Here is a 57,671-nt window from a genome sequence, read left to right as displayed (position 1 = left end):
CTTATCCGAAGGGAGAATATTTAAAAATTACTTGCTCTGCAGAATCTGACGGGTCGAAGGAAATGACATGGAGTATGGTGGAACAGAGCAGTATTTCGGAAGAGGCAATGTTAAAAATACAGAAATGGGAAAAAAGGATTAGACGGCTGGCGGCTGAAAAGAGTTCTCAATCGGGGGATAGCTTAAGTGCACCGAGAAAGATTGATAAGACAAAAAAACTGATTGCATTTTCTTTTGACGATGGACCTGCCAGGCAAAACACAGACAAAGTTGCAAAAGCTTTGGCAAAGAATCATGTAAGAGCAACCTTTTTTATGCTTGGATAGAATGTTTCCTATTATCCGCAGCTTGTGAAAGAAGTAAAAGATTCGGGGAACGAGGTGGCCGGACACTCCTGGAATCATCCTCAGCTGACTAAACTGGGTGCAGCCGGGGTATGCCGTCAGATGCAGAAAATGAATCACGCGATTTCAAAAGTGACGGGCTCGAATGTAGGTCTGCTGCGTCCAACGTATGGAGCCATTGACCGTATGGTGAAAGCTAATATTAATGCGCCGCTGATCTTGTGGAGCATTGATACATTAGACTGGAAGACTTTAAATACAGATGCCACAGTAAATACGATCCTTAAACAAGCGAAGGACGGAGACATCGTATTGATGCATGATATTCATAAACCTTCTGTGGCAGCGGCAGAAAAAGTGCTTCCACTGCTGAAAGCGAGAGGATTTGAAATCTGTACAGTTTCAGAATTATTAAAGGCAAAGGGAATCACTGTGGGTAAAGGCGATGTTGTCATCAGCGCCAACCAGATTTATAAGTATAAAAAAATCAGAGATAGAAAAAGAGTGTTGTTTGCGTCGTTGAAAGTACAGTTTGTGGATTTTGAGAAAATATAGGATGTAACCTGTTATAATCAATTTGTAATTAATCATCAGCTGAGGAAGGACAGCTGGAAACTTTTTTCCTCAAAGAATGCAATAAACTCCTTTTGTAAAAGAGCCGTCCGGCAGACCGGGCGGCTCTTTTGAGATTTAAAAAGATTGCGAATAGATTGCAAAAAGCAAGCAAAAAATATATAATAAAAGTAATAGAAAATAAAGGAGATGATAGATATGGCTAAGACATCAAATATTTTTACCCGTGTAGATCCTGAAATAAAAGAGCAGGCAGAGCAAGTGCTTGAGCGTTTGGGCATTCCGATGTCAAATGCAGTTGGGATGTTTTTAAGACAAGTTGTGATGCAGCGGGGACTGCCATTTGAAGTGAAGCTGCCAAAAGATATGCCGCTTGTATACGACTCCCTTACAAAAGAACAGTTCGATGCGGAAATAGAAAAGGGCATGGATGATATAAGGAAGGGAAGAGTATATTCGGCAGAAGATGTCGAAGAGGAGATGAAGCGGGATTACGGGATATGAGTTGCAGGATTTTTTATACAAAAAAGGCAAAACAGGATTTGAGAGATATATGAATATATAGCGTATGAACTGCTTGTGCCGGAAACAGCATCTGAACAAACTCGTAGAATTATGAAAGAAATCAAGACACTTGATGAAATGCCGAGACGTTATCGTTTATATGAGGAAGAGCCATAGCATAGTGAAGGAATCCGATTTTTTCCGGTGGATAATTACCTTGTGTTTTATCAACCTAATGAGTCCCAAAATACAGTGAGTATTGTTCGTATTATGTACGGTGGGAGAGACATCAAAAATCATTTGAATAGAACGACAATCGATTAATATTTTTTTGACGTGGCAGAAGAGCCGTCCGGCAGACCGGGCGGCTCTTCTGGCAGCTTAAATTATTTCCTATACCGATAAACATCATTCGCACTTACCACGACATCTCCCGGATGCAGAGTAATATTTCTCGCCTCAAGGAGCTCCGATACCGTACATACTTGAAAGCCTTTCTTTTCAAGTTTCGGGAGTACCTTTTTCACAGCTTCTGCCGTGGGAGCATGGATGTCATGCATCAGGATGATATCCCCATCCTTGGCCTGCTTTAAAATGGCATCAGCAGTCTTGTCTGCATTCAGTGTTTTCCAGTCCAGAGTATCAATGCTCCACAGGATTAGCGGATCTTTCACCGTATTTTTTACAGTTCGGTTAATGGAACCATAAGGCGGCCTTAAAAGTCCCACATCAGATCCGGTCACAGAAGCAATGGCTTCGTTCATCTGTGACATCTGTTTTTTCACACCCTTTTTACCGAGTTTTGTGAGTAGCGGATGGTTCCAGGAGTGGCCGGCGACTTCATTGCCTGATTCCTCAACTTTTTTTACAAGGTCAGGATAATATTTTGCATTCTGGCCAAGCATAAAAAAGGTAGCCCTCGCATTGTTTTTATCCAGGGCCTTTAGTATTTTCTCCGTATTTTTTCTGGAAGGTCCGTCATCGAATGAAAACGCGATGAGTTTTTTCTCGGGATCGACTCGTTTGGGAAGAAAGGGGAAATCGCCCAGTTTAAACTGTGTAATTTCGCGGACGATCTTCTGGTTCTTTTGAATCTCTCCGCTGGCAGCCGAGGATTCCTGAAGAGAACTTGTCTCTTTGCTGGTCCGAAACAGGTAAATGCCCTGAAAAGCGATGATTGACAGCATTAAGATCAGCACTGCAGTTTGTCCTTTGTTTAATCCTTTTTTCATTTGTGCCTCCTATCCATACATAGTATTTCCGTTTTCCAGCAATCCTTGACAAAAGAACATGGAAAGGCAGGGTGAAATTACAAGCTATAATTTATTGTATGTGGAGAGATCTGATTATATTAAGAAAAATCTGTTATAATGAAACATATCATATTTTATAAATTTTTGAATATCACTTATTTGACGGAGTATAAAGGATAGAGTTTATGGATATTAAAAGAATCGTAGAAGCCGGGCAGCTTAGATCTATGGATACGGTGAATGGATTTGATGTGCGTCCGGGGTTTTACCTTCAAAACGGTGCGACTGCTATTGAAGGCGGCGTGAGTTTCACCGTACATACGAAAAACGGAACTGCCTGTACATTAGTTTTATATGAAAGAAAGGCACAGGAACCTTTCGCTGAAATACCGTTTCCGGAAAATTACCGGATCGGAAATGTATACTCGATGATCGTTTTCGGCCTGGATATCCGGAAGATTGAATACAATTACAGAGTTGACGGGCCGAAGGATTTAAAAAAGGGACTTTTGTTTGACAAGGAGCGGTATCTTTTAGATCCCTATGCAAAAGCCGTCACCGGTCAGAGCAACTGGGGCGAGAAACCTGAGTACAGCAGGGACTGTTATCGGGCGAGAGTCGTCTCCAATGACTTTGACTGGGGAAGAGCCAGGCGAAAACCCACAGATATGCGGGACCTTATCATCTATGAACTTCACACCAGAGGATTTACAAAACACCATACATCAGATGTAAAACATCCGGGAACCTTTGACGGGATCCGGGAAAAGATTCCTTATCTGAAGGATCTGGGCATCAATGCCGTGGAACTGATGCCGATCTTTGAATTTGACGAGACGAGGGATACCAGGTATGTCAATGGTAAAAAACTTTTGGACTACTGGGGTTATAATCCGGTCAGCTTTTTTGCGCCGAATACAAGCTACAGCTCGGAAAAAGAATTTAACAGAGAGGGTTCAGAGCTTAAATACCTGATCCGGGAACTTCACGACAATGATATTGAAGTAATCCTCGATGTGGTGTTCAACCACACGGCGGAGGGAAATGAGAACGGTCCGTTCATATCTTTTAAAGGATTTGACAATAATATATATTATATGCTTACGCCGGACGGAAAATATTATAATTTCAGCGGCTGCGGCAATACACTGAACTGCAATCACCCGGTCGTTCAGAACATGATCCTGGACTGTTTAAGGTACTGGGTGACGGATTACCGGATCGACGGATTCCGGTTTGACCTGGCATCGATTCTCGGAAGAAGTGAGGACGGTTCACCATTAAGTAAGCCTCCGCTTTTGGAAAGGCTTGCATTTGACCCGATCCTGGGCCGTGTGAAATTAATTGCTGAGGCATGGGACGCTGCGGGTCTTTATCAGGTGGGCACGTTTCCGTCATGGAACCGGTGGTCTGAGTGGAACGGCAGATACCGGGACGATATGAGAAGATTCCTGAAAGGAGATCCGGGACTTGTGAAAGCCGCTGCCCAGAGGATGAGCGGCTCCAGGGATATCTATGACAGGGAGAGCCGGGGCGATACGGCTTCAGTGAATTTTATCACCTGCCATGACGGATTCACGATGTGGGACCTTTATTCCTATAATGAAAAGCACAATCTGGATAACGGATGGAACAATACGGACGGAGACAACAATAACAACAGCTGGAACTGCGGTGAAGAAGGGTACACTGACCGGCAGGATGTCATAAAGCTCAGGAAAAAGCTTGTGAGAAATGCTTTTGCGGCGCTGATGACCAGCCAGGGTGTCCCGATGATGTATGCGGGGGACGAATTTTTGAATACCCAGTACGGCAATAACAATGCCTACTGTCAGGATAATGAAATTTCGTGGCTGAATTGGGATCTGCTTTTGGAAAATCATGAGACCACACAATTTGTCAAAGAGATGATCCGTTTCAGAAAAAAACACCCGGTGTTAAGATCCAGAGGGGAGGATGCGCTGTGCGGACTGCCTTCCGTCAGCTTTCACGGAGAAGAACCATGGAAGTTAAAGGAGGATGACCAAAACCATCTTCTGGGCGTTCTGTTTGCCGGAAGAGAAAAAGATAGTGACACAGATGATATTGTTTATGTTATGATGAATATGCATTGGGAGCCGCATACTGTGAGGCTTCCGGAACTTCCGCTGGATTACTTCTGGGAGATTTTTTCAGATACGGCCGGCGAGCCGAAAAATAGCCGGCTGCCCGGAGGAGAGATCCGGATGGAAGAGCGGAGTATGATTATATTAGAAGGGAACCAGATGGGACGGAAGGGCGATGTCATCTGTCTCTAAAGATAAAGTTTAAGTAAAGGAAGAGAATGTAAGATGTGGATTGCAGATCAGTGGAACGATTATGAAGTTTTAGATACTTCTTGTGGTGAAAAATTAGAAAGATGGGGAGACTATTATTTAGTACGGCCGGACCCTCAGGTTTTATGGCAGACACCAAAGAAGTTAAAGCAGTGGAAGAAGCCAAACGGACATTATCACAGGAGCAGCAGAGGCGGCGGACAGTGGGAGTTCTTTGATCTCCCTAAGACCTGGGATATCAGGTACAGGGAACTTACATTTCATTTGCAGCCATTCAGCTTTAAACACACAGGAGTTTTTCCGGAGCAGGCAGTGAACTGGGATTGGTTTTCAGATAAGATCAAAAAGGCCGGGCGGCCTGTAAAGGTGCTGAACCTGTTTGCCTACACAGGCGGCGCCACATTAGCGGCAGCCGCAGCCGGGGCATCCGTTACTCACGTGGATGCCTCCAAAGGCATGGTGAACTGGGCAAAAGAGAATGCCCAGGCCTCCGGCCTGAAAGACAAACCGATCCGCTGGCTGGTGGACGACTGTGTGAAATTTGTAGAGAGGGAGATCCGCCGGGGGAACCACTACGATGGGATCATCATGGACCCTCCGTCCTACGGCAGGGGACCAAAAGGAGAGATCTGGAAGATTGAGGAAAAGATTTTTCCGCTTGTTCAGCTCTGTACAAAGATTTTGTCGAAAAACCCCTTATTTTTTCTGATCAATTCTTATACGACCGGACTCCAGCCGGCTGTGCTCTCCTATATGCTGGGAACGGAAGTCAAAGCAAAGTTCGGCGGGAAAGTGACGGCAGATGAGATCGGGCTTCCGGTTTCTTCAAATGGCTTGGTTCTGCCATGCGGAGCCTCAGGCAGGTGGGAATCAGTATAGATATTTCAGAAATCTTAATTTTTGCTGAATTTTGTTGGAATACGTAAAAAACAATTGAAATTTTTCTGACTTTGTTTATAATTAAAAAGAGCGTGTATACGAATAATTGACATTTAACATAATGATAATAATAGAAAATTCGAAAGGGGAATTTTGAAACATGGCAGGTTCAGATATCGGAATTGATTTAGGTACGGCCAGCGTCCTGGTTTACGCAAAGGGCAAAGGAGTCGTTTTAAAAGAGCCATCTGTAGTGGCATTTGACAGAGATACAAACAAGATCAAGGCAATCGGGGAAGAAGCCCGTCTGATGCTGGGAAGAACACCGGGGAATATCGTTGCAGTGCGTCCGCTGCGCCAGGGTGTAATTTCTGACTATACAGTGACAGAAAAGATGTTAAGCTACTTCATCAACCGCACCGTCGGAAAGTCTATTTTCGGACGGAAGCCGCGCATCAGCGTGTGTGTGCCGAGCGGTGCCACGGAAGTAGAGAAAAAGGCAGTTGAGGATGCGACCTACCAGGCAGGTGCAAGGGAAGTATCCATTATTGAAGAACCTGTTGCGGCAGCCATCGGCGCCGGAATCGATATCGCAAAGCCATGCGGAAATATGATCGTGGACATCGGAGGAGGAACAGCCGACATCGCTGTTATTTCTCTTGGAGGAGTCGTTGTCAGCACTTCCATCAAGGTTGCCGGAGATGATTTTGATGAGGCAATCGTGCGCTACATGCGCAAAAAACATAACTTATTGATCGGTGAGCGTACTGCTGAGGACATTAAGATCAACATCGGCACTGTCTACAAACGTCCGGAAAATGCGACGATGGATGTCCGCGGAAGAAACCTTGTGACAGGACTCCCAAAGACCGTGACTGTTACATCCGAAGAGACAGAAGAAGCTTTAAGAGAGCCTGCTTACCAGATCGTAGACGCTGTTCACAACGTACTGGAGAGAACTCCGCCTGAGCTTGCGGCCGATATCTCAGACCGCGGGATCGTTCTGACCGGAGGAGGATCTCTGATCCAGGGTCTGGAAGAACTGATCGAATCTAAGACAGGAATCAACACGATGACAGCAGAGGACCCTCTGACAGCAGTTGCCATCGGAACTGGAAAATACATTGAATTTTTATCCGGAGAAGACAAAAAGGGCGAGAAATAATCACTTAGTTTTTTCAGCGCTTTTTTAAGCCGGCAGAGGACAACCAGGGTATTTTATCCTGGTTGTTTTGTTACGCCGGGCGTTTGTGTAAAGGAGGGGAGAAGTATGGGACGGATTTCCGGATATGTTGACCATGTCCGTTTTCGAAATGAGGACAATGGATATACGGTGCTGAGTCTTGATATGGACGGCGATGAGGAGACTGTAGTCGGGGTATTCCAATTTCTGCACGAAGGCGAGTATATGGAACTGGAAGGGGAATATGTGGAACATCCGGTCCATGGCCCACAATTTCAGATGACTTCCTATGAAGTTACGATGCCGGATGACATTCAGAGCATGGAACGGTATCTGGGCTCCGGGGCAATCAAAGGGGTTGGCCCGGCGATCGCCAAGAGAATCGTCAAAAAGTTTAAGATGGACACGTTCCGCATTATCGAGGAGGAACCGGAGAGGCTTGCGGAGGTAAAGGGAGTCACCGAAAAGAGAGCACGCAGCATCGCGGTGGAGTTTTCCGAGAAGCAGGAAATGCGCCAGGCCATGATGTTTCTGTCCGGCTATGGGATTACCACTAATCTGGCGGTGAAGATTTTTAAGGAGTACGGCGATAAGCTGTACGGGGTGATCCAGAACAATCCATATCAGATGGCGGATGATATAGAAGGCGTAGGATTTAAGATTGCTGATGAAATCGCCAGGCAGGTTGGTATCGGCAGCAGTTCGGATTACCGGATCATATCGGGCATTTTTTATACTCTGATGCAGGGTCTTGCATCAGGGCATATTTATCTGCCCAAAGAAATCCTTTTAAGAAATACTTCAAGGATGCTTGAGGTGGAAGAGGAGATGATCGAGCCTCATCTTCTGGACATGATGATTGAGAAAAAGATTATTATAAAAGAAGAGGAGGACCAGACAAGAATTTATGGGGCGGCCCAGTATTATCTGGAACTTAACACGGCCAGGATGCTGTGCGATCTCAATATGACTTACGATGTGTCTGTTTCCGAGGTGAGGACTATGATCGCAAAGATTGAAGACGGTCTTCAGATTACCTTTGCGGAGAAACAGAAAGAAGCCATAGAAGCCGTCGCCGAAAATGGAGTCGTGATTCTGACCGGAGGCCCGGGAACGGGTAAGACGACGACCATCAACGGAATGATCCGCTACTTTGAGTCTGAAACTCTGGATATCAGACTCGTGGCCCCCACGGGGAGGGCGGCAAAACGGATGACAGAGGCTACCGGATATGAGGCGACCACGATCCACCGTCTGTTGGAATTGAATGGGGATTCCAGCAGCGGGGACAGCATGAAGTTTGAACGGAATGCCGCGAATCCTATTGAAACGGATGTGATCATCGTGGATGAGATGTCTATGGTGGATATTTTTCTGATGAATTCTCTTTTAAGTGCTGCGGTTCCGGGTACAAGGTTTGTGTTTGTGGGGGATGCCAACCAGCTTCCTTCCGTCGGCCCGGGAAATGTGCTGAAGGATATGATTGCTTCCGGATCTTTTAAGGTGGTGGAACTGAATCAGATTTTCCGGCAGGATGAAGCCAGCCATATTGTAAGCAACGCCCACAGGATCAATGAGGGGAAGTCTATTGAGCTCGATAATAAGAGCAGGGACTTTTTCTTTCTTGAGAGAGAGAGGCTCGGAGATATTTTAGGTGTTTTAGTATACCTGGTGAGAGATAAGCTGCCGGCTTATGTAAATGCCAAGCCGTATGACATTCAGGTGCTGACCCCTATGCGCAAGGGGGAACTGGGTGTCGATAAGCTCAACGAAGTTCTCCAGGAATACCTGAATCCTCCGGCGGAGGAAAAGCAGGAGAAACAGGCGGTTTCCTGTCTGTTCCGTGAAGGCGACAAGGTCATGCAGATCAAGAACAATTACCAGATGGAGTGGGAAGTAAAGAATGAGAAGGGATTTACCGTGGAAGAGGGCAAAGGCGTCTTCAACGGCGATATCGGACGGATCACAAGGATCAATGACTACACGGAGAAAGTCACCGTAGTCTTTGACGACATCAGAGTGGCGGAATATTCTTATTCCATGCTGGATGAGCTGGAACTGGCCTATGCGGTGACGATCCACAAGTCACAGGGAAGTGAGTATCCGGCAGTGGTCATGCCGCTGCTTACGGGACCGAGAGTTTTGTTTAACAGAAATCTTCTCTACACCGGAGTGACCCGGGCGAAGCAGTGTATTACGATGGTGGGCCGGAAGTCAACGGTACAGCAGATGATTCAGAATGTAAATGAACAGAAGAGATACTCGACGCTTTGTCAGAGGATCAATGAACAGGAAGAACTGATGCCTTAGGGGGATCGGTTCTTTTTGATCTTTAATACTGATATCATCCTTTTTCAGACGGCAAAGTCTGCATAAGTGCAAAGAAATATTGAGGTTCACCGGTACTGAAGTATTTGTACCACGATTCCAATGTGTCTGATTGAAAAACATCTAAATACTCAATAATGTGTTTTGTCCACAACAAAGCCCCGGTGCAGCTTGCAGTAATAAGGTTGTTTTCTGCTACTGATGGCTTGTCTATATAAAAACTTTGTCCGTTATAATCAGGAGAAACCATTTCAAGAAATCCCGGCCCGTTACTGGTATGCGGACGCTGATCTAATAGCCCAAAGTTGGCAAGCGCTGCAGTAGCCCTGCAAATTGCACATACCGCAGCACCTAAAGTAAGAAATTCACTTGCTTTCTCGATGACAGCGACATGCTTTGGGTCGTTCCATGTATCTGCTCCCGGCAAGAGCAACATACTTGTTTTACTCACAACAATATCATTAATTAAGCAATCCGGCACGATGGTCAGCCCGCCCATTGTATGGATTGGTTCCCTAGAATAGCTGACCACTTTAAGCGATACATGTTGCGCGCCCTTTTTGAAAAATCTTCCGGAATTAAGCTCCGAAATAACATGTCCCAGTTCCCAGTCGGCTAAAGTATCAAGAACATAAACATAAATTGTAAACATAAATTTCCTCCATTTTCATTGTTTCATTGATTTGTTTGCTTCATCATTGTACTATGTAATTGTTGACAACATTATGGCCATAATCTAAATCGAAAGGCGATTATTAAATGAAAGTAGACAGACTGGTCAGTATTATTATGATACTCCTTGATAAAAAACGTATAGGCGCACAGGCGTTAGCAGATATGTTTGAAGTTTCACCCCGCACAATCTACCGCGACATAGACGCTATTAACATGGCGGGGATTCCTGTTCGCGGGGCATCAGGAGTAGGCGGCGGCTTTGAAATCATGCCGGAATACAAGATTGATAAAAAGGTCTTTTCTACTGCTGACCTTTCCGCTCTTCTGATGGGGCTTTCCAGTCTTTCCAATATAGTCCGGGGTGATGAACTGGTGCATGCTCTTGCGAAAGTAAAAAGTTTTATCCCTGCCGACAGAGCGAAAGATATTGAATTAAAATTAAATCAAATATGTATAGATTTAAGTCCATGGCTGGGTAACAGCAACATACAAAAATATTTAGAAATTATCAAATCAGCTTTGCAGGAAAATAAACTACTTTCGTTTGAATATATAGCCCACCGCGGAAAAAGCACCACGCGAACAGTTGAGCCGTATCAGCTTGTAATGAAAAGCAGTCATTGGTATTTACAAGGATATTGCCATAAAAGAAAAGATTTTCGTTTATTCAGACTATCTCGTATGTCAAACCTACAAATGCAAGAGGAAACTTTCGCACTTCGAGATTATCAAAAACCAATTTTAGACTTTACAGATACGTTGGAGACTTTGCAAACAGAAATCAAAATCCGAATTCATAAATCTGTGATGGATAGAGTGCTTGATTTTTGCTCTTATGAAGATTTTTCACCAGCCGGTGAAGAGCATTACATTGTCAGCTTTCCCTTCATAGAGAACGAATACTACTACGATATTCTTTTAAGTTTCGGGGATAAATGCGAGTGTTTAGAGCCATCACATATCCGCGAAGAAATGAAACGCAGAATTCATGACATAGCTGCCTTGTATCAAAACTAAGAAAAAAATTAAATAAATTTAATTAAGAGATTTATGAAAAAATCCTGTCAACAGGCGTTTCAGCTGTTGGCAGGATTTTTTAATGTGTCGATATGATGTATAATGAAATGGATATATTAGGAAGACAGCAAAAGATATAGGGGAGGTAGCGGACAAAGGGGATTCTCGATGTTTTATTGTCATCTGCTGTGATTATCAGGCAGACAGAGAACATATTGGAGAAGTGTTTGCAGAGCTAAAGGTCAGTTAAAATGGATATGGATTCCTCGTCAGTGAAAGTTATTACAAATAACAGTATCGGGCGCAGCATGATTGAAGCGGTACAGATGATCTACGGTGACTGCCCGAATATTGCCTGCATAGGACTGAAAATTTCTTGTATCTCCGATTATGATCGAATGTGTGGAAAACTGGTGGAGACGGTCAACTGTGCAGACTGGGCTTTTTTCGCAAAGAACGGGGGAGATGGTAAGAAGGGGTGTTTCAATAATATGTTTACCAATACGGTTATGACGGACGAGGATTTGCAGTATACTTTTGACGTGGCGGATGAAGCATTTAAAATTGTTACAAAAAAATATCCTGAGATATTAATATAAAGACATCTGTGATTGAACATACGAATCAATGATGAAAAAAACCGGTACTTGCTCACCGGTTTTTTTGTTTGTATAAATGGAAGTATTTTCTAAACAGAGAAGTTTCCAGACTTGGCGAGTGAAAAAGTCAGAAGAATTAAACAAAAAAAGCACGAAAAAAGGTTAAAAAATTAACATAGTTACCAGTGGCTGTATACAATCACTTGATTTATTTGTATAAAATACTGTACAATTATATCTGTCATTTTTTTAACGAATTTTTAGAACAAATGTAAAAGTTTATGTTTCAAAAAAGTCTACTTCGACATTTGTTCAACGAAATTGCATTGATAAAGATTTAAGATTTTGATAGAGTTATTGCATGATAATTAATACAATTTATGGCATCATGGGATGGGCATTCATACAAACAGGAGAAAACATATGAAAAAGATAGTGGATGATTGGAGATTGATTTACAAATGCTGCAGCTTATATTATGAAGATGATATGAAGCAGCAGGATATCAGCGATTACCTTGGGATTTCCAGAGCAACGGTTTCAAGAATGCTTCAGAAAGGCAAGGAAAGCGGTATCGTAAGAGTCGAAGTCATCAATCCGGTACAGTTTTCGTATGGCAAGCTGGAAAAAGCACTGGAACGAAAATATGGTTTAAAGGAAGTTGTCGTAGTAGAGAGCAGCCCGCTGGACACAAAGACAGATTCCATATCCAGGCTGTATGAGAAGGCGGCACTGTTTCTTTCACAGTATTTTAAGGACGGGGATTACATAGGGGTTTCCATGGGATTCACCCTGCACAACGTAGCCCGCACCAACCGTGCATTTTCTAAGGAGAATCACTATATGTTCGTCCCGATCCTCGGCGGAGTCAGCCAGGGAACTGTTTCAAAAGTAGATGTGCAGGCCAATCAGATCGCAAAGGAATTTGCAAAGAAATTTGGCGGGACTTACACCCAGTTTCTTTCACCGGCGGTTTTTTCTGAACGGAAGGTCATGGAATACTTTTTAAAAGAAAAGTCTGTGAACTATATTTTTGAAGATTTTAAGAAGCTGGACACCATCGTCATGGGAGTGGGAATTCCTCAAAGCGGAGGCTCCACCCTGATCCAGGCGGGTTACTTGACCAAGGAGGAGATGGACCAGTATGTCGAGCAGGGAGTTGCAGGGGACATTGCCCTTCAGTTCTTTGACAAAGAAGGAAATGCGGAACCGTTTCAGCAGTTTAACGAGAGAGTTGCGGGAATGACATTCCCGATGATTAAAAAGATCAGAAACCGTATTGCCATTGCAGGCGGCGCCAACCGGGCGGAAGCCGTGAAAGGAGCCATCCGCGGAGGGTATGTCAATATGCTGATCACAAATAACGAGTGCGCTGAAAAGCTGTTATGAGAAAGGGGTACATTTAAAGATGCAGGGAATTTCGGTATTTTTATTAGTTATCTTTGTATTGTTTGTTGTGCAGGCTGTAGGGGGATACTTTCAGGTTAAGGATTACCGCAGAGCGGTGAGGAGAGTTCATCAGCTTGGAAACGTCGGGATCGGCCAGAAGAAGGGAAGATTTCTTTCGGGAAATATTGTGATGATCGCGTGTGACAGCAGCGGTATCATCACCGGAGGGGAAATCATGGAGGGACTGAGTTTCCTTACCAAGTTTAAACCGATCACCAAGATTCTTGACAAGGAGATGGTGGGAACGAGTATTTATGAATACCTGGATGTATTCCGGGGAATGGATAAGAAAAAAAGAAAATATTACAAAGGATATATCCGGGCACTGGAAGCTCTGGATATGCGGCTTCAGGGGGCGACCCTTTAGCATTGCTTTGGAATATATATATAGACTGACAAGACTGCAAAAAGAAGACTGACTGAACTTGTTTTGAGGGCCCAAAAGCATGTTTTAGATTGGTTTTTCTTTTTTGGAAATTTTGTCTGACAATATTTTATATATATAGGAGAAATTTATATATTTCAATTAAGAAGGAGGAGAAAATATGGAAATCATATCTAACGCTGCCAATGGATTTATAAAGTTATTCCAGGAGGGCGGTACCACATTGATGGGATGGGTTACCGGAATCATCCCGCTGGTTGTTTGCCTGATGACAGCCGTTAACTCAGTGATCAAGCTGATCGGAGAAGAGAGGGTGGAACGCTTCGCACAGAAGCTGACCAGATTTGCAGTACTTCGCTATACACTGCTTCCGATCATCGCGGTGCTGTTCTTAGGAAACCCGATGTGCTATACCTTCGGACGTTTCGTAGACGAGAAATACAAACCTGCTTATTATGACTCCTGTGTAAGTTTTGTACATCCTGTTACCGGACTTTTCCCACATGCAAACCCCGGCGAGCTGTTTGTATACACCGGTATTTCAGCCGGTATCACGAAGCTCGGCCTGTCCATCGGAGGACTTGCCGTGAGATACTTTATCGTCGGTGTGATCGTTATTCTGATCCGTGGATTGCTGACAGAGCAAATCTACTTAAGAATGACAGGAAAAACAAACAAATAATCTGTGGGAGGAGGAAAGAGTATGTATAAAACAATTACAATCAAGGCCGGAGACGGCGGTTGGGGAGGACCCCTGACAATCACTGCAACAGAAAAATGCCACAAGATCTTAAGTGTAACCGGCGGAGGAATCCACCCGGTAGCTCAGAAGATCGCAGATATGACTGGCGGAGAAGCGTTAGACGGATTTAAGACAACAGCGCCGGACGAGGAAGTGCTGGTCGCCGTAGTGGACTGCGGAGGAACCGCAAGATGCGGCGTTTACCCGAAGAAAGGGATCTTTACCGTTAACCTGATGCCAGTAGGGCAGGCAGGACCGCTCGCACAGTTTATCACTCCGGAGATTTACGTGTCCGCAGTGACAGAAAAATGTATCGTGGAATCTGACTATAAAGGTGTAACGGAAACAGCCAAACCAGCAGCTGCAGAGGACGGACCAAAATCCAAAGACCAGGCGAAAGAAGAGATTGCAGCTGCAAACAGCGGCAAAAAAGAAGGAATCATCGTTAAAATCGGAAAAGGCGTTGGAAACGTTGTCAGCAAGTTCTTCCAGGCTGGTCGTGAGACCATCGAGATGATCATCAAAAACGTGCTGCCGTTCATGGCATTTACGAGTACCCTTTTGGGTATCATCAGTGCCAGCGGATTAGGAAATGTCATCGCAAAGACGATCTCTCCATTATGCAGTACCTTGCCGGGAATGCTTGGTATTTCCTTCGTGTGTGCCCTGCCGTTCTTGTCTCCGATCCTTGGACCTGGAGCCGTTATTGCACAGGTAGTCGGAACTCTTTTGGGAGCACAGTTTGCTCTTGGAAACATCCCGCCGCAGTATGCACTGCCAGCACTGTTTGCTATCGATGCACAGGTTGGTGCCGACTTCGTACCGGTTGGACTGAGCCTTGGAGAATCAGAGCCAGAGACCATCGAAATGGGTGTTCCGGCCGTATTATTCTCAAGAATCGTAACCGGACCTTTAGCCGTATTGATCGCATTCGCCTTCAGTATCGGAATGTACTAAAAACGGAGGTAAAAAGAAACATATGAAATACCAGTCAACCATCACAGGTCTGGGACCGGATGCTCTGGCGTTCCTGGCCGATGAAGATATGAACTTTATTATCATTTTTAACGAAGATGCACCGCCTGAACTGGCAGAACTTTCTGTCCTTCATACGAAGGCTGAATTAAGGGCTGTGCCGGAAGTCGGAGACACTATGACGATCTGCGGCAAAGAGTTTAAGATCAGCGCCGTGGGCAGTGAAGCTCCTCACACTTTGGCAGAGTTAGGACACTGTACTCTGAGTTTTAAAGGGGGAAGTGAGGCGGAACGCCCGGGATGCATCATGCTGGAAGGAAATAAACTCACAGAGGCTGACCTTCAGGCCGGCGGAACAATTGAAATCTGTTAATTAAAAAGGAGATAGTTGTTATGTTAAACATGGACAAAAAACTGATCAAGAGACAGGAAGACGGACAGATCATTAAAACCGGTATCGTAGGTGCCGGTCAGATGGGACGCGGAATGGTAACCCAGATGGTATTGATGAACGGTATGATGCCGGCCATCGTATCTGATATCAAAGTTGAAAATGCAGTCAATGCATTCAAATATGCCGGTGTAAAAGAAGACGACATTGCGATTGCAAAAACTCTTGCAGATGCCAACGCAGCAATGGAAGCAGGAAAATATGTAGCCTGTGAAGATGCGAACTTCGTATCCCAGGCAAACCTGGTAGAGTGTGCCATCGATGCAACCGGTGTGCCGGATGTAGGAGCAAAAGTCGCTACTGACGCCATGAAGAACAAAAAGCATGTGGTTATGCTGAACGTTGAGACTGATGTCGTAATCGGGCCGTACTTAAAGAAACTGGCAGCAAAAGAAGGTGTCATCTACACAGGTTCCGCAGGAGATGAGCCGGGAGCTGTTATGGAACTTTACAGCTTCGCAAAAGCCATGGGAATGAACGTAGAAGTCATGGGTAAAGGAAAGAACAACAAACTGGACTATGACTGCAATCCAGATACTGTATTAGAAGAAGCAACCAGAAGAGTCATGAGTCCAAAGATGCTCTGCGCATTCAAAGACGGAACAAAGACGATGGTAGAGATGACAGCAATGTCTAACTACACAGGATTAGTACCGGATGTGATCGGAGGACATGGACCACAGACTTCACCGGGAACCGAAGGAATCAAAGAGTTAAATGATATCCTGAAGCTTAAGAAAGACGGCGGAATCTTAAACAAACATGGAGTTGTAGAGTATGTAAACGGAGTTGCTCCTGGAGTATTCGTAACCGTATCTACACCGAACGAAGAGATCGCATACCAGATGGCATACCACAGCATGGGACCTGGACCGCTTTGGACTTTATACCGTCCATACCACTTATGTAACTTAGAGACACCGCTTACGGTAGCAAAAGCAGTCATCGACGGAGAAGTTACTTGTGTACCGATCGACGGATTAGTATCTGAGTGTATCACAAGAGCGAAGATCGACCTGAAAGCAGGTCAGACCATCGACGGAATCGGAGGATTCACAACACACGGATCTATCGCGGAAGCAAAAGAATCTGACGCCAAAGGATATGTACCGTTCGGACTTGTAACAAACAAGGCAGTTATGAAGAGAGATGTGAAGAAGGGTGAACTCCTGACATACGATGATGTGGAATTAGATAAGTCAACCCTGATCTACCAGCTGAGAAAAGAACAGGACGCAATGTACGGAAGAAACGTTTTATAATCAGTACAAAATTAAAAAGGAGCCTTGCTGTAAGGCTCCTTTTGTGCTTAAACCAGCGCCAAAGCTGTCTCTTCGTCTGTAAAAAACGAATTGACGAGTTTTAAATTCAAGGCTACATCAATAATCTGTACCTTGTGGAGTCCGTCGGCTACACCGATGGAAACCCGTGCATTTTTGGCAGCCTTAAAGATATCTGCTTTGATCAGGTGTTTGGTTGCCTCGGTTTCTACGGTTTCACCTGCTCTGGTGAGGAACTGAAGGGCTACATCACCGATGGCGTGTGCAGCTTTTAGTTCCGCGATTTCCTGATCATTCAAAATGTTGTAGCAGGTGAGAATCGTTGATTCAAAACTTCCAAGACCCATGAGGAGAATATCCGCATGTTCACCCAGATTCAGAATCTGTCTCGTGTGTTCATTGGAGATCAGGGTTTCATATTCTTCTTTGGAAGAACAAAAGGCAGGAATGTGAAGCATTTTTGCGGTTCCGCCGATGGTATTTGCCAGCTGGAGAGTGTTATAGGTGGGAAGCGCCTCGAAGGATTCACCGAAGCTTCCGGCCAGAGGGACAGTCTGTACATCCGGAAAGCTGATGGGATGCAGTTCTTTAATAAAACGGGACACGGCATTTCCCCAGCCCACACCGACAACGTCTTTTGGCTTCAGCTGTGAGATGAAGTAATCCGCGGCAGCCTGTGCTACATAATCTCTGTTTTGATCTTTTGTGCTGATGACGCCTGCATAACTTAAGCCGTATTTTTCTTTTAGTGCTTCCTCAAGCTGGCTGTTTCCGGTTACAGGGGAATTGATTTCTATCTTTACGATGCCAAGGTCTTCTGCCCTGGACAAAAGCTTGGAGACCCAGGGCCTTGAGATACTTAATTTTTTTGCAATTTCCTGCTGGGACAGCTTGTTCTTATAATACAGAGTTGCAACCAGAACGATCTTGTCCAGCATATTATCTGCATTTTCTTTCTTTTTCATAGGGTAACCTCTCGATCATGAAATTATTAAGGCACATATGTAACTATATGATAAGAGGATTATAAGCCATTTATTCAGGGTTTTCAAGGTTTTTGTGAAAAAATATATTTTAGTATTGACGAACATATGTAAAGTGATTATAATGAAGTTAACAAAAGTAATTAATAAGCACATATGTAACTAGCGAGGATGAGACAAAACAAAAGATGAAGAATACACCACGGAACGTTAAATGAAAGGAGCCAAACTGTATGAATGGTATTTCGGTTTTTTTATTAGTGATTTTCGTATTGTTTGTTGTTCAGGCTGTCGGGGGATATTTTCAGGTGAAGGATTACCGCAGAGCGGTAAGGAGGGTACATAAGCTTGGGAATGTCGGAATCGGCCAGAAGAAAGGGAGGCTGCTTTCAGGAAACATTGTGATGATCGCCTGTGACCAGAACGGAGTGATCACCGGCGGGGAGATCATGGAAGGATTAAGCTTCCTGACAAAGTTCAAACCAATCTCTGAGTTTCTGGGAAAGGAACTCGTCGGAACGAGTATTTATGAGTACCTTGACGAAGTCAGAAACTTTGAGAAAAAGAGACGGAAATATTACAAAGGATATATCAGAGCTTTAGAAGCTTTGGATATGAGATTTCAGGGAAATACCTTGTAATCTGAAACAAGATATATAGAACGGCTGAAGAGAGTAAAACTTATGCAAGTTTCTAAGGGCCCGGAAACAATAATCGGTTTTCCTTTTCTTCAAAATTCATCTGCTAGTTTCTTCTATATATAGATCAAATCAACTTTTAGTAAGAAGGAGGAAAAGATATGGAAATTATATCTAACGCTGCCAACGGATTTATTAAGCTATTCCAGGAGGGCGGCACCACATTTATGGGATGGGTTACCGGAATCATTCCATTGGTTGTCTGCCTGATGACAGCTGTTAACTCAGTGATCAAGCTGATCGGAGAAGAGAGGGTGGAACGCTTCGCGCAGAAGCTGACCAGATTTGCAGTACTCCGCTATACGCTGCTCCCGATCATCGCGGTGCTGTTCTTAGGAAACCCGATGTGTTATACCTTCGGACGTTTCGTAGAAGAAAAATACAAACCTGCTTATTATGACTCCTGTGTAAGTTTTGTACATCCTGTTACCGGACTTTTCCCACATGCGAACCCCGGCGAACTGTTCGTATACACCGGTATCTCAGCCGGTATCACGAAGCTTGGCCTGTCCATCGGAGGACTTGCCGTGAGATACTTTATCGTCGGTGTAATCGTTATTCTGATCCGTGGACTGCTGACAGAGCAGATCTACTTCAGAATGACCGGAAAAGCAAGCAAGTAACGGAAAGGGGGATCCAGTATGTATAAAACAATTACAATCAAGGCCGGAGACGGCGGATGGGGCGGACCATTAACAATCACCGCAACGGAAAAATGCCACAAGATTTTAAGTGTAACCGGCGGAGGAATTCATCCGGTGGCTCAGAAGATCGCAGATATGACCGGCGGAGAAGCGTTAGACGGATTTAAGACAACAGCGCCGGACGAGGAAGTGCTGGTCGCCGTAGTGGACTGCGGAGGAACCGCAAGATGCGGCGTTTACCCGAAGAAAGGGATCTTTACCGTCAACCTGATGCCGGTAGGGCAGGCAGGACCGCTCGCACAGTTTATCACTCCGGAGATCTATGTATCCGCAGTGACAGAAAAAAATATCTTTGAATCTGATTATAAAGGAGATGCAGCTTCGACCAAACCGGCTGCAGCAGATGAACCGAAAAGCAAAGACCAGGCGAAAGAAGAAATCGCAGCTGCAAACAGCGGCAAAAAAGAAGGAATCATCGTTAAGATCGGAAAAGGCGTTGGAAACGTTGTCAGCAAGTTTTTCCAGGCCGGCCGTGAGACCATCGAGATGATCATTAAAAACGTGCTGCCGTTCATGGCATTTACGAGTACCCTTTTAGGTATCATCAGTGCCAGCGGATTAGGAAATGTCATTGCAAAGACGATCTCTCCATTATGTAGTACCTTGCCGGGAATGCTTGGTATCTCCTTCGTGTGTGCCCTGCCGTTCTTATCTCCGATCTTAGGGCCTGGAGCTGTTATCGCACAGGTAGTCGGAACTCTTTTGGGAGCACAGTTTGCTCTTGGAAACATCCCGCCGCAGTATGCACTGCCAGCACTGTTTGCAATCGATGCACAGGTTGGAGCCGACTTCGTACCAGTTGGACTGAGTCTTGGAGAATCAGAGCCAGAGACCATTGAGATGGGTGTTCCGGCCGTATTATTCTCAAGAATCGTAACCGGACCTTTGGCAGTCTTGATTGCATTCGCATTCAGTATTGGAATGTACTAAGAAGTATAGAAGCAAAAATGGAGGGTAAAGACGAACCTATGAAATATCAGTCAACCATCACAGGCTTAGGACCGGACGCATTAGCGTTCCTCTCAGATGCCGATATGAACTTTATCATTATATTCAATGAAGATGCCCCGCCGGAGCTTGCTGAACTGTCAGTCTTACATACAAAAGCTGAGCTGACAGAAGAACCTGCGGCAGGAGACACCATGACGATCTGCGGCAAAGAGTTTACAATCAGCGCCGTAGGAAGTGAAGCACCGCATACCTTAAAGGAACTTGGACATTGTACATTAAGCTTTAAGGGCGGAACCGAGCCGGAACGCCCGGGATGCATTATGCTGGAAGGCAGTGCATTGCTGCCGGAGGACTTGAAAGCCGGCGGCACGATTGAAATCAGGTAACAATCTAACAATCATACATAGAATTTAAGGAGATTGATGTTATGTTAAACATGGACAAAAAACTGATCAAGAGACAGGAAGACGGACAGATCATTAAAACCGGTATCGTAGGTGCCGGTCAGATGGGACGCGGAATGGTAACCCAGATGGTATTGATGAACGGTATGATGCCGGCCATCGTATCTGATATCAAAGTTGAAAATGCAGTCAATGCATTCAAATATGCCGGTGTAAAAGAAGACGACATTGCGATTGCAAAAACTCTCGCAGATGCCAACGCAGCAATGGAAGCAGGAAAATATGTTGCCTGTGAAGATGCAAACTTCGTATCTCAGGCAAACCTGGTAGAGTGTGCCATCGACGCAACCGGTGTGCCGGATGTAGGAGCAAAAGTCGCTACTGACGCCATGAAGAACAAAAAGCATGTGGTTATGCTGAACGTTGAGACTGATGTCGTAATCGGGCCATACTTAAAGAAACTGGCAGCAAAAGAAGGTGTCATCTATACAGGATCCGCAGGAGATGAGCCGGGAGCTGTCATGGAACTTTACAGCTTTGCAAAAGCCATGGGAATGAACGTCGAAGTCATGGGTAAAGGAAAGAACAACAAACTGGACTATGACTGCAACCCGGATACTGTATTAGAAGAAGCAACCAGAAGAGTCATGAGTCCAAAGATGCTCTGCGCATTCAAAGACGGAACAAAGACGATGGTAGAGATGACAGCCATGTCCAACTACACAGGATTAGTACCGGATGTGATCGGAGGACACGGACCACAGACTTCACCGGGAACAGAAGGTATCAAAGAGCTGAATGATATCCTGAAGCTTAAGAAAGACGGCGGAATCTTAAACAAACATGGTGTTGTAGAGTATGTAAACGGAGTTGCTCCTGGAGTATTCGTAACCGTATCCACACCGAACGAAGAGATCGCATACCAGATGGCATACCACAGCATGGGACCTGGACCGCTTTGGACCTTATACCGTCCATACCACTTATGTAACTTGGAGACACCGCTTACGGTAGCAAAAGCAGTCATCGACGGAGAAGTGACCTGTGTACCGATCGACGGACTGGTATCTGAGTGTATCACAAGAGCGAAGATCGACCTGAAGGCAGGCCAGACCATCGACGGAATCGGAGGATTCACAACACACGGATCTATCGCGGAAGCAAAAGAATCTGATGCGAAGGGATATGTACCGTTCGGACTTGTAACAAACAAGGCAGTGATGAAGAGAGACGTGAAGAAGGGTGAACTCCTGACATACGATGATGTGGAATTAGATAAGTCTACTCTGATCTACCAGCTGAGAAAAGAACAGGACGCAATGTACGGAAGAAACGTTTTATAGTTTCATAGCAGGAACAGAACAGGAAGAAGATGTCCCGGAGGTCTGTGTCTGTCTGACGGACCTGACCTCTGAGACATTCTCAATTAAGGAGGAAAGAGAAGATGCTTGTAACTTCAAAGGAACTGTTTAAAAAAGCACAGGAAGGGAAATTCGCGATCCCTGCACCAAACTTTATTGATCTTGAGTCTCTCCGCTGGCATGTGGAAACAGCCGAAAGACATAATCTCCCGCTGATCCTTGCACTGGCTGAGGCACATATCGGAGAAAATATTACATTGGAAGATGCTGCTTTGGTAGGAAAGAAATATGCCGAGGAAGCAAAAGTACCGGTTGTACTTCATCTGGATCACGGAACTACACCGGAAGTGATCAAAAAAGCAATCGATCTTGGATTTTCTTCTGTCATGATTGACGCTTCACAGGATACTTTTGAAGAAAATGTAAGAAAAACTAAGGATATCATCGACTATGCACATCCAAAGGGAGTGGTAGTGGAAGCAGAAATCGGCCATGTGGGAGCCGGTGAAAACTATGAGAACCATGAGACATCCGATTCTCAGTATACAACTGTAGAAGAGGCAAAGAAGTTTGCCGAAGAGACAGGTGTGGATTCACTTGCGATCTCTATCGGTACAGCACATGGAATGTATAAAGGCATTCCGGAAATCAATTTTGACAGACTGAAAGAAATTGCTGCGGCTGTTGACACTCCGCTTGTCCTTCACGGAGGATCTTCATCAGGAGATGAAAACTTAAACCGCTGTGCAACAAATGGAATTACGAAAATTAATATCTTCTCTGACCTGTTAGTGGCCGCAAAAGAGGAGATTGACAATAATAAACCGGAAACGTATCTGGATGTAAAGGCATTGTCAAAACAGGGAATGCAGAAATGTCTGGAACACTATTATGCAGTATTTGAAACAAGGGAAGCTTAATTTTCAAGCTGTAAGGAGGATAATCAATAATGACCGTATATAAAGAACAAATCAGCCTGAACTCTCATGGCACGACACCGACTTACCTGGATATCACCCCTCAGGTAAAGGAAGCAATCAAAAACAGCGGAATCAAGAGCGGAACCTGTACCGTCATCTCACCTCACACAACCTGCTCTGTTTTCTTTGAAGAATTTGTACATGATTATAATGAGGCAGGGGATGAATTTCTCCAGGAAGATTTAAACAATGTGCTTGAAAAGATCATTCCAAATCAGGATTCTAAAGATCTCTACATTTATCCGGGAGAAAAACATTATGAGGCTGTGGAGGCATGGCCGAACGCTGCAGAATATCTTCCGGACGGGGACAGAAAAGCCCTCTGGAACTGCGACGCACATCTGAAAGCAACACTTCTTGGCTCCAGCCAGGTGTTTGACGTAGAAGACGGAAAATTAGGTGTCGGATCCACAGGATATGTTTATTTTGTAGACTTTGACCGCACACGTGCCCGCACAAGAAAATGCAAGATCATTGTAATGGGCGAATAGGAAGGGATGGCATAAGCATGAAGAGAGAACTGAGAGTACCATTTTTAATCGTCAATCCAAAAGCATATATTTACGGAGAAGAATCCTTAGAATTTGCAAAAGTTTGTGACCAGCTTGCCGAGGAATATGACATTGACATTATTTTTACAGGACAGCATGTGGACTTAAAACAGATCGCACAGGAGACAAAAAATTTGATCGTGACAACACAGCATATGGACGGATTAGTTCCGGGAAGAGGAATGGGATTCATCCTTCCGGATGCGCTGAAAGCAGCCGGAGTGGACGGTGTGATCTTAAACCACGCAGAGCATCCGCTTTCTATGTGTGACTTGGATAAGACCATCAAACGTGCAAATGAACTGGATATGATCACGATTGTGTGCTCAGATTCAGTGGAACAGACAAGAGCGGTTGCAGAGCTTGGGCCTGATGTTATGATCTGTGAACCTACCAGCCTGATCGGAACAGGAAGCACAAGTGATGACGCATACATAGAAGCTACAAATGAAGCAGTGAAGTCCGTAAATCCTGACATTAAGATCATCCAGGCTGCCGGAGTCAGCACCGGGGACGACGTCTACAGAGTCGTAGTGGGCGGAGCTCACGGAAGCGGAGGAACAAGCGGAATCCTGAATGCGCCGAGCAGAAAAGGCAAGATTGAAGAAATGCTTCAGGCGCTTGTAAAGGCGAAAAAAGAAATATAACATTTTCCACATGATTTCCGTTTGGCTCTTAAAATGCCTCACTTTAGTCATGCAGAAAATGGACGTAATGTCTACTGAATAGATTGCTGGAAAAGTTCTGTATCCTGAGAAGATACAGAACTTTTTTGACGGGTTTCATCAAATTGATTTTTGTCAAGTAATAGTATATAATTTACAGTAATAAAAAGGAATCGTTCTGCTCTCGGAAAGGATTTTTATGTTATCTTTATTCCTGTCTTTCTTATTTCCGAGGCGCTGCCCGATCTGTCATCATCTCTTAAAAAATCAGCAAAGCCTTATTTGCCCCAAATGTTATCAAAAGGTCGTCTTTGTTCGGGAGCCGGCCTGTTTTTGCTGCGGAAAACCTCTGGAAAACGAAGAAACAGAGCTGTGCAGTGACTGCAGAAAGCATCCGAAGACATTTAAAAAGGGGATCCCTTTGTGTGTGTATAACAACGAAGTAAGGGATTCCCTGGCGGCGATCAAATATCAAAACCAGAAGGAATATGCGGACTTTTATATTATGGAAATAAAAAAGAGGAAATTAAAACAGCTGAAAAATTTGAGAATTGATCTGATACTGTCTGTTCCGCTCCACAAAAGGAAAAAAAGACAGAGGGGATTTAACCAGGCAATGCTGTTTGCAGAAGGTATCGGAGAGATCCTCCATGTACCGGCCAGTGACTGTGTGCTGTTCAGAATCAAATATACAAAGCCGTTAAAGTCACTGAATCCAAGGGAGCGTCTGGCATCCATGGAACACAGTTTTTGGGCTTCTGACGAAGTGAAGGGGAAAAGGGTGCTCTTAGTGGATGACATTTACACAACAGGGGCCACGGCAGAAAGCTGCACGAGGGCCTTGAAAGCGGCAGGTGCAGAAGACGTATGGGTGTTTTGTGTGGCAATCGGATATGGAGAATAGGAGGGACTAAAGCAGAGGATAGAAATCCTGATTTGATATCCTTTCCATTATTCTCACAGTAGAAATCTATCGGTTTCCCTGATATAATAAAGCTTTGCGGGCTGTACACAGATGTGTAAGGAAATTATTTGACTATGTCAAATCTCATCTGGCACGCAAAGTTTAAAAGACTATGAGCTGAAGTGGGCTTGCCCACTTTGTTCGGTATAGAAGGGAATTTATAATGAAATTGAAAAAAGAAATCGGAGAAGCGCTGCTTTTCTGGTATGACCATAATGCAAGAATTCTGCCCTGGAGAGCGGATAAGAATCCATACCGCATATGGGTTTCTGAGATCATGCTCCAGCAGACCAGAGTGGAGGCGGTAAAGCCTTATTTTGACCGCTTTATGGAAGAACTGCCGGAGGTAAAGGATCTGGCGGAAGTAGATGAAGAAAAGCTTATGAAACTGTGGGAGGGGCTGGGTTATTATAACCGGGCCAGAAATTTAAAAGCTGCGGCTCAGACCATCGTAAAAGAGTATGACGGGAAGCTTCCGAATGACTACGATCAACTGCTTTCGCTGAAGGGGATCGGTATGTACACGGCGGGGGCCATCGCCTCTATTGCCTATGATATCCGGGTTCCTGCCGTTGACGGAAATGTTCTGCGTGTCATGGCCAGGCTCCTGGGTGACGATTCTGACATTCTGAAAGAAAAAACCAAAAAAGAGATGGCGGAAAGAGTTATGGAGATCATGCCGGATCAAAGGGCAGGAGATTTTAATCAGGCACTGATCGAACTGGGGGCCATTGTCTGTGTGCCTAACGGAGAACCGAAATGCTGTGAATGTCCATGGGACACAGTTTGTACTGCATACAGAGAGGATCTGATCGGCAGGCTGCCGGTGAAGAAGCCGAAAAAGAAACGGAAGATAGAAAAGAGAACCGTGTTCGTCATCGAGACGGACAGTATGGTTGCCCTTCATAAAAGAGAAGAGAAAGGTCTTTTGGCAGGACTGTGGGAATTTCCAAACATACTCGGGAAATGCAGCCAGGATCTGGTGGAAGAAACATTGGACGGCTGGGGAATGTCAGACTGTGTTTATGAATTTACCCACGAGGGGAAACATATTTTCAGCCACATTGAATGGCAGATGTCAGGAGTGTTGGTTTCTCTGAAAGAACCGGTGGAGTCAGAAGAACTTACTTGGGTCAGCAAGAAGGATTTAGAAGAGGAATACGCCATTCCGTCGGCATTTGAAATGTTTAGGGAGTCTTTACAATCTGCCCATTAAAGGGTACAATTACAGAAGCTATATATTATTATAAGGTAAGGAGAGCATCAATGAAAAAATTAATAGCAGTTGCGCTGTCTGCAGTTGTCTGTTTTGGTGTGCTGGCCGGATGCGGCAGCTCCAAAAAAGAGGACAAGACAATCGTAGTCGGTGCGAGTCCATCACCACACGCAGACATCTTGAAGGTTGCGGCAAAGGAACTGGAAAAGGACGGCTACAAGCTGGAGATCAAAGAGTATTCAGACTATGTACAGCCGAATAACGCATTGGGATCAGAAGATCTCGACGCCAACTACTTCCAGCACATCACCTATCTGAAGAATTTTGCAAAGGAACATAAGCTGGATTTAGTTTCCGCCGGAATGATCCACTATGAACCGTTCGGCATTTTCCCGGGGAAAGCAAAATCACTGAAAGATGTGAAAAAAGGTGCAGTGATCGCAGTTCCCAATGACACTACAAACGAGGCAAGAGCATTATTGCTTTTGGAAGCACAGGGCCTGATCAAGCTCAAAGACGGAGCAACCCTTACAGCAACCAAAAAAGATATTGTGAAAAACCCTAAGAACATCGAGATTAAAGAGCTGGAAGCAGCACAGCTGCCGCGTTCCTTAAAGGATGTGGATTTCGCGGTCATCAACGGAAATTATGCTTTGCAGGCCGGCATGACAGTAAATAAGGACGCCCTCGCAGTGGAAGATGAGGAGTCTGTGGGCGGAGCAAAGACCTACGGAAATGTCGTTGCAGTCAAGAAAGGCAATGAAGACAAGGACTCTATTAAGGCTCTGATCAAAGCATTAAAGAGCGACGCAGTAAAGAAGTATATGGAGAAAGAATATAAAGGCGCGGTCGTACCATTATTCTAGAACCATTGCGATAAAATTAAGTTTAAGAAGGAGAAAATCATGAGAAAAATTTTAACCGTAGCACTGGCTGGTGTATTGGCAGCAACAATGCTGTTTGCAGGATGCAGCAAAAAAGAAGAGAGCAAAATTCCGGAAAAGATCATTGTGGGAACCAATGCGGAATTCCCTCCGTTCGAGTACGTTGACGACAATAAAAAGGTTGACGGCTTCGACATTGCGCTTATGAAAGAAATTGCGAAACGCATGGATAAGAAGATCGAGATCCAGAACATGGAATTCAAATCTTTGATCGGTTCTATGGAGTCCAAGACCATCAACGTGGTTGCAGCGGGAATGACGAAAACAGAGGAACGCCAGAATGCAGTAGATTTCTCAGACAGTTACTATACATCCAATCAGGCGATCATTGTTAACAAAGACAGCAAGATTACAAAACTGTCTCAGCTGGACGGAAAGAAAATCGGTGTTCAGGAAGGTACTACGGGAGACCTTATTTCATCCGGAGATAAATTCGGTGAGCCGGGAAAAGAAAAAGTTGTTGTAAAAAAGGCAAAGGTAAAAAGGTTTAAAAAAGGTGTAGATGCAGTCATGGATCTGAAAAACGGATCAGTAGATGCGGTTGTCATCGATGAAAAGCCTGCTCAGGAATTTGTAAAGAACAACAGCAAAAAGCTGAAATTAGTCATTGACTCTGCTGGAGCAGAATACTACTGCCTGGCACTTCCGAAAGGAAACGAAGAGTTTAAGAAAGAGATCAACAAACAGTTAAAGGCAATCAAGGAAGATGGAACTTACGATAAGCTCAAAGCGAAATACATCGATAATTCCGATAAGTAGTTTACAGGAAAGGTAAGATATTGACATGTTAGATTCATATTATCGGGCTTTTATAGCAGAGCAGCGGTACCTGATGTACCTGGACGGACTAAAAATGACTCTGCTGGTATCTCTGCTGGCGATTATTCTGGGTGTAGCGCTGGGAACCATTCTTGCACTGATGCGCATGACAGCAGAGCGGAGAGGGAAAAGTACATTATTATCTAAAATAGCATATGTATATATTGATATTATCAGAGGAACCCCTACGGTTACGCAGCTGCTGATCATGTATTTTGTAGTTCTGAAAGGGGTGGACGGACTGATCGTCGGTACGGTGACGTTCGGGCTGAACAGTGCGGCGTATGTCGCAGAAATCATCAGGGCAGGAATCCTTGCAGTAGATCATGGACAGATGGAAGGCGGACGTTCTCTGGGCCTGTCTTATGGACAAACAATGAAAGATATCATCCTTCCGCAGGCGGTAAAAAATATTCTTCCCGCATTGGGAAATGAGTTTATTGTTCTGATCAAGGAAACAGCTATATTGGGGTATGTATCCATTGTTGACCTGACGAAAGTTGCAGATTTTGTTACTTCACGGACATATGAAGCGTTTGCTCCTCTGATCGGAACCGCCATTATTTATTATTTGGTTGTGAAAGTGCTCACTCTTGTATTAGGGGCTGTGGAAAGGAGGCTGAGACAGAGTGATAAACGTTAAAGATTTACACAAATATTTCGGCTCCCTGGAAGTCCTGAAAGGCATCAACTGCCACATTGAGAAGGGAGAATGTGTCTGTATCATTGGTGCGTCCGGTTCCGGAAAGAGCACATTCTTACGGTGTCTTAACCTTTTGGAGACACCTACAAAAGGTGATATTACCATTGACGGCATGAATATCATGGAGAAGGGGTTTGATGTGGATGAACTCCGCCGGAAGGTAGGCATGGTGTTTCAGCATTTTAACCTTTTTCCTCACCTGTCTATTCTCGATAATGTGACATTAGCCCCGATCCGTCACAAGATGATGACACCGGACGAGGCTAAGAAGAAGGCTATGGAACTGTTGAACCGTGTAGGTGTCGGCGACAAGGCGGACAACTATCCGGTACAGCTCTCCGGAGGGCAGAAGCAGCGTGTGGCTATCGCCAGATCGCTGGCTCTGTCACCGGATATTATGCTGTTTGATGAGCCTACATCGGCTTTGGATCCGGAGATGGTCGGAGAAGTTCTTGAGGTTATGAAACAGCTTGCAAAGGAAGGAATGACCATGGCGGTTGTCACCCATGAGATGGGATTTGCAAGAGAAGTGGCTGACAGAGTCTTGTTTATGGACGGCGGAGTTATATTGGAGGCCGGGACACCGGAACAGATATTTGACTATCCGAAAGAAGACAGGACGAAAGAATTTTTGAGTAAGGTATTATGACATTTTCCACACGATTTCCGTTTGGCTCTTAGAATGCCTCACTCCAATCGTGTAGAAAATGGACATATTATCTGCTGGAGCAGGCAGCTTAGAAATCAAAGGTGCCACCTGCGATAGTTTTTCTGATACTAAGCTGATCTTTATACGGCAAAAGTGTTTTAAGGCAGAAAGATTAAGACGTTATTTATAAAAAACATGTTGCAAATTTCGGAGCAACATGTTTTTTCTTTAGAAAATTATTTCTGGCTGCTGGAGCTATTTAGTAAGTAATTTATTTTGTGTTTACAAAATATTACAAATATTGTATAATCACAATATGAGAATAACACAATCAGAAAAGTATGAGGTGTGGAGGGTATAATGACAGAAGTAGATATTTCTTCATCGAATGATAAAGGGCACATAATTATATACCAGACGGAGGATGGACTTACACATATTAATGTTAAGATAGAAGATGAAACCGTTTGGCTCACACAGGCACAGCTATGCAGCTTATATCAAACCAGCAAGTCTAACATAAGCGAACATATTAAACATATATTTCAGGAAGGTGAACTGGAGGAAAAAGCAGTTGTTCGGAAATTCCGAACAACTGCGGCTGACGGAAAAAGCTATAATGTAATACATTATAATCTTGATATGATTATTTCACTTGGCTACCGTGTAAAATCAATCATCGCTACGAAGTTTCGTATTTGGGCAACAGAACGTTTGAAAGAGTACATGATAAAAGGTTTCACAATGGACGATGAAAGATTGAAGCAATTAGGAGGAGGAAATTACTGGGGAGAACTTCTTGATAGAATCAGAGATATTCGCTCTTCAGAAAAGGTGCTTTACAGACAAGTGCTTGACTTATATGCCACAAGTGTAGACTATGATCCTAAAAGTGCTCAATCCATTCGTTTTTTTAAGATTGTACAAAATAAACTTCATTTTGCTGCACATGGGCATACTGCTGCAGAAGTGATTTATGAACGTGCCGATGCAAACAAGCCGTTTATGGGTTTAACCTCATTTTCCGGAGAGATACCAATTAAAAAAGATATTGGTATTGCTAAGAATTACCTGAGACAAGACGAACTGAAAGTACTTAATAATCTTGTTTCTGGATATTTTGATTTTGCTGAGATACAGGCTTTGCGCCATAATCCAATGTATATGAAGGATTATATCAAGCATTTGGACAGCATACTGGCATCTACTGGGGAAAAGTTACTCGAAAATTCAGGAAGTGTAAGCCACATTCAGGCAATGGAGAAAGCGAAGAAAGAGTATCAAAAATACCAGGTTCAGACCGTTTCTCCCGTGGAACAGGCATATCTTGATTCTATAAAATCGATTGAAAAAAAAGCAAAAAGAAAATCCAGAGAATAAATGAAATAAAATACCGGAAACCTGTCACAGTTCCCGGTATTTTTTAGCTGCATTAAATTGTATGTATTCTACACGATTCCCTGTGCTGTCATCGCATCAACAACCTTTTCGAAGCCTGCGATATTTGCACCGGCTACGTAGTTTCCTTCCATGCCGTAGCGTTTTGCCGCGTCGTCTAAGTTGTGGAAGATATTTACCATGATATTCTGTAATTTACCGTCTACTTCCTCGAATGACCAGCTTAAACGCTCGCTGTTCTGGGACATTTCCAGTGCGGATGTGGCAACACCTCCGGCATTGGCAGCCTTTCCAGGGGCAAATAAGATATTGTTTGCCTGAAGATATTCTGTTGCTTCCAGAGTCGTAGGCATGTTTGCACCCTCTGCAACTGCGTAGCATCCGTTTGCGACTAATGTTTTTGCATCCTCGATGTCTAATTCGTTCTGAGTTGCACATGGAAGGGCAACATCACAAGGAACAGTCCATACGCCTCTGCCTTCGTGGTACTCTGCGCTTGGACGGGCCTTAGCATATTCGGTAAGGCGGGCACGCTTCACTTCTTTTACATCCTTTAATAAATCTACATCGATTCCGTCTTTGTCATAAATCCAGCCTGTGGAATCAGAGACAGTTACGACTTTGGCACCTAAATGCTGTGCTTTCTGGGTAGCGTAGATCGCAACATTTCCGGAACCGGAAATACATACGGTGGCATCTTTGAGAGATTTGCCGTTGCATTTGAGCATTTCATCTGTCAGATAGAGTAGTCCGTATCCGGTAGCTTCTGTACGTGCCAGAGATCCGCCGTAAGATAATCCTTTTCCTGTGAGCACACCTTCGTATACTCCGCGGATTCTTTTATACTGTCCGAACATGTATCCGATCTCGCGGGCACCTGTACCGATATCTCCGGCAGGGACGTCTGTGTCAGCACCGATATATTTGCAGAGTTCTGTCATGAAGCTCTGGCAGAATGCCATGACTTCTCTGTCTGATTTTCCTTTCGGATCAAAATCAGCTCCGCCCTTTCCTCCGCCGATCGGAAGACCGGTAAGGGAGTTCTTAAAGATCTGTTCAAAACCTAAGAACTTAATGATTCCAAGATTTACAGACGGGTGAAGTCTCAGACCGCCTTTGTATGGTCCGATGGCGCTGTTAAACTGAACGCGGTAACCGGTGTTTACCTGTACCTGCCCTTTGTCGTCCACCCAAGGCACGCGGAATTTGAACTGGCGTTCCGGATTGACAAGACGCTCTAACAGGGCTTCTTTTCTAAACTTCTCTTCGTTTGCTTCAACGACTGCGCGAAGAGATTCCAGTACTTCCTTGACTGCCTGATGAAACTCCGGTTCAGCCGGATTCTGGGCAACCACTTTCTCAATTACTTCATCTACATATGACATTGTGTATCCTCCTTGAAACAATACTTCAGTATTTTGTTTTGCTTGGACTTTTATCGATAACATTATACAGGATAAAATTTCATAAGACAATAGTAAATTACTGCTTTAATGTGTTAAAGTAAATCGAAAAATGCATGAGGAAAAGATTTCAAGTTTTTTTCGGGGTGTGATATAATGAGCGCAGAACGCCGCCGGGGATGCGGCGGCATGAAGAAAGGAAATACAATGAAAAATTCAGTTGTCATTGCTTATTATAATGGGAAACAATATATAAAAGAACAAGTGGATTCAATCTTAGGACAGCTTGGAGCGGAAGATGAGCTGATCATTTCCGTGGATTCCGATCAGGATGGTTCCGGGGAGCTGCTCAGAGAAATGGCTGAGAATGACGGCCGTTTAAAATTGATCAAGGGCCCGGGCCAGGGAGTGGTAAAAAATTTTCAGAACGGTCTGCTTCACTGCACGGGAGATCTTATTTTTTTAGCCGACCAGGATGATGTCTGGCTGCCCCAAAAGGTTGAGAAAGTCACTGCCTGCTTTCAAGACCCTGATGTTACAGTGACAGTCCACAATGCGCAGATTTCCGATGAAGGATTAAAAGCTCTGGATGAGACGACATTTCAATGGAGGGACAGCGGTGCGGGGTTTTGGAAGAACATAAAAAAGAATTCCTATATAGGATGCTGTATGACGTTTCGGCGGGATATCTTAAACCGCATTCTTCCTGTTCCGGATTCAATCTGGATTCATGACCAGTGGATCGGGCTCCTCGCTGAACAGCTTGGGAACCCGGTATTTTTAGAAGATGTTCTTTTACTGTACCGCAGACACGGCGCAAATGTTACCGAACTTACACACGGCAGTGTTATATCCATGTTAAAAAAGCGATATGATATGATTATGGGAATTAACCGTCGGATCAGGAGGTGGAAGAGAGAAGATGCCAAAAAGAAGAAATTTTTATAGACGGAATAAATATTTAATATGGGCATTCCTTGCGCCGTTTTTCATCCTCGAAGGAATTGCAGTCATAATGAAGGTAGAACCCTTTGGGAACAACTCCTTTCTGATCGTGGATGCACTGCATCAATATCTTCCATTTTTTGCGGATTATCATGAGAAGCTCAGGTCTTTGGACAGCCTGTTTTATTCTTTTCATGGCGGCCTCGGCTTCAACTTTTTGGGGCTGTGGGCGTATTATCTTTCCAGTCCGCTGAACCTTATTATTGTACTTTTTCCGAAAGAGATGCTGAACATGGTTCTCAGTCATCTCTATATTATAAAGATTGCCCTGTGCGGGCTGAGTGCGGCGTATTATTTCAGATCCAGAGATAAAAAAAGGCAGGATATGAGCATCACTGCATTTGGAATTTGTTATGCACTGAGCAGTTATATTGTGGGATACAGCTGGAATATTATGTGGCTGGAAGTCATGATAATGCTTCCTCTGATCCTTGCAGGAATAGACCGGCTGATAAAAAAGCGGGACGGAAGGCTTTACTGTGCTGCCTTGTTTTTCTCCCTTCTCTGTAATTTTTACATGTCTTTCATGACATGTCTGTTTCTTGTACTGTGGTATTTACTGTATGACCACAAAAAAGTAAAGGACTTTTTTGTAAACGGTCTGAAATTTGCAGGATATTCTGTGCTGTCGGCGATGATGGCGGGGGCGGTCCTGCTTCCGGCATATTTGGGAATCATGAAAACTTCATCTGCGAAATGGGATTTTCCAAAAGAACTTTGGTATGGAAATTTTGCGGATATCTACTGCCGCCATCTCCTGGGTACTGCGCCGATCACAAACTCTGTAAATGACGGGGAGATCAACCTCTACTGCGGGATATTGACACTGATCTTCGTGCTGTTCTATTTTATGGCCTCCCGGATTTCCTGGAAGACAAAAATAAAACGCGCACTGCTTCTGATTCTTTTGTTTTTCAGCTTTAATATGCCGTTTCTCGGCTATATGTGGCACGGATTTCATAATCAGTACGGAATACCAAACCGGTTTGCATATTTATATATTTTTCTTCTACTCATTATGGCCTATGACGGGCTGCTGGTCATCAAAAGGGAAGGAAGAGAACAGGCATGGAAACTCTGTATTGCCTGCGGCATCTTCTGTATGTCAGTTGGTATCTCAAGCCTCCTGAATACAAAAGCTTTTGACCGCAAAGTTTTGGCACTGACAACGGCAGCGGTTTTCGTGTATCTCCTGGTGTTTGCTCTGTACGACAGAAAAACGCTGTCCAGAAAAGGGATGATTGCCATATGCTCGGTTCTGCTGGCCATAGAAACAGCCGGGATGGCAGTCTACGGCTTTTCTGAGAACGGTCAGGTGCTGGTCACTGAATATTTCGGGGATACAAAAGATATCCAGAAGGTAAAGGACAAATACAAAACAGGTCCGGACCGGCGAATGGAACTGATCAAGGGCAAAATGCTTGATGAGAGCATTTGGCATACGTTAAACGGAGTCACCATGTTTGGGTCTACGGCGCTCGGCAGTGTAGTGGATATCATGGACGACCTGGGATTTTATACGGGAATCAATGAGTACCTGTATGAGGGGGCAACCCCTTTTACAAATAATCTTCTCGGAGTGAAGTATAATTTGTTAAGGACATCGGATACGAATACCACAGAATTTCAATATTTGGACCGCATCGGCAATGTAAATGTTTATGGAAATCCATATTCAACGGCAGTTGGATACGGTATGAAGAAGTCGGCGTATAAATGGAATTATGATGACGTTAATCCGTTTCTCGTACAGAACAGGCTGTCCGGCGATGCGTTCGGGGGGAATGATATTTTTCATATGATTAAGACGAAACAGCCGAAAACTAACGCCTGCAAGATCACGCAGAGCAATGATGGGGAATATGTCTTTGAAAATACCGCAAGTCTTTCCGACAACATGGTATTTGAAATCCCGGTCACAGAAGATGGAAAGCTTTATTTTCATTTTGACGGAAGTCAGGTGGAGGATACGGCCATTTACCGAAACAATGAGATATATATAAGCGGCCGTCTGAATGCACAGTGCATTTATCTTGGAGATTTAAAGAAAGGCGATCATATCACTGTAAACATGAAACTGAAAGAAGATGACCTTATGTCGGGTGTGGTGAGAGTCACGCTGGCATCTTTAGATGAGAATGCCATGAAAGACCTGTATGGGAAAATGCAGGAACAGGCATTTCATCTGAGAGAATCTTCAAGCGGCATGCTGAAAGGCTCTGTAAATATGTCAGAGGCAGGACCGGTCTTTTTCTCAATTCCGTATGATAAAGGCTGGAAGGTTCTTGTGGACGGAAAAGAAACAGATGCAAAGTCCATTGGAAATGCATTTCTATGTGTGGATGTATCTGGAGGAAAACATGAGATTGAGCTTAAATACTGCCCGGAAGGATTTAAAGAAGGCATCATCTTAACAGCCCTGGGATGGATTTTGTTCACAGTGATCTGCATCAGAAAACGGAAAAAATCCGCATAGACGGAGAGGAGGCCGGGAACGGTAAAGCTCCCGGCCGGTTATGAAAAAATTTTAAAAGCCTAGCAATCAAATGTATTTAATTACTATGGTTTTAGTATAAGCAGAAAATGTGAGGGGAATTTGATAGGATTATGAACAAACTGTGAACAAAAGTGTAAGAAAAAAATAAGCTTTTTATTGCTATTTATAAGAGACTGATATGTTACACTAAGCAGGTAAGAATAATTTACGGAGGAAAATCAAGATGGGAAAAAGAAAAGTTTTATTCAGGGCGGCAGCCCTGGCTTTGGCTGCGGTTATGACATTTTCATGGGGGCCGTCTAAGTTTGTGAAAGCGGACAGTGTAGACAGCGATCAGTATCTGGCATTAGGGGCAGATCTCAGTTCAAAAGAAAAACAGACAGTACTGGAACTGCTCGGGGTGAGCAACACAAGCGATTATACGTTGATTACAGTTACAAATAAAGAGGAACATGATTATCTGGGCGATTATCTTTCAAGCAAGGTCATAGGCAGCAGGGCCTTATCTTCTGTCACAGTTAAAAAGACCGACGGCGGAAGCGGTGTCAATGTTACCACAGAAAACATTACATACTGTACGGAAGGAATGTATAAAAATGCCCTTGTCACTGCGGGGATCAAAGACGCAGAGGTAAAGGTGGCCGGACCGTTTAAAATATCCGGTACTGCGGCGCTGGTGGGAGTCATGAAGTCTTACGAGCAGATGACAGGAAAAAAGATTCCGGAAAAGAGCAAGGATGCTGCAACCGACGAATTGATCACAACCGGTGAGGTGTCTGAGAGCATCGGAAAAGAAGATGCAGAAAAGCTGATCGCTGATGTAAAACAAAAGGTTGCCGAGGATAATCTAAAGACTCCGGCAGAAATCGGGGAAGCCATCGATGAGTCTGCGAAGGATTTGGAGATCAATCTTTCCGATGCAGACCGGCAGAAGATTCAGGAGCTGATGGATAAGATCTCAGACCTTAATTTAAATGTGGATCAGCTGAAGGAACAGGCAAAAGATATATATAATAAACTTAACGACAGCGGATTTTTTGAGAAGGTGAAAAGCTGGTTTTCGGGATTCGTAGATACCATTAAAGGAATTTTCAGCTAATCACAAAAATTTGGATTAACCCTCTTTATGTCTACATATATTGGACATAAGGAGGGATTTTTTATGGATCAGAATCAGATGCTTTTATACATAATGGTGGGTGGCTGCGGCCTCTGTGTGCTTTATGGAATCTTAAAGAGGCCGTCCTATCTCCTGGTCCTGCTGGCCAGGGGAGGGTTCTGCTCGGCTCTTATATTTTTTATACACATCTATTGCCAGAAAAACGGAATTCATGCACCTGTAGATTTAAACATAGCTTCTATAGGAACGGGAGCACTCCTGGGACTGCCCGGTGTCGTCGTGCTTTATGTGCTGGGATGCATTGTATGACATTTTCCACACGATTTCCGTTCGGCTCTTAGAATGCCTCACGCTAATCATGTAGAAAACTAATTTAAATGATTTTTGCTGTAAAAAACTGCACTGGAAGGTGCAGTTTTTTGGTGTTCAGATCTCTGCAGTTCATCTTGAAAATATTTGGTTTTGCGCAGATTTTCATACAATCTTATAATGGGTTTAAGGAGGGAGAAAGGGTGAATAATCGATTAAAAACTATTTTCTTATTCTTAATTCAAAATGACGATCAATACATCACGGTGAGAGATCTTTCGCGGAGATTTTCCATCAGTATGAGGACTGCTTATAATGACTTGAATCGGATCGGTGATTTTCTTTGTGAAAACGGTTTTATCAATTTGAACAGAGAAAAAAACAAGGGCATTATGCTTCGCCTGGATAATCAAGAAAAAAGGAGACTTCAGAAAATGATATGGAGCGGGGAAGACCAAAATATTTCTCCCAGGGAACGAAGCATTAAGATCACTCGTTATCTTTTGGAATGCCTTGATTATATTACTATTGATGAGATTTCCAATCATTTTCAATATTCAAGGAATACGATTGTCAATGATCTGAAAAAAGTAAAGGGATGGATGAGCGGACATGAGCTTAAATTGGTGACTTATCCATACAGAGGGATCTGCATTGAAGGAGAAGAACACTCCGTAAGAGCTGCATGGACTGCGTGTCTTACGGAAGAAAGACAGGGGAAGAATTTGATCAACGAGCCGAAATTATGGGGCACAGTCATAGGAAAAGACGAAGCGCTAAAGCTGATTCAAACTGTCTCTGAGCTGGAAGAAGAGCTTCAAACAAGGCTTTCTGATGAAGCTTACAGCCGGATTGTCTTTTCTCTCGGATTTTCTTTATATAGGATCAGAAATGGCAGAGAGATAGAGGAAGACTTTCTATATCCCGGTTTGGAAGAATCAAACGAATATCAGATCATTTCAAGAAGGGGAAGGGAACTTGAGAAAAAATTCGGTGTTTTCTTTTCGGAAAAGGAAAAAGCGTATCTTTCGTCACTTTTTATTGCGAGCAGTCTGCAGGATGAAAAAAATTTCGGCAAAATTGTGAACCAATGGCTGCCTCTCCAGATCGTAGTCAGAAAATTTATCAAGGCCATGGAAGAAGAACTCGGTGCAGAACTGATGCAGGACCGCCAGCTGTTTTATGGACTGCTGGCACATTTGAGGCCGGCGTATTACAGAATTCTCTGCGGCATGCCTGCTGACAATCCGATGTATGAATATGTCATAGAAAATTTTAGATTCATTCATGAAAAGGTAATGGAACAGATTTGTCTGGCAGAACGGGACCTGGGAATCTTATTTCCCGAAGAAGAGGTCTCATTTCTGACGATCTGTTTTGCGGCAGCACTGGAGAGGCAGAAGAAGAAAAAGAAAAGGATTCCCCGGGTCATGGTGGTATGCAGCACGGGAACAAGCACATCACAGATGCTCTTGTCCCAGCTGAAAAGCAGATTTCAAATTTCCCTGCTTGGGGCGTTTCCGGCCAGAAAGGTGGATGATATTTTAGAGAGTCAGGAAGTCGATCTGATCATTTCCACGGTGGAACTGATCCGCGACAATGTAAAGATCATAAAAGTCAGCCCGGTTCTCAGTGAAAATGATATGGCCCGGCTGAGTGAACTGCTCGGTTCCATCGACACAAAAATCAGTGTAGACAAGATTTTGGAGATTATGAAACGTCATGGAATGATCCGGGATGAAGGAGGATTGAAGAGAGAACTTGAACAGTATTTTAAATCCGAAACTACAGAGTTAATTACGACAGGAAAGGACAGAGATCCAATGTTGATAGAAGTGTTAAATGAAGACTTGATTGAGACAAATGCAGAAATGAAAACCAGAGATGAAGCGGTGAGAGAGAGCGGACGGCTATTATGCAGCCAGGGGTTTGCGGAGGAGAGGTACATAGACGCGATGATTCAAAATGTGAAGGAAAACGGCACTTATATCGTGATTGCGCCCGGAATCGCCATGCCTCATGCAAGGCCTGAATGCGGTGCGAACAAGATCGGGATCAGCCTTATGACATTAAAGGAGCCGGTCGTATTCGGCCACAAGGTCAATGATCCCGTGAAAATTGTTATAGGCCTTTGTGCAGTCGACCACCAGACACATCTGACAGCGCTCTCGGAGCTGGTGGAAATACTAAACGACAAGGAGAAAATAGAATTAATCTTAAAGGCCGGATCGCCCAAAGAGATCATGGATGTTGTAAAGAAAGGAGCAGCCTTATGTTGAATATTGTGACAGTGTGCGGAGCAGGAGTGGGAAGCAGCATGATGATGCGTTTGTATGCGCAGCAGAGTTTATCGGAAGAAGGAATCGAAGCAAATGTGGAGGCGGCAGACATTGGTTCTGTCAATCCCGATGCCTTTGACATTGTGATCACCACGTCTGATTTTGCAGACCTTCTTCATGCGTCAAGAGCAAAGATTGTGAGGATCGATAATATGATGGACAAAGCATATTTGAAAGAACAGCTTTTAAGAACAATAAAAGAAATCTAGGCAGTGATTAGAGAAAGGATAAAATATGGATATATTAATGTACCTGATCAACAACGTCTTTAATCAGGCGGTGTTTGTCATAGGAATGGTCGTTTTTCTGGGAATGCTCGTGCAAAAAACGGAGATGTCTAAAATCATTGCGAGCACGGTTAAGACAATGATTGGATTCTTGCTGATCAATACAGGAGGACAGACGCTTGGGGCTGCACTGCTTCCTCTTCAGCCCATGCTCATAAAAGTATTCCGTCTTCAGGTAAAAGTACAGGATCTGGGGGCTGCACAGGCAGAAAGCCTTGGAGACATAGGCAGTGAGATGGCCTTGATCTTTGCCCTTGGATTTTTAATGAACATTTTGCTGGCGAGTATTACGAAATTTAAGTATGTACATCTTTCTGCCCATGTCTCATTTTTCTTTTCCGGACTGATTGCGGCGGCATTAAAATTTGGGACAAATTTAAGTTTTATACCGTTAGTTCTGTTAGGCGCCGTTCTGTTAGGGAGCTATATGACCTTTACATGTGCCTATGTGGCACCTCTGATGAAAAATATTAAGGGAGGAGAAGGATTTACCCTTGCGCATTCCAGTTCCTGCGGTATCTGGCTGGCTGCAAAGATCGGCGGACTCGTGGGCAATAAAGAAAAGGATTTAGAAGATATTAAAATACCGAAGAAATTAAATTTCCTGCGGGAAATGACGATCGCACTTACCGTCGTAATGACTTTGATGTTTTTCGTGATTTCTCTGATCAGCGGGCCGGGATGGGTTGTGCAGCAGGTCAGCGAAGGCAGGGATATTATCAGCTTTTCCCTGCTGAACGGATTACAGTTTGGACTCTGGATTACGGTGATCATCACGGGTGTCAGAATGCTTTTATCAGAAATTATCCCTGCATTCCATGGAATTGCAGACAAAGTAATTCCAAACGCAGTTCCCGGACTGGATGTGCCGCTGCTGTTTCCCAATTATCCGACTTCCGTTATTTTTGGATTTCTGGTGAGCCTGGCCGCAGGATTTATCGGCATGGGAATCTTAGGAGCAGTCAATTATCCGGTCGTCGTATTTCCGGCTCTGATCCCTACATTTTTTACAGGGGCAGTCACGGCTATTTTCGGGAATTCCACAGGCGGAATCCGGGGTGCGTTTGCAGGTTCGTTTTTGAACGGACTCATCCTGATCATAGGTCAGGCACTTCTGCTTCCGATGATCGGAACCTATGCTCCGATCATGAGGATATTAAGTGAGACTGACTATTGTTTATACGGGCCGCTTTTAGGAGGAGTTTTAAAACTTCTGGGAGGCATTTAAATGAAAGATCTTGTATTGTATATGACCATCGGCTACCCTGATGAAAATACTTTTTTTCGAATGCTGGATATGCTGGATGAGGAAAAAGTTCCTGTTTTGGAATTGGGGATTCCTGTTGGGAACCCATTTGTGGACGGTGATCTGATCAGGCAAAGCCATAAGAAGGTGCTCGATTCGGGAATTGGACAAAAAAAGATCATAAGGTGGCTTCAGAGAATACGGAGGGATTATAAATTCTGCATCATACTGATGACGTATAAGGAGGGGATGGAAAGGTTCTGTTTATCTGAACTGGACAAAAATTTATACGACGGCATTTTATGTGTGGACGAAGTGATAAGGGCAGATACCGGGATGAGACCGGTTCAGATATATAATGAAACTATGACGGAAGTGCAAATGCTCAGTCTATTGGCCGAGAATAAAAACTTTGCATATGTCATGAGCGGAAATGGGAAGACGGGATCTTTTTCATGTCTGCCGGACGGATATAAAAGGACCGTTCACTTTTTAAAGAAAAATACAAACCTGCCTGTCTATGTGGGATTTGGCATAAAGACGCTGAAAGACGTGAATGCCGTGTGCAGCCATGGGGCAGACGGAGTGATCATCGGATCTCATTTTATGAGGATCATGAGTGAGAAGGGATATTTGGAATGTAAAAAATATATAAACATAATAAACAATTATTTACAAAAAACAGCTTTACAACCATAAAGAATAATTGTAAAATAATACCATAGGAGGGAGGCCTATGGTATTATTATTTTATCTCACAGCCGCCGTGATCTGGGATTTTACAACGTTCCGGATACCGAATTATTTTATTTTTTTTGGACTGATCCTTGGAGCTTCGCTCCTGCCGTTTCGCGGTTACGGCATACAGGAAATTCTGCTGGGGTGTCTGTGCCCCGTTGTTTTCTTATACCCGCTGTTTTGTATGGGTGCCTTTGGCGCGGGAGATATCAAGCTCTTTGCGGTCACAGGATTGTTCCTCGGAGGATTAAATATCTATCTTGCAGCGGTATCTTTTGCCGCGGGAGGTGTTCTTTCTCTGTTTCAGATGTTATCTGACAAAAGTCTGATTCCGCGTCTTGTCTGTTTCTATTCCTATCTGGCCGGCTGTATCCATGAAAGAAAGTTCATGACGTATCCGTCTTATTCCCCTCAGAAAAAGAAAAATCAAATTCATTTTACCGCGGCAGTGATGATCGGGTATCTGATGCTGTGTGCCTGGAAGGAGTGCCTATGAGCCATATTTTTATCGGAATCTATGATGAAGACGCTGTTTACGGAAAACGGCTGATGGAGTATATCAACCGGCAGAAAGAGTATCCTCTCACAGCGGCGGCGTTTGCTTCCTTAGAAGCGCTCACGGAATTTATCGCCAGTCAGGATGTGAAAGGTGTGATTCTTGAGGAGGGAACACAGATCAACAGTAAAGTACCGGTTTACTATCTGAAGAAAGAGCCCTTAAAGGGGGCATGCCGATATGGAAGTGCAAAGGAGATCGTGAAGGAGGCATATGCAGTTTTCAGTCCAAAAGGCCTGGAATCAAGCGGTGTGACAGGTGTCTACTCTCCTTCTGATAATTTGAGACGTACCGGATTTGCGCTTGAGACCGCAGTAAAACGCAGTGCACTGTATTTAGGTATGGAAGCTTACGGATATGGCGTTCAAAACAGGAGCATGGAGGACCTTCTGTTTGCGGTGAAGGCCAGGAGGGAGAATATCATCGATTATGCGCAAAGTCTGATCTCGGGCACTGACGGAGTCAAAAGGATCGGCTCTGCCCGATGTTTTATGGACTATAAGGACATGTCCGGGGAAGATTACCGGTGGTTTTTTCAGCGGCTGGAAGAAGCGGGAATATCTTCCGTATTAGATATGAGCACAGCCTGTATTTATGATTTTGAACTGTTCTCGCTTTGTGACCGTCTGTATCTTCCGATTTGGGAAGAAGATATGGAAGATCCCAGGCTTTTGGGATTTAAAGAACTTTCTAAACAGCACCCTGTACTTTCGAAACTGCACTGGAAGGAGGTATATTTATCAGAGACACAGAACCAAGCAGACAGGACGAAATGTTCTGCAGAGAGAAATTAAAAGAAAGAGTGCTTCACAGAGCTGACCTTATCTGTGATATAAGCGACAGGCAGCTTCTGGAATTGATAGAGGAAGAGCTGCAGCAGATGTCAGAAGAAGGATATCTGCCGCTGAAGTATAAGTACGAACTGCTGAAAGAGGTTTATAACTCGCTGCGCAGACTGGATATTCTCCAGGATCTGCTGGACGATACTTCAATCACGGAGATCATGATCAACGGATATCAAAATGTATTTGTTGAGATCGCCGGAAAACTCAGGAGATGTCATAAGAAGTTTTCTTCCGAAGAGAAGCTGTATCAGGTGATCCAACAGATCGTGGCAGGGGCCAATCGTATCGTTAATGAGACGAATCCCATAGTAGATGCCAGGCTACCCGACGGCTCAAGGGTCAATGTAATGCTGCCGCCAGTCTCTTTGAATGGTGCCGCTATGACGATCAGAAAGTTTGCGGGGGAACCTATGACGATGGAATGGCTGCGGAAAAAAGGGGCCTTTACACATTTTACGGAGCAGTTTCTTGAGATTCTCGTCAAGGCCAGATATAACATCTTTATTTCAGGAGGCACCGGAAGCGGAAAGACAACATTGCTGAACGGAATGTCAAACTGTATTCCGAAAGATGAACGGATCATCACGATAGAGGACTCGGCGGAACTGAAACTCAATGGCATTGAGAACCTGGTCCGCCTGGAGATGAGAAATGCCAATATTGCCGGGGAGAACCAGATCACGATTGCACAGCTGATCAAGGCAGCGCTCAGGTCAAGGCCTGACCGTATCATCGTGGGGGAAGTGCGCGGAGAGGAAGCTTTGTCGATGCTGAATGCCATGAATACTGGACACGATGGGTCCATTTCCACCGGGCACTCTAACGGACCTGAGGACATGTTGAGACGTCTGGAAACGATGGTTCTAATGGGGGTGGAGATGCCGGTTTCAGCTATACGGGGACAGATCGCATCTGCCATTGATATTATCATTCATCTCGGCAGAGTCAGAGACGGCAGCAGAAAGCTGATGGAGATTGATGAGGTCCTTGGAATCTGCGACGGTCAGGTGAAGCTTGCAAAACTGTTTATTTTTGATCAGAAAAAAGGGCTCTGTTTTGCCGAATCACTTCACAATACGAAAAAACTTAGGGAGTATGGTCAGTATGAAGCTTATAAAGAATTATTATCTCAGCAGAATCAAGGAGGTAAACATCCTTGAAGTGTTTAATATACGAAAGGCTGTGCTGAAAGCGGCGCAGGGAATGATTCTGTTTTTTATCATATGCTATCTCTTTTATGACCGGATCTGGCTCGGGATCTTATATGCAGTGTTTTGTTTCCCATATATGCTGTATCAGGCCAGGGAGGAGAGAAAGATGCGGATCAGACAGTCCAGGCTGGAATTTAAAGAGATGCTGCTCTCCGTCTATAACAGTCTGAGCGCGGGATACTCTCTGGAAAACGCTGTGAGGGCCGCTCGGGATGATATGAGAGCAGTCAATGGAGATAAGAAAAGTGTGCTGGAACAGGAACTCTCGCTGGTGTGCGCGGGACTGGAGGTAAATCAGCCCATCGAAGTGCTGATGGATAAGATGGCTTTAAGGCTTGGTGTGGATGAAGCATCGCAGTTTGCACAGGTGCTGTGGATTATCAAGAGAAACGGAGGGAATCTGATCCAGATTATCAAAAAGTCCGTGGAGCATATGAACCAGAAAATACAGGTCAAAGAAGAAATCCTTACGATGGTATCTGCCAAAAGAATGGAACAGAAGATTATGTCCGTGATGCCGTTTTTTATTCTTTTGTATGTGCGTCTTATGAACCCGGGATATTTTCAGGTTTTATACGATTCTCCGGGAGGCGTGATATTGTCGACGGTTTGTCTGATTGTTTTAGTCGCTGCAGGAATGTGGGCAAAAAAAATTGTGGAAATCGAGGTGTAACATTGATAGAAAAGTGGGTCCGTCATCTGCCGGAGACAGCTGTCAGGAACAGGAGGGAGTACATCCGCAGCTACTTCTGCGGCAGCAGGGAGGAACAGGAGAAAGAGGTTTGGCGTTCACTTTCCGAACAGTGGAGAAAGGTATTTCTCGCAGCATGTGTATTTCTCGGGGTTATCTTTTTGGCGGCAGGGTCGGAATGGCTGGGAGCAAAAGATATCTCCATTCACAGGGACAGAGACGGAGAAGAATTAAACCGGGAACTGAATATTGATACAGGCAAAGAAAAAGAATCCTATGATCTGATCATTCATCCTAAGGCATACACCGAAAAAGAAGAAAGGAAAGCCTTTGATAAGGCTAAAAGTTACCTGAAAAAACATATGAAAGGTGATAATCCGTCTTTAAATGAAGTGAAAGGCCGGCTTCATTTCCCGGAGCAGATTCCGGGAAATCAGGTCAAAATCAGCTGGGATACAGGGGATCTGAGTCTGATCGATGAGGCAGGCAATGTATTTAACGAAGATTTAAAGGAACCTGTGATCATAAAAGTGAATACCTCTCTCTCATACGGAGAGCACAGAGAAATGATCATGACTCCGGTCCGTCTGGTTCCGGGACAAGCCGATAAAAAGGGGACGAAAATCGACGGAATTAAAAAGAAATTAGAACAGATTGAGAAAGAAAATGCAGGAAAAGATACGTTTCGTATTCCTTCAAGTATAAACGGCAGCGAGATTACAGAGGCGGATAAGGGGAATGGCCGTCTTCCGGCACTGGCCGCGATAGGCATCCTCTGTCTCGTGCTTCTGTGGTACACAGAGGAAGAAAGACAGAAGCAGAAGAAAGCCAAGGCAGTGAAAGAGACGATGGAGGAGTATCCTATAATTATCAGCCGTTTTGTTTTGCTTCTGGGAGCCGGAATGACGATTCAGGGGGCAGTCCATTCTATCGGATCTTCTTTTGACAGAGATCATCCCAAGTTTGTTTACCGGCAGTTTCAGCAGGCAGATAAAAAGATCGCTCTCGGAATGTCTCAGGCGCAGGCTCTCAGAGAACTTGGAAGCAGCATTCAGCTGCCATGCTATAAGAAACTGTCAGTCCTGCTGTCCCAGAGTCTGCTCAGAGGAACAAGGGATCTTTTAAGCAGACTTGAAGAGGAAGAGACAGAGGCATTTTCAGAGCGGAAGGAAACGGCCAGGCGCAAAGGGGAAGAGGCCAGCACTAAGCTGCTGATGCCAATGATCCTTATGCTCATCGTTATTCTTACCCTGCTTATGGTGCCTGCATTTTTATCATTTTCATAGAAAGGAGAATTTATTATGAAGGAGTTTATGAAAGATGAGAGCGGCATGGGTGTGGTAGAAGTGATTTTGATCATTGTCGTCCTTATAGGACTTGTAATTATTTTCCAAACACAGATTAAGAGAGTGGTGCAGAACATTTTTAAGACGATCACATCCAAGACGGGCCAGGTTCAATGAAAACAAATACGAAGGGCAGTGTGACCGTATATGCAAGTCTTATGTTTCTCATAGTCTTGCTGCTGCTGAGCATGTGTCTGGAGGGGGCCTATCTCTATCTGGGCAAAGGGAAGGCCCAGGGAGCTTATACGGCTGCCCTCGCAGGTGCCAAGGGGAATTATCAAAAAGAGCTGGAGCAGCAATATCATCTGTTTGGACTGGATGTGCGGTATGGAAAACAGCTGGACGGGAAACTTGCGGAGACGTTGAAATACAATCTGACAGAGAGCAGAGATCCGTTTTCTTTTTATCCCGGTTCTGTGAAGACTTCTAATAAAGTTTCGCTGGCAGACAAAAGAGGTGAGATCCTGAGAGAACAGATCGGAGAATTCATGAAATATGAACTCGGAAAAGACGGTATCAGGCTGCTGAAAGAAAATGTGTTAAAGATGCCGGGAGAAGAGGACGCTTCCCGGGTAAGGGAGGTCATCAATGAGTCGGACAGAAAAGCCAAAGAGGAGGAAGAAGCGGAGGTGTCAGAAAAAAAGAAAGAAAAGCCAGTGAAAGCAAAAGATCCAAGAAAAGGCCTGGTCAGGATTTTGAGGGAGGGCATCGTGACTGTTGTCTTGGGAAAAGAGGCCGAAGTATCCGAGCAAAATGTACCGATCATCTACGGACACAGGGATACAAAGAAAGAAAAGAATCCTGATTTTTATCAGGCGGAATCCGTAAGTCAGTCTTTAAAAGGCCGGGGGCAGGATGCATCTTCATCTGGCATAAAAGCAGAACTTATGGGAACAGCCTACGGGGTAAAATATTTCAGGAACTATACATCCAAAGAAAAGAAGAAGGGGCTGCAGTACGAGACAGAATACCTGATTTCCGGAAAGGAGTCGGAAAAAGAAAATCTCGGTTCGGTGTTTTCCAAGATTCTCTTAATGAGATTCCTGCCAAATTTGATTTATGTTCAGGGCGATACTGTAAAACAGGGACAGGCAGAGGCGCTTGCGGCCTCAATTCTTGGGATTACGGGAATTGTACCTGCTGTCAAGCTGGCAAAGCATCTGCTGCTTGCAGCGCTGGCCTATGGAGAATCAATTCTTGACCTGAGGAATCTTTCAGAAGGAAAACAGGTGCCTCTGTGGAAATCCAAAGACACATGGCAGATGGAATTCGCGGGTCTTTCCTCACTCACCGGCAGAAGAAAGTCTGTAAAGAAAGGACTGTCTTATAAAGATTATCTTCAGGTATTATTATTCCTTCAGACTGAAAAACAGGAAAAATATCTGCGGATGATGGATGTGATCGAGGACAATATAAAGAGGAAAGTCCCCGGGTTTTCTCTGAAGGATTGTTATGTTTCCTTTGAGGCAGAGACAACCATGAGTCTGCATCCGTTCAGATTCGGGGGAGTCAGACTGCCGGTCACAGGGCGGTATCAATGGTCAATGATAGAAGTATCACAATATTAATGTCGAAACGGGAGGAGGGGAGCAGAGATGTTCTTGGATTGTAAAAGAAAACATTTCTCCAAGCCAACAGCCAACAATATAAAAATATCAACTGAATACAGACGATCCAAAAGGACATCTCTGCTCTCCTCCTCCGGCGGAAGCATGACGCTGGAGGCCAGCCTTCTGATTCCGGTTTTTATATTCTTATTCCTGGCGCTGGCCTCGGTCGGTGAAACCTTATGGATTCACGGACAGGTATATCACGGAATTACAGAGGCTGCAAGGGAGGAAGCGGTATATGAGTATATGCTGGCCAAAAAGAACATCCCTTCTTTGAGAACCGTGCTGCTGAAACAGAAGTTTCTTTCAGCTGTGGACCAAAAGAAGCTGAATCATTCCTCCCTTGCGGGAGGTGTGCAGGGCGTTTTGTTTACAGGGTCACGGTTTCAGGAAAACCTCGAAGCCTATGAGATCAGGGCACGCTATCGGATCGTATACCGTCTTCCGTTTCTTCCGCCGTTTACAGGAAACTACGAGCAGAAGATCAGACAAAAAGCGATGACCGGGTATGCAGAGGGACAGAAAGGAGCTGACGGCGGGGAAGTATATATAACACCCTATGAGAGTGTATACCACAAAGACATAAATTGTACGCATCTTTCTCTGTCCATTGTTTCTGATTCAGATGTGCAGAAATATATAGAAGGAAAAACCAGATACCGGGAATGTGAACGCTGCACAAAATACCATAAAGGGAAGATATCCATCTTATTTATCGCGAAAGAGGGAGATGCATATCACACGGATTTAGGATGCAGCGGTTTAAAGAGAACAGTCAGTAAGAAAAAGATAAGTGAGGCAGAGGGGATGAAGCCATGCGAAAGATGCGGGAGATAGATGGATATATGACATTGGAGGCAAGCCTGATCATACCTGTTCTCTGCTTTTTACTTGTTCTTCTGTTTTCGTTTTTCTTTTATATTATGGATCTGGGTATTGTATCGGGACTTGTAAAAGAGGCAGGGCTGCATACGGAAGATAAGAATCAGGAAACAGATCTGCGGCGGGATTTGGAAAGAAGGATCGTGCTGGGTAAGGTGAGCTCTGTCAGCGTATCTGAGACAAAGGAAAAGAGAAAAATCAAAGTACAGGCTGAAATTGGAGTGCCGGCGGCGGGAAGTGTGGAAATTTTTGGACTGCGGCTGTTTAAGATCACGGAACAGCAGGAATTTATGCTTCCAAAAGAGACAGAAAAGATCAGGAGGTGGAGCTTGATTGAATGAACAGTGGGTCCGGGAAGGATTTGAACATTATTATGTTGTGCCTAAAACAGACGGAGAAGTATATGAAGAACAAGTCCTTCTGTCACATATGATCACAGGGCTCCTTCCCTGTGAACTGCGGAGAACAGAAGATGAAGAGGCCTATTATTTTCATCTTGTTTCGGCTGATTTATATATTGACCAGATTGGAAAATTGGATGCCAGGAATTTTTTCATGGATCTGATCACGGTGATAGAAAAAGCGGAGGAGCACCTGCTGAATCCGGATCATTTTATTTTGACACCGAGGCATGTGTATGTTTTCGACGGAAAGCCGGCTCTCTGTTATGTGCCGGGAAACGGATCAGACATTACAGAGCAGCTCAGAGAGTTTGTACAGTCCTGTATTGACCGGCTGGATTATAGAAACCGGAGCCAGGTCACATTTTTTTATGAACTGCACAACAGGCTGAGAAAATCCCCTGTGTCACTGGACGGGCTGAAACAATTTATAACCCCTGAACCGGTAATGAATGAGATGGAACAGGAGCTTCCGGGGACAAAAGAATTTATGCAGGAAGAATCCTTTAATCGCAAGAGAAAGAAAAACAGCAGGATGCAGGTCTGTTCGGCTATGCTGTATATTCCGCTTCTGTTTTCTGCCGCCTATTTTGCGGCCAGAGCATGGAATGAGGGAATGACCTATCCAAATCTCAGAGGGATTGTGATCGGAGGATTCCTGATTGCGCTAAATACGGGATGTCTGTGGGCGGGAGTAAAAAACAGCAGAAAAACCATAGAGAAACCGGAAAAGGCTGAGGAGCAGCCTGCGGATGAGACTGTACTAATGTGTGATGAAACCGCGCTCTTAGTCCGGGAGAAAGGGCCTGTTTTGCGACTTTTGGGAGCGGAACATACGGAAGTAGAACTAAATAGCGCTGAGTTTACTGCAGGGAGGCAGGAAGAAGGGGTTGATCTCTGCCTGCCCCAGCCTGGCGTGAGCCGGAGGCACTTTCAAATAGTGACAGAGGGCGGGGGATACATACTCAGGGATCTGGGATCGAAAAACGGAACATTTTTAAATGGTGAAAAAGTGTGGAAGGAAACAGAATTAAAGAGCGGAGATATAATAAAAGCAGGTACAGAAGAATTTGAATTTATGGTATAATTCCAATAGAGTTGAAAAGGCTTCTATTGGAGGAAATATCATGTACCAGAGAATATTAAATTTACTGAATATCAGAGGATACCAAAAAGAAATGACTCCTTTGGGCCCGTGTTATGTAAAAGAAGATTGGGGAAGGAAAAAAGGAGTATTTATTGCCTATGAACACAAACCGGACGGAAGCCTTTATACTACAGAGGAGACCGGATCGCTGAATGAGGAACTGAAGCAGTATATTGGACCGAAGGCATCGGTTCTTGTACTGATTCTTTCAGAACAGGGCAGATCCACATGGACGGATCCTGACAGGGCTTTTGAGGAATTATATGATCCTGTCTGTATGATCCTTTCAGCCTCAGACAGCAAAGACCGGTCATCGGCTCCGCCAGAAGAGTTCCGCTTCAGAAAACTGAAAGATTACCAGGCTACGGCTGTTATACTGACGATCAATATTTTCATGTATCTGTGGTCTGCTGCCAGCACAGAGATCCTTAATTGGGGAGCGCTCACATGGATGCATGCATTCAAACAGGGGGAGCTTTACCGTTTGGTTACGAGCAACTTCCTGCACAATGGATTTGATCATCTGTTTAACAATATGATCGTCTTTGTTTTGATTGGCAGCAGACTGGAACCGATCTTCGGCAGGGCCAGATATGTAGCCTTATATATGGGAGCCGGGCTGTGCGGAAGTATCGTCTCCGCTGTGTACTATATGAATATGGGAGAAATGGTGGCATCTGTCGGTGCATCGGGAGCTATTTTCGGACTTATTGGTGCAATGCTTTGGATCTTAATTAAAAACAGGGGTTATCAAAAAGAATTTTACGGAGGAGGAGTCGCGCTTATGATCGCGGGAAGCCTGTATCATGGCTTTTCTACCATGGGAGTTGACAATGCAGCCCATATCGGGGGCTGCATCGGGGGATTTTTTTTTGCTATCTTGCTGTATCGGCAAGACAGGGGAAAATGAGGGTGAAGGTAGTGCCCTGATTTAAGGCCGAATCCATGTGGATAGAGATGTCCAGTTCCCTGGCAATTTCACTGACTACGGATAGGCCGATACCGTTTCCTTTGGGCACAAAAGAGACACCGCGGTAAAAGGCGCGGGACTGCTGTTCTTTTGTCATGCCGATTCCGGTGTCGGAAAGACTGCAGACAATAAAATCTCCTTCCCGGCTTAAATGGACAGAAATCAGAGGCTCTCTTGAGGCCTCTTTTTTTCTGCAGATTGCGTTGACACCATTGGAAATTAAGTTGTTGAAAATTTGAAGGTATTTAGTCTTGGATCCTTTGACATAATAGGGAGAGGAATCCTCTGTCTGGACAGAAAAGCGGATTTTGCACTCGTTCAGCCTTAAACTCCATGAACATCTGATTTCTTCCAGGAGTGCGTTTAAGTCCACGGGCTCCAGTGTGGCTGAGGCATCGGATACCGGGGAAAGCATTTGGCGGACCATGTCAAAGACAGAGGAGAAATCAGCTTTCATGCCGGACCAGTAAACGTCCTGTGAGAGCTCCGGGTGTGTCTGCTCTATGTACTGAATCTGACTGTAAATTAAAGTCAGAGAGTTTTTTAATTCATGAGAAAATGTTGTCAGTTTATTTTGATTCTTCATATTCACGCTTCTTTCTATGTACAAATTTCATGCAGGGGCAACTATAAGTTTATATGGGAGTTCGTGTAAAAGGCAACGGAAAACAGGGGCAAAAGTTCGACGATTTTTTTCCTTTTCCATTTTCAGAGGTTATGATACAATAAGGAAATGATGCAGGAGGAATGAATATGTCATATATGGCTTTATACCGAAAGTTCCGGCCGTCGGCCTTTGATGAGGTCAAGGGGCAGGATCATATCGTCACGACGCTGAAGAACCAGCTGGAAGCCGGGCGTATCGGCCATGCCTATCTGTTCTGCGGAACCAGGGGAACCGGAAAGACGTCGGTCGCAAAGCTGCTCGCCAAAGCAGTGAACTGTGAGCACCCGGAGGACGGAAATCCCTGCGGAGTCTGCGAAAGCTGCAGGGAGATCCAGGAAGGCAGTTCTATGAACGTTATGGAGATTGACGCAGCGTCAAACAACGGTGTCGACAATATCCGGGATATCAAAGAACAGGTGCAGTATTCACCGGCTTCAGGAAAATATAAAGTGTTTATTATCGACGAGGTGCATATGCTTTCCATGGGGGCATTTAATGCCCTGTTAAAGACTTTGGAAGAGCCGCCGGAATATGTGATCTTTATTCTGGCCACCACAGAGGTACACAAGATACCCATAACGATCCTTTCCCGATGCCAGAGATATGATTTTCACCGGATCACAGCAGATGTTATTGCGGACCGGCTCATGGAACTGATGTCGGAGGAACACGTGGAGGCAGAAGAAAAGGCGCTGAGATATGTAGCCAGAATGGCGGACGGTTCCATGCGCGATGCTCTGAGTCTTTTGGATCAATGCATTGCATTTTATCTCGGGAAAAAACTGACCTATGAAAATGTGCTTGAAGTGTTGGGAACCGTAGATATCAGTGTCTATGCAAGGCTTCTGGACAGCATCCTTGCAAATGATGTGACGGAGGTTATCGGGATCGTCGGAAAGGTTGTGGAGCAGGGAAGAGAACTATCCCAGTTCATCACGGATTTCATCTGGTATTTGAGAAATCTTCTGCTGGCAGGCAAAGGTGATGCATCCATGGAAGCTCTGGAAGTTTCTGCGGAGCAGCTCAGTCTGATGCAGGAAAAGGCAGCACAGGTGGAAGAAGAGACTGTGATCCGGTATATCCGCATACTGTCGGATCTGCTGAATCAGATCCGGTTTTCCACATCGAAAAGAGTGCTGGCAGAGGTGGCATTGATCAAGATGTGCCGGCCGCAGATGGAGACGGATCTGTCCAGTGTACTGGAGCGGATGCGTATGCTGGAGGCTTCGCTTGAACAGATAAAAACTCAGGGAATTGCCGCGGTACCCCAGACTGCCGCAGAAGAACCTGTTCAGAAGCAGAAGGAACCGGAAAAGACAACGGAGCAGATACTGGAAGAGAGGCTTCCGAAAGCCAGAGCCCGGGAACTCAAGGAGATCATCAAGCACTGGAAGCAGGTGAAGCTTGCACAGCCGCCGATGATCAAGAATCTCCTTTCGAAGGGAATTCTGACTGCGGATGAATCGACAGAAGTTCTGAGACTTATGTTCAAGCCGGAAGGCAGTATGAACATGGGGAAGGATTACTTTCAGAGGCATCCCGAGAAGATAGAGGCACTGGAAGAGGAACTGGCCGAGAGATCAGGATTCCAGGTAAAGATAGAGATCGGTGAAATGGAATCTGAGAAAAATGATGACACCATTAATCTGGATTGTATTCACATGGATGTGACAATAGAAGAATAAAAAGAGTTTTATTTCAGGAGGTATTTAAGATGGCAAAAAGAGGCGGATTTCCGGGTATGGGCGGAAATATGAACAACTTGATGAAACAGGCGCAGAAGATGCAGAAGCAGATGGAAGAAACAACAAAACAATTAGAAGAGACTGAATATGAAGCCACAGCCGGAGGCGGAGTTGTAAAGGTTGTTGTTTCAGGCAAAAAAGAAGTGGTATCCGTAAGTCTGGATGAGGAAGTAGTTGATCCGGATGATATTGAGATGCTGGAGGACCTGATCGTTGCAGCCACCAATGAAGCGCTCCGCAAGATGGAAGAAGATTCACAGAGCAAAATGGGGAAAATCACCGGAGGTCTCGGAGGAGGCATGGGAGGCGGATTTCCTTTCTAAGGATGGATAACGGATATGGATTATTACAGCAGTCAGATCACGAAGTTGATTGAAGAATTGGGAAAGCTTCCGGGAATCGGCCCCAAGTCGGCCGGAAGGCTTGCCTTTCACATTATAAATATGCCGCTGGACCAGGTGAAGCATTTATCTGAGAGCATTCTGGATGCAAAGGAAAATGTCCACTACTGTAAAGAGTGCTGTACCCTGACGGATCAGGACATCTGTCCGATCTGTTCCAGCAGCAAGCGTGATCACAGTACCATTATGGTGGTGGAGAGCACCAGGGATCTGATGGCCTATGAGAAAACAGGAAAATACGAGGGCATTTACCATGTTCTGCACGGAGCAATATCTCCGATGCTTGGGATCGGACCTTCTGACATCCGGCTGAAAGAATTGATGGCCAGACTTCAGGGTGATGTGAACGAGCTGATCATTGCTACCAACTCAAGCCTGGAAGGAGAGACCACGGCAATGTATATAAGCAAACTTGTGAAGCCGACAGGCATCAAAGTCAGCAAAATTGCCAGCGGAGTTCCGGTGGGCGGAGATTTGGAATATATTGATGAGGTTACCCTTCTTCGGGCACTGGAAGGAAGAACTGAATTATGAAATGAAAAAGAGCAGCCGGGCAGGCTGCTCTTTTTCTGTAAGTAACTTTAAAACTTTAAAACAATAAGGAGAGGATTTTCATCCTCAAGAGGGGTAGGATTTGAAAGTATTTAAAAATGTTTAACTACTTTACATGTTTTATTGTAACGAATAATTGTGAACAAATCGTGAAGAAACTGTGGATAAATTGAAAAAAGGCGGTTAAATTATCAGAATATTTAGAAATAAATAATAATAAAACAAAAAACACTGTATACATAATAAAATTGCTTGACAATATAGGGTCTGTTTTTTATAATAATAACATAAAGAGGAACAAGGAAACGGATACCTAGAAAGAATCGATGGGAGGCGATATTGTTTGGATATTATGTCGAAAGACATAGAAGACATTCTATATACAGAGAGTAATAAATTTCATACAGTGAGCCTTCAGAATATAGAATAAATATGTCCGGTATAGATTTTATACACAGGTCGGAGAGACAGGACAGGTAGAACGTCATACGAAGAATCAGATGTATATAGAAGAGAACGGAAGTAAAAGAAATGAAAGATCAAGAAGTTTGATGTTTGAGTCGCAGAGACTCAGAGTTCGGATTGATTGAGAGATTGAAGGGAATACAGAAGTTGTGTATGGCATGTATGAAATAGGGCGGATCGAAGAGAAGCCTCCGATCAATAACAATTAAATAGTCTAAAAGGTGAGTCGCAGAGACTCACCTTTTTTAGTTAAGCGAATATTATAGTAATAATTTCACACTTCATTTTTGGATTCTTGAAAAAGGCCTATAAATAAGATACAATACTTACCAAAGGAGATGAAGATCATGAAAAAACAGGATTGTATATTTTGCAGGATAATCAGCGGAGAGATTCCGTCAACAACCATTTATGAAAATTCAAAATTTAAGGTAATCATGGATATCGCTCCGGCCAACAAGGGGCATGTACTCATATTGCCGAAAGAACACTATGATAATATTTACGATATAGATACGGCCACAGCCGGAGAACTGTTTGAACTTGCAGTTATGACTGCGAGGGCTTTAAAGTCAGTACTTGACTGCGACGGAATGAATATTTTACAGAACAACGGAACAGTAGCTGGTCAGACCGTCTTTCATTTTCATATGCACATCATCCCAAGATACGAGGGCGATACCGTAAATATCGGATGGAAAGAACTGAGCTATGAAGACGGAGAGATGGAACAGCTCAGGGAAGCCATACGGAAGGAAATGTAAGGGCATGTCAAAGATATCCTGGAAACCGGGCAATATGATATATCCCCTGCCGGCGGTGATGGTAAGCTGCGGTGCGGAGGGAGAATCTGACAACATCATTACTGTGGCATGGACGGGTACGATCTGTACAAATCCGCCGATGACCTATATTTCACTGAGACCCCAGAGACATTCCTATCATATAATTGAAAAGAGCGGTGAGTTTGTCATCAACCTGACCACGGCAGAACTTGCCAAAGCGACAGACTTCTGCGGCGTGCGCTCCGGAAGGGAACTGGATAAGTTTAAAGAGACGGGACTCACGGGGGAACACGGTACACTATCCTATGCGCCGTATATCAAGGAGAGTCCTGTGAATATTGAATGCCGGGTAGAAAAGATCACTCCTCTGGGCTCTCATCATATGTTTACGGCCAGAGTTGTAAACATTCTCGCAGATGATACTTATATGGAAGAAAACGGACGGTTTGCCCTCGAAAAGACCAATCCCCTAATCTATTCACACGGAGGATATTTTGAGACGGGCAGACAGATCGGAAGTTTTGGATACTCCGTAAAGAAGAAAAAAAGGAAGAAAAGAAATGACAAGCCAAAAAGGAAATAACTATATTTTAATTGGAATGCCCGGGGCCGGCAAGAGTACCATCGGAGTTCTGCTCGCCAAGGCATTGGGAGCCGAGTTTATTGATACGGATCTGGTGATCCAGCAGAAGACCGGAAAGCTTCTGAGAGATATCATAAGCCAGGAAGGAAACGAAGCATTTAAAAAGATTGAGGAGGAGGTCAACGCATCTGTCGAAGCCGAAAACTCTGTGATCGCACCGGGGGGAAGCGCCATTTACAGCCCGAAAGCGATGGAACATTTTAGAAATATTGGTACAGTCATCTATCTGAAGCTTGATTATGAAACGGTTGCCGAACGCCTTGGCGACCTTGCGGCAAGGGGTGTGGTGCTGGATAACGGGCAGACACTCAGTGACTTATACCGGGAAAGAATACCTCTCTATGAAAAATATGCAGACATCACGGTAGATGCCGATGATTTAAAGATCGGGGAAGCCTTAGAAAAAGTGTTGGAAAACTTAATGTAGTGTGATATACTGATAAATATGCGAGTAAGCGGCATGGAACTTTTGGGCTTATGCAGGCTATGACTGCCTGTCCAGGGGTTGTGTTTAAAAAAAGACACGCTTATTTTTCAGAAGAATGGATAGATTATTGATAGAGAATGAATGATTCGATTGATTGAATAGAGTTTTATATAGAGGTGTATGATGGAACAATATATCATTAAAGGCGGAAACCCACTGGTAGGGGAAGTTGTCATCGGAGGCGCAAAGAATGCTGCACTGCCCATTTTAGCAGCAGCAGTTATGACAGACGGAACGTGTACTATTGAGAATATGCCCGATGTCAGGGATACAAATGTTTTGCTCCAGGCCATGGAAGGCATTGGAGCCACAGTGAATAGATTAGGAAAACATGAAGTAGTTATCAGCGGAAGCGGGATGAATGCGGACTGCGATGTGGAT

At 44.4% G+C, this 57,671-nt stretch carries 60 protein-coding genes and 1 pseudogene (2 of these 61 cut by a window edge); 56 read left to right on the top strand and 5 right to left on the bottom strand.

The features are described 5' to 3' along the window. From DWV34_RS05960 to DWV34_RS18185, 3 genes and pseudogenes are all read left to right on the top strand, one after another. Positions 1-899, top strand: a pseudogene (locus DWV34_RS05960) (polysaccharide deacetylase family protein); it begins 226 nt to the left of the window's first position. Positions 900-1,115: 216 nt separating this feature from the next. Then, positions 1,116-1,421: a type II toxin-antitoxin system RelB/DinJ family antitoxin gene (locus tag DWV34_RS05955; protein ID WP_118475683.1), complete on the top strand. Its 306-nt coding sequence runs from the start codon at positions 1,116-1,118 to the stop codon at positions 1,419-1,421. Between the two features lie 204 nt (positions 1,422-1,625). Then, positions 1,626-1,745 (top strand): hypothetical protein, encoded by a 120-nt coding sequence (locus tag DWV34_RS18185; protein WP_412359890.1) that lies wholly within the window; start codon positions 1,626-1,628, stop codon positions 1,743-1,745. A 62-nt stretch (positions 1,746-1,807) separates the two neighbouring features. On the opposite strand, the gene DWV34_RS05945 is transcribed toward DWV34_RS18185, so the two are convergent. After that, the gene (locus tag DWV34_RS05945) at positions 1,808-2,653 is read right to left on the bottom strand and encodes a polysaccharide deacetylase family protein (RefSeq protein WP_118475681.1); all 846 of its coding nucleotides are present in this window, start codon (positions 2,651-2,653) and stop codon (positions 1,808-1,810) included. Positions 2,654-2,859: 206 nt separating this feature from the next. On the opposite strand from DWV34_RS05945, the gene glgX reads away from it, so the two are divergent. From glgX to recD2, 4 genes are all read left to right on the top strand, one after another. Beyond that, positions 2,860-4,971: a glycogen debranching protein GlgX gene (glgX, locus tag DWV34_RS05940; protein WP_118475678.1), complete on the top strand. Its 2,112-nt coding sequence runs from the start codon at positions 2,860-2,862 to the stop codon at positions 4,969-4,971. Between the two features lie 33 nt (positions 4,972-5,004). After that, positions 5,005-5,868 carry a class I SAM-dependent methyltransferase gene (locus DWV34_RS05935; RefSeq protein WP_006568321.1) on the top strand — a complete coding sequence of 288 codons (864 nt, stop codon included), beginning with the start codon at positions 5,005-5,007 and terminating at the stop codon, positions 5,866-5,868. A 160-nt stretch (positions 5,869-6,028) separates the two neighbouring features. Then, positions 6,029-7,033: a rod shape-determining protein gene (locus DWV34_RS05930; protein WP_006568322.1), complete on the top strand. Its 1,005-nt coding sequence runs from the start codon at positions 6,029-6,031 to the stop codon at positions 7,031-7,033. Between the two features lie 105 nt (positions 7,034-7,138). Beyond that, positions 7,139-9,361, top strand: a complete 2,223-nt coding sequence (gene recD2 / locus DWV34_RS05925; RefSeq protein WP_006568323.1) for an SF1B family DNA helicase RecD2 — start codon at positions 7,139-7,141, stop codon at positions 9,359-9,361. A 34-nt stretch (positions 9,362-9,395) separates the two neighbouring features. On the opposite strand, the gene DWV34_RS05920 is transcribed toward recD2, so the two are convergent. Further along, a complete protein-coding gene (locus tag DWV34_RS05920; protein ID WP_118475676.1) occupies positions 9,396-10,031 on the bottom strand; it encodes a DJ-1/PfpI family protein in 636 nt (211 codons plus the stop codon). A gap of 107 nt (positions 10,032-10,138) precedes the next feature. Between DWV34_RS05920 and DWV34_RS05915 the strand changes: the two genes are divergently transcribed. The 8 genes from DWV34_RS05915 (at position 10,139) to DWV34_RS05880 (ending at position 16,934) form a co-directional block, all read left to right on the top strand. Then, complete coding sequence (locus DWV34_RS05915) at positions 10,139-11,071, top strand: helix-turn-helix transcriptional regulator (protein ID WP_118475674.1); 933 nt, start codon at positions 10,139-10,141, stop codon at positions 11,069-11,071. A 272-nt stretch (positions 11,072-11,343) separates the two neighbouring features. Then, the gene (locus DWV34_RS05910; protein WP_147342248.1) at positions 11,344-11,670 is read left to right on the top strand and encodes a hypothetical protein; all 327 of its coding nucleotides are present in this window, start codon (positions 11,344-11,346) and stop codon (positions 11,668-11,670) included. Positions 11,671-12,093: 423 nt separating this feature from the next. Continuing rightward, on the top strand, positions 12,094-13,059 hold the full coding sequence (locus tag DWV34_RS05905; protein WP_009290061.1) for a sugar-binding transcriptional regulator: 966 nt from the start codon (positions 12,094-12,096) through the stop codon (positions 13,057-13,059). Positions 13,060-13,078: 19 nt separating this feature from the next. After that, positions 13,079-13,486: a transcriptional regulator GutM gene (locus DWV34_RS05900; protein WP_118475672.1), complete on the top strand. Its 408-nt coding sequence runs from the start codon at positions 13,079-13,081 to the stop codon at positions 13,484-13,486. Between the two features lie 178 nt (positions 13,487-13,664). After that, positions 13,665-14,186, top strand: a complete 522-nt coding sequence (gene srlA, locus DWV34_RS17605) for a PTS glucitol/sorbitol transporter subunit IIC (protein WP_118475670.1) — start codon at positions 13,665-13,667, stop codon at positions 14,184-14,186. A 21-nt stretch (positions 14,187-14,207) separates the two neighbouring features. Next, positions 14,208-15,203, top strand: coding sequence for a PTS glucitol/sorbitol transporter subunit IIB (gene srlE / locus DWV34_RS17600; RefSeq protein ID WP_009290059.1), 996 nt, complete (start codon positions 14,208-14,210; stop codon positions 15,201-15,203). Positions 15,204-15,225: 22 nt separating this feature from the next. Continuing rightward, the gene (locus DWV34_RS05885; protein WP_006568341.1) at positions 15,226-15,594 is read left to right on the top strand and encodes a PTS glucitol/sorbitol transporter subunit IIA; all 369 of its coding nucleotides are present in this window, start codon (positions 15,226-15,228) and stop codon (positions 15,592-15,594) included. A gap of 20 nt (positions 15,595-15,614) precedes the next feature. Then, the gene (locus DWV34_RS05880; RefSeq protein ID WP_006568342.1) at positions 15,615-16,934 is read left to right on the top strand and encodes an NAD(P)H-dependent oxidoreductase; all 1,320 of its coding nucleotides are present in this window, start codon (positions 15,615-15,617) and stop codon (positions 16,932-16,934) included. Between the two features lie 47 nt (positions 16,935-16,981). On the opposite strand, the gene DWV34_RS05875 is transcribed toward DWV34_RS05880, so the two are convergent. Continuing rightward, positions 16,982-17,917: a sugar-binding transcriptional regulator gene (locus DWV34_RS05875; protein WP_118475668.1), complete on the bottom strand. Its 936-nt coding sequence runs from the start codon at positions 17,915-17,917 to the stop codon at positions 16,982-16,984. Positions 17,918-18,168: 251 nt separating this feature from the next. Here DWV34_RS05875 and DWV34_RS05870 point away from each other — a divergent pair, with 251 nt between their 5' ends. The 15 genes from DWV34_RS05870 to DWV34_RS05800 all read left to right on the top strand — a co-directional run bounded on the left by DWV34_RS05870 (position 18,169) and on the right by DWV34_RS05800 (position 30,924). After that, the gene (locus tag DWV34_RS05870) at positions 18,169-18,576 is read left to right on the top strand and encodes a transcriptional regulator GutM (protein ID WP_006568344.1); all 408 of its coding nucleotides are present in this window, start codon (positions 18,169-18,171) and stop codon (positions 18,574-18,576) included. A gap of 158 nt (positions 18,577-18,734) precedes the next feature. Continuing rightward, positions 18,735-19,256, top strand: coding sequence for a PTS glucitol/sorbitol transporter subunit IIC (srlA, locus tag DWV34_RS17595; RefSeq protein WP_006568345.1), 522 nt, complete (start codon positions 18,735-18,737; stop codon positions 19,254-19,256). Between the two features lie 18 nt (positions 19,257-19,274). Continuing rightward, complete coding sequence (gene srlE, locus DWV34_RS17590) at positions 19,275-20,267, top strand: PTS glucitol/sorbitol transporter subunit IIB (protein ID WP_118475666.1); 993 nt, start codon at positions 19,275-19,277, stop codon at positions 20,265-20,267. A 38-nt stretch (positions 20,268-20,305) separates the two neighbouring features. Then, a complete protein-coding gene (locus DWV34_RS05855) occupies positions 20,306-20,674 on the top strand; it encodes a PTS glucitol/sorbitol transporter subunit IIA (RefSeq protein ID WP_009290054.1) in 369 nt (122 codons plus the stop codon). 41 nt (positions 20,675-20,715) lie between these two features. Then, positions 20,716-22,035, top strand: a complete 1,320-nt coding sequence (locus DWV34_RS05850; RefSeq protein ID WP_006568342.1) for an NAD(P)H-dependent oxidoreductase — start codon at positions 20,716-20,718, stop codon at positions 22,033-22,035. Between the two features lie 101 nt (positions 22,036-22,136). After that, positions 22,137-22,973 carry a class II fructose-bisphosphate aldolase gene (locus tag DWV34_RS05845; protein ID WP_009290051.1) on the top strand — a complete coding sequence of 279 codons (837 nt, stop codon included), beginning with the start codon at positions 22,137-22,139 and terminating at the stop codon, positions 22,971-22,973. A 29-nt stretch (positions 22,974-23,002) separates the two neighbouring features. Next, the gene (locus tag DWV34_RS05840; protein WP_006568349.1) at positions 23,003-23,524 is read left to right on the top strand and encodes a YjbQ family protein; all 522 of its coding nucleotides are present in this window, start codon (positions 23,003-23,005) and stop codon (positions 23,522-23,524) included. Between the two features lie 17 nt (positions 23,525-23,541). Further along, positions 23,542-24,231 carry a triose-phosphate isomerase gene (locus DWV34_RS05835; RefSeq protein ID WP_118475664.1) on the top strand — a complete coding sequence of 230 codons (690 nt, stop codon included), beginning with the start codon at positions 23,542-23,544 and terminating at the stop codon, positions 24,229-24,231. Between the two features lie 217 nt (positions 24,232-24,448). Further along, positions 24,449-25,153 carry a ComF family protein gene (locus DWV34_RS05830; RefSeq protein ID WP_118475662.1) on the top strand — a complete coding sequence of 235 codons (705 nt, stop codon included), beginning with the start codon at positions 24,449-24,451 and terminating at the stop codon, positions 25,151-25,153. Between the two features lie 223 nt (positions 25,154-25,376). Then, positions 25,377-26,429, top strand: coding sequence for an A/G-specific adenine glycosylase (mutY, locus tag DWV34_RS05825; RefSeq protein WP_118475660.1), 1,053 nt, complete (start codon positions 25,377-25,379; stop codon positions 26,427-26,429). 50 nt (positions 26,430-26,479) lie between these two features. Continuing rightward, positions 26,480-27,295 carry a MetQ/NlpA family ABC transporter substrate-binding protein gene (locus tag DWV34_RS05820; protein ID WP_006568353.1) on the top strand — a complete coding sequence of 272 codons (816 nt, stop codon included), beginning with the start codon at positions 26,480-26,482 and terminating at the stop codon, positions 27,293-27,295. A 39-nt stretch (positions 27,296-27,334) separates the two neighbouring features. Beyond that, positions 27,335-28,132, top strand: a complete 798-nt coding sequence (locus DWV34_RS05815) for a basic amino acid ABC transporter substrate-binding protein (protein ID WP_009290045.1) — start codon at positions 27,335-27,337, stop codon at positions 28,130-28,132. A 25-nt stretch (positions 28,133-28,157) separates the two neighbouring features. Continuing rightward, the gene (locus DWV34_RS05810) at positions 28,158-28,835 is read left to right on the top strand and encodes an amino acid ABC transporter permease (protein WP_009290044.1); all 678 of its coding nucleotides are present in this window, start codon (positions 28,158-28,160) and stop codon (positions 28,833-28,835) included. Continuing rightward, the gene (locus DWV34_RS05805; protein WP_009290043.1) at positions 28,822-29,544 is read left to right on the top strand and encodes an amino acid ABC transporter ATP-binding protein; all 723 of its coding nucleotides are present in this window, start codon (positions 28,822-28,824) and stop codon (positions 29,542-29,544) included. The genes DWV34_RS05810 and DWV34_RS05805 overlap by 14 nt, the downstream gene beginning before the upstream one ends. A gap of 360 nt (positions 29,545-29,904) precedes the next feature. After that, entirely contained in the window at positions 29,905-30,924 is a 1,020-nt protein-coding gene (locus DWV34_RS05800; protein ID WP_009290042.1) for a virulence RhuM family protein, read from the top strand. Between the two features lie 68 nt (positions 30,925-30,992). On the opposite strand, the gene gdhA is transcribed toward DWV34_RS05800, so the two are convergent. Next, on the bottom strand, positions 30,993-32,327 hold the full coding sequence (gene gdhA, locus DWV34_RS05795; protein ID WP_009290041.1) for an NADP-specific glutamate dehydrogenase: 1,335 nt from the start codon (positions 32,325-32,327) through the stop codon (positions 30,993-30,995). Between the two features lie 174 nt (positions 32,328-32,501). Here gdhA and DWV34_RS05790 point away from each other — a divergent pair, with 174 nt between their 5' ends. The 19 genes from DWV34_RS05790 (at position 32,502) to DWV34_RS05700 (ending at position 51,485) form a co-directional block, all read left to right on the top strand. Further along, positions 32,502-33,293: a glycosyltransferase gene (locus DWV34_RS05790; RefSeq protein WP_118475658.1), complete on the top strand. Its 792-nt coding sequence runs from the start codon at positions 32,502-32,504 to the stop codon at positions 33,291-33,293. Then, positions 33,268-35,826, top strand: coding sequence for a YfhO family protein (locus DWV34_RS05785; RefSeq protein WP_118475656.1), 2,559 nt, complete (start codon positions 33,268-33,270; stop codon positions 35,824-35,826). The genes DWV34_RS05790 and DWV34_RS05785 overlap by 26 nt, the downstream gene beginning before the upstream one ends. A gap of 244 nt (positions 35,827-36,070) precedes the next feature. Further along, positions 36,071-36,946: a DUF1002 domain-containing protein gene (locus DWV34_RS05780; RefSeq protein ID WP_006568363.1), complete on the top strand. Its 876-nt coding sequence runs from the start codon at positions 36,071-36,073 to the stop codon at positions 36,944-36,946. A gap of 63 nt (positions 36,947-37,009) precedes the next feature. Further along, complete coding sequence (locus tag DWV34_RS05775; protein WP_009290037.1) at positions 37,010-37,276, top strand: pro-sigmaK processing inhibitor BofA family protein; 267 nt, start codon at positions 37,010-37,012, stop codon at positions 37,274-37,276. 203 nt (positions 37,277-37,479) lie between these two features. Continuing rightward, positions 37,480-39,555: a BglG family transcription antiterminator gene (locus tag DWV34_RS05770; RefSeq protein ID WP_227032509.1), complete on the top strand. Its 2,076-nt coding sequence runs from the start codon at positions 37,480-37,482 to the stop codon at positions 39,553-39,555. Next, on the top strand, positions 39,549-39,824 hold the full coding sequence (locus tag DWV34_RS05765; protein WP_006568367.1) for a PTS sugar transporter subunit IIB: 276 nt from the start codon (positions 39,549-39,551) through the stop codon (positions 39,822-39,824). Before DWV34_RS05770 ends, DWV34_RS05765 begins: the two co-directional genes overlap by 7 nt. Before the next feature lie 25 nt (positions 39,825-39,849). Next, entirely contained in the window at positions 39,850-41,130 is a 1,281-nt protein-coding gene (locus tag DWV34_RS05760) for a PTS ascorbate transporter subunit IIC (RefSeq protein ID WP_118475652.1), read from the top strand. Further along, the gene (locus tag DWV34_RS05755) at positions 41,131-41,847 is read left to right on the top strand and encodes a tryptophan synthase subunit alpha (protein ID WP_006568369.1); all 717 of its coding nucleotides are present in this window, start codon (positions 41,131-41,133) and stop codon (positions 41,845-41,847) included. 37 nt (positions 41,848-41,884) lie between these two features. Continuing rightward, positions 41,885-42,382, top strand: a complete 498-nt coding sequence (locus DWV34_RS05750; RefSeq protein WP_009290033.1) for a prepilin peptidase — start codon at positions 41,885-41,887, stop codon at positions 42,380-42,382. Then, positions 42,379-43,236, top strand: coding sequence for a hypothetical protein (locus DWV34_RS05745; protein ID WP_118475650.1), 858 nt, complete (start codon positions 42,379-42,381; stop codon positions 43,234-43,236). Before DWV34_RS05750 ends, DWV34_RS05745 begins: the two co-directional genes overlap by 4 nt. Continuing rightward, positions 43,215-44,447, top strand: coding sequence for a CpaF family protein (locus DWV34_RS05740; protein WP_118475648.1), 1,233 nt, complete (start codon positions 43,215-43,217; stop codon positions 44,445-44,447). The genes DWV34_RS05745 and DWV34_RS05740 overlap by 22 nt, the downstream gene beginning before the upstream one ends. Then, positions 44,392-45,171, top strand: coding sequence for a type II secretion system F family protein (locus tag DWV34_RS05735; protein WP_009290029.1), 780 nt, complete (start codon positions 44,392-44,394; stop codon positions 45,169-45,171). Before DWV34_RS05740 ends, DWV34_RS05735 begins: the two co-directional genes overlap by 56 nt. Positions 45,172-45,173: 2 nt before the next feature. Continuing rightward, positions 45,174-46,475 (top strand): type II secretion system F family protein, encoded by a 1,302-nt coding sequence (locus tag DWV34_RS05730; protein WP_022260836.1) that lies wholly within the window; start codon positions 45,174-45,176, stop codon positions 46,473-46,475. Between the two features lie 15 nt (positions 46,476-46,490). Next, positions 46,491-46,652, top strand: a complete 162-nt coding sequence (locus DWV34_RS05725; RefSeq protein WP_006568375.1) for a Flp1 family type IVb pilin — start codon at positions 46,491-46,493, stop codon at positions 46,650-46,652. Beyond that, positions 46,649-48,103, top strand: coding sequence for a DUF5702 domain-containing protein (locus DWV34_RS05720; protein WP_009290027.1), 1,455 nt, complete (start codon positions 46,649-46,651; stop codon positions 48,101-48,103). The genes DWV34_RS05725 and DWV34_RS05720 overlap by 4 nt, the downstream gene beginning before the upstream one ends. A 27-nt stretch (positions 48,104-48,130) precedes the next feature. Continuing rightward, positions 48,131-48,982: a TadE family protein gene (locus DWV34_RS05715; RefSeq protein WP_009290026.1), complete on the top strand. Its 852-nt coding sequence runs from the start codon at positions 48,131-48,133 to the stop codon at positions 48,980-48,982. Beyond that, complete coding sequence (locus DWV34_RS05710; RefSeq protein ID WP_009290025.1) at positions 48,961-49,368, top strand: hypothetical protein; 408 nt, start codon at positions 48,961-48,963, stop codon at positions 49,366-49,368. Before DWV34_RS05715 ends, DWV34_RS05710 begins: the two co-directional genes overlap by 22 nt. After that, complete coding sequence (locus DWV34_RS05705) at positions 49,361-50,515, top strand: DUF6382 domain-containing protein (RefSeq protein ID WP_118475646.1); 1,155 nt, start codon at positions 49,361-49,363, stop codon at positions 50,513-50,515. Before DWV34_RS05710 ends, DWV34_RS05705 begins: the two co-directional genes overlap by 8 nt. A gap of 40 nt (positions 50,516-50,555) precedes the next feature. After that, the gene (locus tag DWV34_RS05700; protein ID WP_118475644.1) at positions 50,556-51,485 is read left to right on the top strand and encodes a rhomboid family intramembrane serine protease; all 930 of its coding nucleotides are present in this window, start codon (positions 50,556-50,558) and stop codon (positions 51,483-51,485) included. Here the strand turns inward: DWV34_RS05700 and DWV34_RS05695 are convergent. Further along, a complete protein-coding gene (locus DWV34_RS05695) occupies positions 51,451-52,131 on the bottom strand; it encodes a sensor histidine kinase (RefSeq protein WP_118475642.1) in 681 nt (226 codons plus the stop codon). The genes DWV34_RS05700 and DWV34_RS05695 overlap by 35 nt on opposite strands. A 167-nt stretch (positions 52,132-52,298) precedes the next feature. Between DWV34_RS05695 and dnaX the strand changes: the two genes are divergently transcribed. The 7 genes from dnaX to DWV34_RS05660 all read left to right on the top strand — a co-directional run. Next, positions 52,299-53,897 (top strand): DNA polymerase III subunit gamma/tau, encoded by a 1,599-nt coding sequence (dnaX, locus tag DWV34_RS05690; RefSeq protein WP_187115084.1) that lies wholly within the window; start codon positions 52,299-52,301, stop codon positions 53,895-53,897. A gap of 29 nt (positions 53,898-53,926) precedes the next feature. Beyond that, a complete protein-coding gene (locus DWV34_RS05685) occupies positions 53,927-54,280 on the top strand; it encodes a YbaB/EbfC family nucleoid-associated protein (RefSeq protein WP_006568384.1) in 354 nt (117 codons plus the stop codon). 15 nt (positions 54,281-54,295) lie between these two features. After that, positions 54,296-54,892 carry a recombination mediator RecR gene (recR, locus tag DWV34_RS05680; protein WP_009290020.1) on the top strand — a complete coding sequence of 199 codons (597 nt, stop codon included), beginning with the start codon at positions 54,296-54,298 and terminating at the stop codon, positions 54,890-54,892. A gap of 830 nt (positions 54,893-55,722) precedes the next feature. Further along, positions 55,723-56,139 (top strand): HIT family protein, encoded by a 417-nt coding sequence (locus DWV34_RS05675; protein ID WP_009290019.1) that lies wholly within the window; start codon positions 55,723-55,725, stop codon positions 56,137-56,139. A 4-nt stretch (positions 56,140-56,143) separates the two neighbouring features. Beyond that, positions 56,144-56,743, top strand: a complete 600-nt coding sequence (locus tag DWV34_RS05670) for a flavin reductase family protein (protein ID WP_118475640.1) — start codon at positions 56,144-56,146, stop codon at positions 56,741-56,743. Then, positions 56,721-57,230 carry a shikimate kinase gene (locus DWV34_RS05665; protein ID WP_006568388.1) on the top strand — a complete coding sequence of 170 codons (510 nt, stop codon included), beginning with the start codon at positions 56,721-56,723 and terminating at the stop codon, positions 57,228-57,230. Before DWV34_RS05670 ends, DWV34_RS05665 begins: the two co-directional genes overlap by 23 nt. A gap of 183 nt (positions 57,231-57,413) precedes the next feature. Continuing rightward, positions 57,414-57,671, top strand: the 5' portion of a protein-coding gene (locus DWV34_RS05660) for a UDP-N-acetylglucosamine 1-carboxyvinyltransferase (RefSeq protein WP_009290017.1). 1,038 nt of this gene lie beyond the right edge of the window; only the first 258 of its 1,296 coding nucleotides appear in the window; it begins with the start codon at positions 57,414-57,416; its stop codon lies off the right edge, out of view.

It is taken from the genome of Anaerostipes sp. AF04-45 (assembly GCF_003461725.1).
Classification (GTDB): Bacteria; Bacillota; Clostridia; order Lachnospirales; family Lachnospiraceae; genus Anaerostipes; species Anaerostipes caccae.
Note: the sequence above shows the minus strand (reverse complement) of the source record. Positions and strands in the feature narration are given on the sequence as shown.

Excerpts from the sequence above, each read along its gene's own strand:
- DWV34_RS05955 (WP_118475683.1), top strand. The coding sequence starts at position 1,116 with ATGGCTAAGACATCAAATATTTTTACCCGTGTAGATCCTGAAATAAAA.
- DWV34_RS05945 (WP_118475681.1), bottom strand. The coding sequence starts at position 2,653 with ATGAAAAAAGGATTAAACAAAGGACAAACTGCAGTGCTGATCTTAATG.
- glgX (WP_118475678.1), top strand. The coding sequence starts at position 2,860 with ATGGATATTAAAAGAATCGTAGAAGCCGGGCAGCTTAGATCTATGGAT.
- DWV34_RS05935 (WP_006568321.1), top strand. The coding sequence starts at position 5,005 with ATGTGGATTGCAGATCAGTGGAACGATTATGAAGTTTTAGATACTTCT.
- DWV34_RS05930 (WP_006568322.1), top strand. The coding sequence starts at position 6,029 with ATGGCAGGTTCAGATATCGGAATTGATTTAGGTACGGCCAGCGTCCTG.
- recD2 (WP_006568323.1), top strand. The coding sequence starts at position 7,139 with ATGGGACGGATTTCCGGATATGTTGACCATGTCCGTTTTCGAAATGAG.
- DWV34_RS05920 (WP_118475676.1), bottom strand. The coding sequence starts at position 10,031 with ATGTTTACAATTTATGTTTATGTTCTTGATACTTTAGCCGACTGGGAA.
- DWV34_RS05915 (WP_118475674.1), top strand. The coding sequence starts at position 10,139 with ATGAAAGTAGACAGACTGGTCAGTATTATTATGATACTCCTTGATAAA.
- DWV34_RS05905 (WP_009290061.1), top strand. The coding sequence starts at position 12,094 with ATGAAAAAGATAGTGGATGATTGGAGATTGATTTACAAATGCTGCAGC.
- DWV34_RS05900 (WP_118475672.1), top strand. The coding sequence starts at position 13,079 with ATGCAGGGAATTTCGGTATTTTTATTAGTTATCTTTGTATTGTTTGTT.
- srlA (WP_118475670.1), top strand. The coding sequence starts at position 13,665 with ATGGAAATCATATCTAACGCTGCCAATGGATTTATAAAGTTATTCCAG.
- srlE (WP_009290059.1), top strand. The coding sequence starts at position 14,208 with ATGTATAAAACAATTACAATCAAGGCCGGAGACGGCGGTTGGGGAGGA.
- DWV34_RS05885 (WP_006568341.1), top strand. The coding sequence starts at position 15,226 with ATGAAATACCAGTCAACCATCACAGGTCTGGGACCGGATGCTCTGGCG.
- DWV34_RS05880 (WP_006568342.1), top strand. The coding sequence starts at position 15,615 with ATGTTAAACATGGACAAAAAACTGATCAAGAGACAGGAAGACGGACAG.
- DWV34_RS05875 (WP_118475668.1), bottom strand. The coding sequence starts at position 17,917 with ATGAAAAAGAAAGAAAATGCAGATAATATGCTGGACAAGATCGTTCTG.
- DWV34_RS05870 (WP_006568344.1), top strand. The coding sequence starts at position 18,169 with ATGAATGGTATTTCGGTTTTTTTATTAGTGATTTTCGTATTGTTTGTT.
- srlA (WP_006568345.1), top strand. The coding sequence starts at position 18,735 with ATGGAAATTATATCTAACGCTGCCAACGGATTTATTAAGCTATTCCAG.
- srlE (WP_118475666.1), top strand. The coding sequence starts at position 19,275 with ATGTATAAAACAATTACAATCAAGGCCGGAGACGGCGGATGGGGCGGA.
- DWV34_RS05855 (WP_009290054.1), top strand. The coding sequence starts at position 20,306 with ATGAAATATCAGTCAACCATCACAGGCTTAGGACCGGACGCATTAGCG.
- DWV34_RS05850 (WP_006568342.1), top strand. The coding sequence starts at position 20,716 with ATGTTAAACATGGACAAAAAACTGATCAAGAGACAGGAAGACGGACAG.
- DWV34_RS05845 (WP_009290051.1), top strand. The coding sequence starts at position 22,137 with ATGCTTGTAACTTCAAAGGAACTGTTTAAAAAAGCACAGGAAGGGAAA.
- DWV34_RS05840 (WP_006568349.1), top strand. The coding sequence starts at position 23,003 with ATGACCGTATATAAAGAACAAATCAGCCTGAACTCTCATGGCACGACA.
- DWV34_RS05835 (WP_118475664.1), top strand. The coding sequence starts at position 23,542 with ATGAAGAGAGAACTGAGAGTACCATTTTTAATCGTCAATCCAAAAGCA.
- DWV34_RS05830 (WP_118475662.1), top strand. The coding sequence starts at position 24,449 with ATGTTATCTTTATTCCTGTCTTTCTTATTTCCGAGGCGCTGCCCGATC.
- mutY (WP_118475660.1), top strand. The coding sequence starts at position 25,377 with ATGAAATTGAAAAAAGAAATCGGAGAAGCGCTGCTTTTCTGGTATGAC.
- DWV34_RS05820 (WP_006568353.1), top strand. The coding sequence starts at position 26,480 with ATGAAAAAATTAATAGCAGTTGCGCTGTCTGCAGTTGTCTGTTTTGGT.
- DWV34_RS05815 (WP_009290045.1), top strand. The coding sequence starts at position 27,335 with ATGAGAAAAATTTTAACCGTAGCACTGGCTGGTGTATTGGCAGCAACA.
- DWV34_RS05810 (WP_009290044.1), top strand. The coding sequence starts at position 28,158 with ATGTTAGATTCATATTATCGGGCTTTTATAGCAGAGCAGCGGTACCTG.
- DWV34_RS05800 (WP_009290042.1), top strand. The coding sequence starts at position 29,905 with ATGACAGAAGTAGATATTTCTTCATCGAATGATAAAGGGCACATAATT.
- gdhA (WP_009290041.1), bottom strand. The coding sequence starts at position 32,327 with ATGTCATATGTAGATGAAGTAATTGAGAAAGTGGTTGCCCAGAATCCG.
- DWV34_RS05790 (WP_118475658.1), top strand. The coding sequence starts at position 32,502 with ATGAGCGCAGAACGCCGCCGGGGATGCGGCGGCATGAAGAAAGGAAAT.
- DWV34_RS05785 (WP_118475656.1), top strand. The coding sequence starts at position 33,268 with ATGCCAAAAAGAAGAAATTTTTATAGACGGAATAAATATTTAATATGG.
- DWV34_RS05780 (WP_006568363.1), top strand. The coding sequence starts at position 36,071 with ATGGGAAAAAGAAAAGTTTTATTCAGGGCGGCAGCCCTGGCTTTGGCT.
- DWV34_RS05775 (WP_009290037.1), top strand. The coding sequence starts at position 37,010 with ATGGATCAGAATCAGATGCTTTTATACATAATGGTGGGTGGCTGCGGC.
- DWV34_RS05765 (WP_006568367.1), top strand. The coding sequence starts at position 39,549 with ATGTTGAATATTGTGACAGTGTGCGGAGCAGGAGTGGGAAGCAGCATG.
- DWV34_RS05760 (WP_118475652.1), top strand. The coding sequence starts at position 39,850 with ATGGATATATTAATGTACCTGATCAACAACGTCTTTAATCAGGCGGTG.
- DWV34_RS05755 (WP_006568369.1), top strand. The coding sequence starts at position 41,131 with ATGAAAGATCTTGTATTGTATATGACCATCGGCTACCCTGATGAAAAT.
- DWV34_RS05750 (WP_009290033.1), top strand. The coding sequence starts at position 41,885 with ATGGTATTATTATTTTATCTCACAGCCGCCGTGATCTGGGATTTTACA.
- DWV34_RS05745 (WP_118475650.1), top strand. The coding sequence starts at position 42,379 with ATGAGCCATATTTTTATCGGAATCTATGATGAAGACGCTGTTTACGGA.
- DWV34_RS05740 (WP_118475648.1), top strand. The coding sequence starts at position 43,215 with ATGTTCTGCAGAGAGAAATTAAAAGAAAGAGTGCTTCACAGAGCTGAC.
- DWV34_RS05735 (WP_009290029.1), top strand. The coding sequence starts at position 44,392 with ATGAAGCTTATAAAGAATTATTATCTCAGCAGAATCAAGGAGGTAAAC.
- DWV34_RS05725 (WP_006568375.1), top strand. The coding sequence starts at position 46,491 with ATGAAGGAGTTTATGAAAGATGAGAGCGGCATGGGTGTGGTAGAAGTG.
- DWV34_RS05720 (WP_009290027.1), top strand. The coding sequence starts at position 46,649 with ATGAAAACAAATACGAAGGGCAGTGTGACCGTATATGCAAGTCTTATG.
- DWV34_RS05715 (WP_009290026.1), top strand. The coding sequence starts at position 48,131 with ATGTTCTTGGATTGTAAAAGAAAACATTTCTCCAAGCCAACAGCCAAC.
- DWV34_RS05710 (WP_009290025.1), top strand. The coding sequence starts at position 48,961 with ATGCGAAAGATGCGGGAGATAGATGGATATATGACATTGGAGGCAAGC.
- DWV34_RS05700 (WP_118475644.1), top strand. The coding sequence starts at position 50,556 with ATGTACCAGAGAATATTAAATTTACTGAATATCAGAGGATACCAAAAA.
- DWV34_RS05695 (WP_118475642.1), bottom strand. The coding sequence starts at position 52,131 with ATGAAGAATCAAAATAAACTGACAACATTTTCTCATGAATTAAAAAAC.
- dnaX (WP_187115084.1), top strand. The coding sequence starts at position 52,299 with ATGTCATATATGGCTTTATACCGAAAGTTCCGGCCGTCGGCCTTTGAT.
- DWV34_RS05685 (WP_006568384.1), top strand. The coding sequence starts at position 53,927 with ATGGCAAAAAGAGGCGGATTTCCGGGTATGGGCGGAAATATGAACAAC.
- recR (WP_009290020.1), top strand. The coding sequence starts at position 54,296 with ATGGATTATTACAGCAGTCAGATCACGAAGTTGATTGAAGAATTGGGA.
- DWV34_RS05675 (WP_009290019.1), top strand. The coding sequence starts at position 55,723 with ATGAAAAAACAGGATTGTATATTTTGCAGGATAATCAGCGGAGAGATT.
- DWV34_RS05670 (WP_118475640.1), top strand. The coding sequence starts at position 56,144 with ATGTCAAAGATATCCTGGAAACCGGGCAATATGATATATCCCCTGCCG.
- DWV34_RS05665 (WP_006568388.1), top strand. The coding sequence starts at position 56,721 with ATGACAAGCCAAAAAGGAAATAACTATATTTTAATTGGAATGCCCGGG.